Source organism: Paenibacillus sp. G2S3 (assembly GCF_030123105.1).
In the GTDB taxonomy this organism is placed as follows: Bacteria; Bacillota; Bacilli; order Paenibacillales; family Paenibacillaceae; genus Paenibacillus_AQ.
Window position 1 is genome coordinate 5,997,830 of record NZ_CP126095.1, and the last position, 55,566, is coordinate 6,053,395.

General features: G+C 45.3%; 65 protein-coding genes, 14 tRNA genes, 4 rRNA genes and 1 other annotated feature (2 of these 84 only partly in view). Of the genes, 4 read left to right on the forward strand and 79 right to left on the reverse strand.

The genetic code is table 11. From position 1 onward, the window contains the following. The 7 genes from QNH28_RS26465 to QNH28_RS26495 all read right to left on the reverse strand — a co-directional run. On the reverse strand, nt 1-438 hold the beginning of the coding sequence (locus QNH28_RS26465) for a hypothetical protein (RefSeq protein ID WP_283909202.1). 1,596 nt of this gene lie to the left of the window's left edge; the window shows 438 of its 2,034 coding nt (coding positions 1-438); it begins with the start codon at nt 436-438; its stop codon lies off the left edge, out of view. 190 nt (nt 439-628) lie between these two features. Next, on the reverse strand, nt 629-1,051 hold the full coding sequence (locus tag QNH28_RS26470) for a phage tail assembly chaperone (RefSeq protein WP_042131197.1): 423 nt from the start codon (nt 1,049-1,051) through the stop codon (nt 629-631). Nucleotides 1,052-1,164: 113 nt separating this feature from the next. Then, on the reverse strand, nt 1,165-1,635 hold the full coding sequence (locus tag QNH28_RS26475) for a phage tail tube protein (protein ID WP_283909203.1): 471 nt from the start codon (nt 1,633-1,635) through the stop codon (nt 1,165-1,167). 1 nt (nt 1,636) lies between these two features. Further along, entirely contained in the window at nt 1,637-2,959 is a 1,323-nt protein-coding gene (locus QNH28_RS26480; RefSeq protein ID WP_283909204.1) for a phage tail sheath family protein, read from the reverse strand. Beyond that, nucleotides 2,959-3,138 carry a hypothetical protein gene (locus QNH28_RS26485; RefSeq protein WP_283909205.1) on the reverse strand — a complete coding sequence of 60 codons (180 nt, stop codon included), beginning with the start codon at nt 3,136-3,138 and terminating at the stop codon, nt 2,959-2,961. Before QNH28_RS26485 ends, QNH28_RS26480 begins: the two co-directional genes overlap by 1 nt. Beyond that, nucleotides 3,135-3,548, reverse strand: coding sequence for a phage tail terminator family protein (locus QNH28_RS26490; RefSeq protein WP_283909206.1), 414 nt, complete (start codon nt 3,546-3,548; stop codon nt 3,135-3,137). The genes QNH28_RS26485 and QNH28_RS26490 overlap by 4 nt, the downstream gene beginning before the upstream one ends. A gap of 425 nt (nt 3,549-3,973) precedes the next feature. Next, nucleotides 3,974-4,468, reverse strand: coding sequence for an ArpU family phage packaging/lysis transcriptional regulator (locus QNH28_RS26495; RefSeq protein WP_481858414.1), 495 nt, complete (start codon nt 4,466-4,468; stop codon nt 3,974-3,976). A gap of 286 nt (nt 4,469-4,754) precedes the next feature. Between QNH28_RS26495 and QNH28_RS26500 the strand changes: the two genes are divergently transcribed. Together QNH28_RS26500 and QNH28_RS26505 are read left to right on the forward strand one after the other, a co-directional pair. Continuing rightward, the gene (locus QNH28_RS26500; protein ID WP_283909208.1) at nt 4,755-5,183 is read left to right on the forward strand and encodes a helix-turn-helix domain-containing protein; all 429 of its coding nucleotides are present in this window, start codon (nt 4,755-4,757) and stop codon (nt 5,181-5,183) included. Nucleotides 5,184-5,214: 31 nt separating this feature from the next. Next, nucleotides 5,215-5,628 carry an ImmA/IrrE family metallo-endopeptidase gene (locus QNH28_RS26505; protein WP_042132516.1) on the forward strand — a complete coding sequence of 138 codons (414 nt, stop codon included), beginning with the start codon at nt 5,215-5,217 and terminating at the stop codon, nt 5,626-5,628. Nucleotides 5,629-5,730: 102 nt separating this feature from the next. On the opposite strand, the gene QNH28_RS26510 is transcribed toward QNH28_RS26505, so the two are convergent. From QNH28_RS26510 to QNH28_RS26605, 20 genes are all read right to left on the reverse strand, one after another. Then, nucleotides 5,731-5,804 (reverse strand) — tRNA-Pro (locus QNH28_RS26510). Nucleotides 5,805-5,818: 14 nt separating this feature from the next. Next, a tRNA-Gly gene (locus QNH28_RS26515) sits at nt 5,819-5,892 on the reverse strand. Between the two features lie 12 nt (nt 5,893-5,904). Beyond that, nucleotides 5,905-5,978, reverse strand: a tRNA-Pro gene (locus QNH28_RS26520). Between the two features lie 29 nt (nt 5,979-6,007). Next, a tRNA-Arg gene (locus QNH28_RS26525) sits at nt 6,008-6,084 on the reverse strand. Between the two features lie 8 nt (nt 6,085-6,092). Then, nucleotides 6,093-6,167, reverse strand: a tRNA-Gly gene (locus QNH28_RS26530). A 6-nt stretch (nt 6,168-6,173) separates the two neighbouring features. Beyond that, nucleotides 6,174-6,257, reverse strand: a tRNA-Leu gene (locus QNH28_RS26535). A gap of 15 nt (nt 6,258-6,272) precedes the next feature. After that, nucleotides 6,273-6,345, reverse strand: a tRNA-Lys gene (locus QNH28_RS26540). A 5-nt stretch (nt 6,346-6,350) separates the two neighbouring features. Beyond that, a tRNA-Gln gene (locus tag QNH28_RS26545) sits at nt 6,351-6,425 on the reverse strand. Nucleotides 6,426-6,468: 43 nt separating this feature from the next. Next, nucleotides 6,469-6,544, reverse strand: a tRNA-Val gene (locus QNH28_RS26550). Between the two features lie 40 nt (nt 6,545-6,584). Continuing rightward, nucleotides 6,585-6,659 (reverse strand) — tRNA-Glu (locus QNH28_RS26555). Between the two features lie 11 nt (nt 6,660-6,670). After that, nucleotides 6,671-6,746, reverse strand: a tRNA-Thr gene (locus QNH28_RS26560). Between the two features lies 1 nt (nt 6,747). Continuing rightward, nucleotides 6,748-6,823: transfer RNA gene (locus QNH28_RS26565), tRNA-Asn, on the reverse strand. A gap of 6 nt (nt 6,824-6,829) precedes the next feature. Further along, a 5S ribosomal RNA gene (rrf, locus tag QNH28_RS26570) occupies nt 6,830-6,946 on the reverse strand. A gap of 73 nt (nt 6,947-7,019) precedes the next feature. Then, a 23S ribosomal RNA gene (locus QNH28_RS26575) occupies nt 7,020-9,948 on the reverse strand. 169 nt (nt 9,949-10,117) lie between these two features. Then, nucleotides 10,118-10,193: transfer RNA gene (locus QNH28_RS26580), tRNA-Ala, on the reverse strand. Nucleotides 10,194-10,278: 85 nt separating this feature from the next. Then, nucleotides 10,279-10,355 (reverse strand) — tRNA-Ile (locus QNH28_RS26585). Between the two features lie 45 nt (nt 10,356-10,400). After that, a 5S ribosomal RNA gene (rrf, locus tag QNH28_RS26590) occupies nt 10,401-10,517 on the reverse strand. Between the two features lie 124 nt (nt 10,518-10,641). Then, nucleotides 10,642-12,199: ribosomal RNA gene (locus QNH28_RS26595) — 16S ribosomal RNA — on the reverse strand. The 16S, 23S and 5S rRNA genes sit together here with 14 tRNA genes alongside, the layout of an rRNA operon. A gap of 356 nt (nt 12,200-12,555) precedes the next feature. Beyond that, nucleotides 12,556-12,786, reverse strand: coding sequence for a hypothetical protein (locus tag QNH28_RS26600; RefSeq protein ID WP_036680631.1), 231 nt, complete (start codon nt 12,784-12,786; stop codon nt 12,556-12,558). Nucleotides 12,787-13,038: 252 nt separating this feature from the next. Then, the gene (locus QNH28_RS26605; protein ID WP_481858415.1) at nt 13,039-13,647 is read right to left on the reverse strand and encodes a stage II sporulation protein M; all 609 of its coding nucleotides are present in this window, start codon (nt 13,645-13,647) and stop codon (nt 13,039-13,041) included. Between the two features lie 111 nt (nt 13,648-13,758). On the opposite strand from QNH28_RS26605, the gene pdaB reads away from it, so the two are divergent. After that, a complete protein-coding gene (pdaB, locus tag QNH28_RS26610; RefSeq protein ID WP_283909210.1) occupies nt 13,759-14,562 on the forward strand; it encodes a polysaccharide deacetylase family sporulation protein PdaB in 804 nt (267 codons plus the stop codon). Nucleotides 14,563-14,611: 49 nt separating this feature from the next. Here the strand turns inward: pdaB and QNH28_RS26615 are convergent, their stop codons facing one another. Both QNH28_RS26615 and QNH28_RS26620 read right to left on the reverse strand, forming a co-directional pair. After that, on the reverse strand, nt 14,612-15,433 hold the full coding sequence (locus tag QNH28_RS26615) for a PPK2 family polyphosphate kinase (RefSeq protein ID WP_283909211.1): 822 nt from the start codon (nt 15,431-15,433) through the stop codon (nt 14,612-14,614). 279 nt (nt 15,434-15,712) lie between these two features. Then, complete coding sequence (locus QNH28_RS26620; protein ID WP_283912274.1) at nt 15,713-16,303, reverse strand: KinB-signaling pathway activation protein; 591 nt, start codon at nt 16,301-16,303, stop codon at nt 15,713-15,715. 129 nt (nt 16,304-16,432) lie between these two features. Between QNH28_RS26620 and gerD the strand changes: the two genes are divergently transcribed. Then, nucleotides 16,433-17,104 carry a spore germination lipoprotein GerD gene (gene gerD, locus QNH28_RS26625; RefSeq protein WP_283909212.1) on the forward strand — a complete coding sequence of 224 codons (672 nt, stop codon included), beginning with the start codon at nt 16,433-16,435 and terminating at the stop codon, nt 17,102-17,104. A 57-nt stretch (nt 17,105-17,161) separates the two neighbouring features. On the opposite strand, the gene QNH28_RS26630 is transcribed toward gerD, so the two are convergent. The 50 genes from QNH28_RS26630 to rplA all read right to left on the reverse strand — a co-directional run. After that, nucleotides 17,162-18,262, reverse strand: coding sequence for an Mrp/NBP35 family ATP-binding protein (locus QNH28_RS26630; protein WP_283909213.1), 1,101 nt, complete (start codon nt 18,260-18,262; stop codon nt 17,162-17,164). A gap of 90 nt (nt 18,263-18,352) precedes the next feature. Further along, nucleotides 18,353-19,093 carry an N-acetylmuramoyl-L-alanine amidase CwlD gene (cwlD, locus tag QNH28_RS26635; RefSeq protein ID WP_283909214.1) on the reverse strand — a complete coding sequence of 247 codons (741 nt, stop codon included), beginning with the start codon at nt 19,091-19,093 and terminating at the stop codon, nt 18,353-18,355. A gap of 78 nt (nt 19,094-19,171) precedes the next feature. Continuing rightward, a complete protein-coding gene (sat, locus tag QNH28_RS26640; protein WP_283909215.1) occupies nt 19,172-20,341 on the reverse strand; it encodes a sulfate adenylyltransferase in 1,170 nt (389 codons plus the stop codon). A gap of 37 nt (nt 20,342-20,378) precedes the next feature. Then, nucleotides 20,379-21,071, reverse strand: a complete 693-nt coding sequence (locus QNH28_RS26645) for a phosphoadenylyl-sulfate reductase (RefSeq protein ID WP_283909216.1) — start codon at nt 21,069-21,071, stop codon at nt 20,379-20,381. 238 nt (nt 21,072-21,309) lie between these two features. Continuing rightward, entirely contained in the window at nt 21,310-21,702 is a 393-nt protein-coding gene (gene rpsI / locus QNH28_RS26650) for a 30S ribosomal protein S9 (protein ID WP_025706574.1), read from the reverse strand. A gap of 20 nt (nt 21,703-21,722) precedes the next feature. Next, the gene (rplM, locus tag QNH28_RS26655; RefSeq protein ID WP_036680589.1) at nt 21,723-22,160 is read right to left on the reverse strand and encodes a 50S ribosomal protein L13; all 438 of its coding nucleotides are present in this window, start codon (nt 22,158-22,160) and stop codon (nt 21,723-21,725) included. Nucleotides 22,161-22,377: 217 nt separating this feature from the next. Further along, nucleotides 22,378-23,172, reverse strand: coding sequence for a tRNA pseudouridine(38-40) synthase TruA (truA, locus tag QNH28_RS26660; protein WP_283909217.1), 795 nt, complete (start codon nt 23,170-23,172; stop codon nt 22,378-22,380). A gap of 300 nt (nt 23,173-23,472) precedes the next feature. Continuing rightward, nucleotides 23,473-23,838 (reverse strand): 50S ribosomal protein L17, encoded by a 366-nt coding sequence (gene rplQ, locus QNH28_RS26665; RefSeq protein WP_019908254.1) that lies wholly within the window; start codon nt 23,836-23,838, stop codon nt 23,473-23,475. A 33-nt stretch (nt 23,839-23,871) separates the two neighbouring features. After that, complete coding sequence (locus QNH28_RS26670) at nt 23,872-24,816, reverse strand: DNA-directed RNA polymerase subunit alpha (RefSeq protein ID WP_036680585.1); 945 nt, start codon at nt 24,814-24,816, stop codon at nt 23,872-23,874. 130 nt (nt 24,817-24,946) lie between these two features. Continuing rightward, entirely contained in the window at nt 24,947-25,342 is a 396-nt protein-coding gene (rpsK, locus tag QNH28_RS26675) for a 30S ribosomal protein S11 (RefSeq protein ID WP_019908251.1), read from the reverse strand. A gap of 19 nt (nt 25,343-25,361) precedes the next feature. Further along, a complete protein-coding gene (gene rpsM, locus QNH28_RS26680; protein WP_036680583.1) occupies nt 25,362-25,730 on the reverse strand; it encodes a 30S ribosomal protein S13 in 369 nt (122 codons plus the stop codon). Between the two features lie 19 nt (nt 25,731-25,749). Then, entirely contained in the window at nt 25,750-25,863 is a 114-nt protein-coding gene (gene rpmJ, locus QNH28_RS26685) for a 50S ribosomal protein L36 (RefSeq protein WP_003322638.1), read from the reverse strand. A gap of 53 nt (nt 25,864-25,916) precedes the next feature. After that, a complete protein-coding gene (gene infA, locus QNH28_RS26690; protein ID WP_036652996.1) occupies nt 25,917-26,132 on the reverse strand; it encodes a translation initiation factor IF-1 in 216 nt (71 codons plus the stop codon). Between the two features lie 2 nt (nt 26,133-26,134). Further along, a complete protein-coding gene (locus QNH28_RS26695; RefSeq protein ID WP_042131215.1) occupies nt 26,135-26,443 on the reverse strand; it encodes a KOW domain-containing RNA-binding protein in 309 nt (102 codons plus the stop codon). Between the two features lie 11 nt (nt 26,444-26,454). Beyond that, on the reverse strand, nt 26,455-27,207 hold the full coding sequence (gene map / locus QNH28_RS26700) for a type I methionyl aminopeptidase (protein ID WP_283909218.1): 753 nt from the start codon (nt 27,205-27,207) through the stop codon (nt 26,455-26,457). A 4-nt stretch (nt 27,208-27,211) separates the two neighbouring features. Further along, nucleotides 27,212-27,856 carry an adenylate kinase gene (locus QNH28_RS26705; RefSeq protein ID WP_283909219.1) on the reverse strand — a complete coding sequence of 215 codons (645 nt, stop codon included), beginning with the start codon at nt 27,854-27,856 and terminating at the stop codon, nt 27,212-27,214. 96 nt (nt 27,857-27,952) lie between these two features. Beyond that, on the reverse strand, nt 27,953-29,251 hold the full coding sequence (gene secY / locus QNH28_RS26710) for a preprotein translocase subunit SecY (protein WP_042131218.1): 1,299 nt from the start codon (nt 29,249-29,251) through the stop codon (nt 27,953-27,955). Continuing rightward, nucleotides 29,251-29,691, reverse strand: coding sequence for a 50S ribosomal protein L15 (rplO, locus tag QNH28_RS26715; protein WP_036680569.1), 441 nt, complete (start codon nt 29,689-29,691; stop codon nt 29,251-29,253). The genes secY and rplO overlap by 1 nt, the downstream gene beginning before the upstream one ends. A 40-nt stretch (nt 29,692-29,731) precedes the next feature. Next, entirely contained in the window at nt 29,732-29,917 is a 186-nt protein-coding gene (gene rpmD / locus QNH28_RS26720) for a 50S ribosomal protein L30 (protein ID WP_036680567.1), read from the reverse strand. Nucleotides 29,918-29,931: 14 nt separating this feature from the next. Next, on the reverse strand, nt 29,932-30,429 hold the full coding sequence (gene rpsE, locus QNH28_RS26725; protein ID WP_036652980.1) for a 30S ribosomal protein S5: 498 nt from the start codon (nt 30,427-30,429) through the stop codon (nt 29,932-29,934). A gap of 27 nt (nt 30,430-30,456) precedes the next feature. Next, nucleotides 30,457-30,825: a 50S ribosomal protein L18 gene (gene rplR, locus QNH28_RS26730; protein ID WP_042131220.1), complete on the reverse strand. Its 369-nt coding sequence runs from the start codon at nt 30,823-30,825 to the stop codon at nt 30,457-30,459. 84 nt (nt 30,826-30,909) lie between these two features. After that, on the reverse strand, nt 30,910-31,452 hold the full coding sequence (gene rplF, locus QNH28_RS26735; protein WP_283909220.1) for a 50S ribosomal protein L6: 543 nt from the start codon (nt 31,450-31,452) through the stop codon (nt 30,910-30,912). A 30-nt stretch (nt 31,453-31,482) separates the two neighbouring features. Then, nucleotides 31,483-31,881, reverse strand: a complete 399-nt coding sequence (gene rpsH, locus QNH28_RS26740; protein WP_036680560.1) for a 30S ribosomal protein S8 — start codon at nt 31,879-31,881, stop codon at nt 31,483-31,485. Between the two features lie 32 nt (nt 31,882-31,913). Then, complete coding sequence (locus tag QNH28_RS26745) at nt 31,914-32,099, reverse strand: type Z 30S ribosomal protein S14 (protein ID WP_013312154.1); 186 nt, start codon at nt 32,097-32,099, stop codon at nt 31,914-31,916. A 49-nt stretch (nt 32,100-32,148) separates the two neighbouring features. Next, nucleotides 32,149-32,691, reverse strand: a complete 543-nt coding sequence (gene rplE, locus QNH28_RS26750; RefSeq protein ID WP_042131222.1) for a 50S ribosomal protein L5 — start codon at nt 32,689-32,691, stop codon at nt 32,149-32,151. 31 nt (nt 32,692-32,722) lie between these two features. Next, complete coding sequence (gene rplX / locus QNH28_RS26755) at nt 32,723-33,076, reverse strand: 50S ribosomal protein L24 (protein WP_076286851.1); 354 nt, start codon at nt 33,074-33,076, stop codon at nt 32,723-32,725. Nucleotides 33,077-33,125: 49 nt separating this feature from the next. Continuing rightward, nucleotides 33,126-33,494 (reverse strand): 50S ribosomal protein L14, encoded by a 369-nt coding sequence (rplN, locus tag QNH28_RS26760; RefSeq protein WP_036680556.1) that lies wholly within the window; start codon nt 33,492-33,494, stop codon nt 33,126-33,128. Nucleotides 33,495-33,532: 38 nt separating this feature from the next. Beyond that, nucleotides 33,533-33,799, reverse strand: coding sequence for a 30S ribosomal protein S17 (rpsQ, locus tag QNH28_RS26765; protein ID WP_042131223.1), 267 nt, complete (start codon nt 33,797-33,799; stop codon nt 33,533-33,535). Between the two features lie 43 nt (nt 33,800-33,842). Continuing rightward, nucleotides 33,843-34,040 (reverse strand): 50S ribosomal protein L29, encoded by a 198-nt coding sequence (gene rpmC / locus QNH28_RS26770; RefSeq protein WP_019908232.1) that lies wholly within the window; start codon nt 34,038-34,040, stop codon nt 33,843-33,845. Further along, nucleotides 34,030-34,464, reverse strand: coding sequence for a 50S ribosomal protein L16 (gene rplP / locus QNH28_RS26775; RefSeq protein ID WP_036680552.1), 435 nt, complete (start codon nt 34,462-34,464; stop codon nt 34,030-34,032). The genes rpmC and rplP overlap by 11 nt, the downstream gene beginning before the upstream one ends. 2 nt (nt 34,465-34,466) lie before the next feature. Further along, on the reverse strand, nt 34,467-35,132 hold the full coding sequence (gene rpsC / locus QNH28_RS26780) for a 30S ribosomal protein S3 (protein WP_038573452.1): 666 nt from the start codon (nt 35,130-35,132) through the stop codon (nt 34,467-34,469). Between the two features lie 13 nt (nt 35,133-35,145). Then, nucleotides 35,146-35,478, reverse strand: coding sequence for a 50S ribosomal protein L22 (gene rplV, locus QNH28_RS26785; RefSeq protein ID WP_036680546.1), 333 nt, complete (start codon nt 35,476-35,478; stop codon nt 35,146-35,148). A 33-nt stretch (nt 35,479-35,511) separates the two neighbouring features. Continuing rightward, nucleotides 35,512-35,790, reverse strand: coding sequence for a 30S ribosomal protein S19 (rpsS, locus tag QNH28_RS26790; RefSeq protein ID WP_036652940.1), 279 nt, complete (start codon nt 35,788-35,790; stop codon nt 35,512-35,514). 76 nt (nt 35,791-35,866) lie between these two features. Further along, nucleotides 35,867-36,697 (reverse strand): 50S ribosomal protein L2, encoded by an 831-nt coding sequence (gene rplB / locus QNH28_RS26795; protein ID WP_283909221.1) that lies wholly within the window; start codon nt 36,695-36,697, stop codon nt 35,867-35,869. Between the two features lie 29 nt (nt 36,698-36,726). Then, a complete protein-coding gene (gene rplW, locus QNH28_RS26800) occupies nt 36,727-37,020 on the reverse strand; it encodes a 50S ribosomal protein L23 (protein ID WP_036680537.1) in 294 nt (97 codons plus the stop codon). After that, nucleotides 37,020-37,643, reverse strand: coding sequence for a 50S ribosomal protein L4 (gene rplD / locus QNH28_RS26805; protein WP_036680536.1), 624 nt, complete (start codon nt 37,641-37,643; stop codon nt 37,020-37,022). Before rplD ends, rplW begins: the two co-directional genes overlap by 1 nt. Before the next feature lie 25 nt (nt 37,644-37,668). Continuing rightward, nucleotides 37,669-38,292, reverse strand: a complete 624-nt coding sequence (gene rplC, locus QNH28_RS26810; protein ID WP_283909222.1) for a 50S ribosomal protein L3 — start codon at nt 38,290-38,292, stop codon at nt 37,669-37,671. 42 nt (nt 38,293-38,334) lie between these two features. Continuing rightward, nucleotides 38,335-38,643 (reverse strand): 30S ribosomal protein S10, encoded by a 309-nt coding sequence (gene rpsJ / locus QNH28_RS26815; protein WP_017692074.1) that lies wholly within the window; start codon nt 38,641-38,643, stop codon nt 38,335-38,337. 226 nt (nt 38,644-38,869) lie between these two features. Further along, complete coding sequence (locus tag QNH28_RS26820; protein ID WP_283909223.1) at nt 38,870-40,195, reverse strand: globin-coupled sensor protein; 1,326 nt, start codon at nt 40,193-40,195, stop codon at nt 38,870-38,872. 283 nt (nt 40,196-40,478) lie between these two features. Continuing rightward, nucleotides 40,479-41,669, reverse strand: coding sequence for an elongation factor Tu (tuf, locus tag QNH28_RS26825; protein ID WP_042192178.1), 1,191 nt, complete (start codon nt 41,667-41,669; stop codon nt 40,479-40,481). A gap of 110 nt (nt 41,670-41,779) precedes the next feature. Continuing rightward, nucleotides 41,780-43,858, reverse strand: a complete 2,079-nt coding sequence (gene fusA, locus QNH28_RS26830) for an elongation factor G (protein ID WP_283909224.1) — start codon at nt 43,856-43,858, stop codon at nt 41,780-41,782. Nucleotides 43,859-43,905: 47 nt separating this feature from the next. Next, complete coding sequence (rpsG, locus tag QNH28_RS26835) at nt 43,906-44,376, reverse strand: 30S ribosomal protein S7 (protein WP_036680520.1); 471 nt, start codon at nt 44,374-44,376, stop codon at nt 43,906-43,908. Between the two features lie 44 nt (nt 44,377-44,420). Continuing rightward, complete coding sequence (gene rpsL, locus QNH28_RS26840; protein ID WP_036680518.1) at nt 44,421-44,840, reverse strand: 30S ribosomal protein S12; 420 nt, start codon at nt 44,838-44,840, stop codon at nt 44,421-44,423. A gap of 133 nt (nt 44,841-44,973) precedes the next feature. Continuing rightward, nucleotides 44,974-45,225, reverse strand: a complete 252-nt coding sequence (locus tag QNH28_RS26845; protein WP_283909225.1) for a ribosomal L7Ae/L30e/S12e/Gadd45 family protein — start codon at nt 45,223-45,225, stop codon at nt 44,974-44,976. A 179-nt stretch (nt 45,226-45,404) separates the two neighbouring features. Beyond that, entirely contained in the window at nt 45,405-49,016 is a 3,612-nt protein-coding gene (gene rpoC, locus QNH28_RS26850) for a DNA-directed RNA polymerase subunit beta' (RefSeq protein ID WP_283909226.1), read from the reverse strand. A 115-nt stretch (nt 49,017-49,131) separates the two neighbouring features. Then, nucleotides 49,132-52,677 (reverse strand): DNA-directed RNA polymerase subunit beta, encoded by a 3,546-nt coding sequence (gene rpoB, locus QNH28_RS26855; protein ID WP_283909227.1) that lies wholly within the window; start codon nt 52,675-52,677, stop codon nt 49,132-49,134. A 423-nt stretch (nt 52,678-53,100) separates the two neighbouring features. Beyond that, nucleotides 53,101-53,700, reverse strand: coding sequence for a class I SAM-dependent methyltransferase (locus tag QNH28_RS26860; RefSeq protein WP_283909228.1), 600 nt, complete (start codon nt 53,698-53,700; stop codon nt 53,101-53,103). Nucleotides 53,701-53,810: 110 nt separating this feature from the next. Beyond that, nucleotides 53,811-54,170 carry a 50S ribosomal protein L7/L12 gene (rplL, locus tag QNH28_RS26865; protein ID WP_042131233.1) on the reverse strand — a complete coding sequence of 120 codons (360 nt, stop codon included), beginning with the start codon at nt 54,168-54,170 and terminating at the stop codon, nt 53,811-53,813. A gap of 66 nt (nt 54,171-54,236) precedes the next feature. Next, nucleotides 54,237-54,740 (reverse strand): 50S ribosomal protein L10, encoded by a 504-nt coding sequence (gene rplJ, locus QNH28_RS26870; protein ID WP_042192187.1) that lies wholly within the window; start codon nt 54,738-54,740, stop codon nt 54,237-54,239. 64 nt (nt 54,741-54,804) lie between these two features. Continuing rightward, nucleotides 54,805-54,957, reverse strand: a sequence feature (ribosomal protein L10 leader region). Nucleotides 54,958-55,024: 67 nt separating this feature from the next. Then, nucleotides 55,025-55,566, reverse strand: partial view of a 50S ribosomal protein L1 gene (gene rplA / locus QNH28_RS26875; RefSeq protein ID WP_283909229.1) — the 3' portion only. The gene runs 151 nt beyond the window's last position; 542 of the gene's 693 nt are visible here — the last part of the coding sequence; its start codon lies beyond the right edge, outside the window; it ends in the stop codon at nt 55,025-55,027.

Here is a 55,566-nt window from a genome sequence, read left to right on the forward strand (position 1 = left end):
ATCAGCATTTCCGGTTTTCGCTTTAAAAAGATCCTCCCATTTTTGCTGTTCAGCTGCAGGTGCAAGCACCTTTTCCATAACTCCTTTAACTTTTTCCAGCACACCTTTGGCTTTCCCAAAAGCACCGGTGATTTTTTCCCATGTACCCGCCTGCTGCTCAGCACCTGCTGCTCCTTGTTCTGCCGCATCGTTCAGTCTCTCCTGAGCCTGTACTGCGCCTCCAATAGAAGCTTGAATCCTGGTATAAGCTGCACTGTAATTGTTAGTGATGTTGTACACGGGCTTATTGACTATTTTCATACTGATTCGGTTTAAAGTTGCGGAAAAGGAATTTGAAATATTTGCAGAAACCTGAGTTGTAATTTGATTGGTTATATCATTAATCCATTGATTGGAGACTTGCTGGATTCCAGCTATATTGTTTTGCATACCTGCCATTCATTCACCCCCTATCTCTTCCTCGCCTTACTCCGTGCCTGATCCCGCTTCTCCTTCTCCACCCGAACAGAAATCATCGCATAGATTGCGGCTCTTTCACGTGAAGACAGCTTCATTAGCTCATGCGGTAAAATATGAAGCTCGTGGAGGGCGTAGTAAGCTAAGTTAGCTTCACTGTCGCCCTCGTTGATTAGTTTTTTACTTCATCCACCAGCTCGTTCATATCTGTGCCGAAGCCATTCAAGGCCTGTACCCGTTCACCCAGCGCAGCGAATTCACCTGGAAGCAGCATTTTACGCAGCAGCGTTTCGGCACCTAGCACACCATAAGAACGCTGTAGCTCAGCATTTTTCAGATCTGGATGCACTACACTTGAAGTCATCAACTTAGCCATATAATCATTCGGTTCAATCTCGGAGGTATACACTCCGTTCTTACCTTTGACCTTACGGGTAGCTGCTTTACGGCATTCCTGATTCTCATCCTCGTTCATACTGCGTAGCTTCCAGGCAACTGCGTTTCCTTCCTTATCCTTAAAACGCTGCGATACCACAAACTCCTCGGTCGTGTCACATGCTACATTTTGCGCAAAAAACAAACTTAATTCACTCATTGTCTTCCTCCTAAAATGATTTAGTTTCTTCTAGTACTACTGACTAGACAGAGAAGAGACCCGCCGCTCACCTGCACGCCCGGGCCTTACTTGCTCCTATCTAGTTGTCTTTATTAGTTTCCGGAGCCTGCCGGAGCGCCAAAAGCTTGTACAATCTGCACATCTTCAAACGTAAAGCTAACTTCTTCTTCCAGAGCATCAGATTCTGTATCCAGAGAGGCCATGATGACACTGTCAAGGTTTACGCCTTTTAAAATAATACGTTGTGCTCCCACGCTGGACGATGGATCTTCATTCGTAACTTCAATATCGAAGTATTGATCGACACCTGTATTCATATAATCGAGCATCATCTGGCGGAAACGGCTAGTCATATAAAAAATCGTCATCGAGCCGCTGCCCGACCATCCAGTCGCTTTATGCTGAACACCACGGCGGCCTAAGGTCTTCACCTCTGCCTTTGTTTTTTCTACCGTAGCTTCAAGTGTCTTCACATAGAACATCTCTTCAGTTTGCGTGCCAATCACGGCATACGCACGGCCCTCCTGGCCGGAAATCGTATCGCTAGCTTTTAAAAATGCCATCTTAAACCACCTTCACTTTCATATATACTTTTTCTACGGAATCTACCGGTTTCACAGCCACATCGAGCACAATGCTATCGCTATCGGTACCTGCCACAACGACAACATCGGTCTGCGCATTGAAGCTTTCAATCGCCCCGATATCCTGCAGATCATTCATATAAGTCGCACATTGTGACCAGAATAGGGCCCGTCCATCTTCATTATTAGCTACCTTACCAATGTAGTAGTTCTCAAAAATACGCTTTAGATCATTCGCAATTCCATCCAGCACACGCAAGACACGATTCTTAGAGAACGCTTTGCCTTTATCCGGAGAAAATGCCGTAAACGTGTTAATATCCTGCTCCACCACGGCCCGACCTCCACTGTAAGTAAAGAGCAGTTCACCTTGCAGCAAAGCTGCTGTCGTCTCAGAATGGCTAAGCCGCACATCAGCGTCAACGGAGTCGTCATATCCCTGATAAGTCAGCGATTGATTCACTGCAGCAGCAGCCGTCGCACCGGCTACCCAAGCCACGGCGTAGATGTTATCAATCGTAGTTCCGTCGCTTAGCACTACCCCATTCTTCACGCTGATCACACCTTCATGACCCGCAGTCGCATAGTCCGATAGTACAGCCTGTACTTTCTTCCCTTCAGTATCCCGCAGTCGTTTTACCCAAGAGCTATACAGCGCCTTAAGCGTACTATCCTGCGATACTAGTCCAACCGTTTGGAACTCAAGCACCTCAAGAGCAGATAAGAAATCGCTGTGCGCGCCGTTGGTCACTGTACCATTAGCTCCGCCAATAAGCGGCATACCTGCGGTTAGCTTCAAGCCTTCCGCTCCATTTTTCTGGAATTGAACGTAATCGTTGGCGACTAACTCTTCAGCCGTTCCAACCGTTTGCTTGTTCATTTCGGTTCCATTCAGCAACGTCTTCACATCAAAAAGAGCATTATTCTCAATATTCTTCTCAATAACAACAGAAAGATCATTCCCGCGTACACCTCCGTATTTAGCAGTTACCTGGAGGCCGCTATTTGTTACCGCCGCTTTAACTCCTTCATTCAATCGATAGAGCAGCAATGTTCCCGCACGTTTCAGCGCTTCGCGCACTGGTAGTAGTGTCGAATGTTCCAAATCATAACCTAGCAGCTTATTCACATCGTCCTGCGGGGTAATCTTCATAATCACTCCCGGTTCTCCCCAAGATAGGGCAAGTGCCAAAGCAGTAATCCCGCGTTCTCCCATTTTTCCGATGGCACCTTGATTCGATGCTACATTTACGTACACCCCGGGGCGTACCTTGTTTTGAGTTGTCCATGTTCCGCCTGCCATTAGTTCAAAACCTCCTTATTAATAAACAATCCCATAGATTGCTTCGCTTCTTCGATCGTATAACTTTTGTCAACCTGCAAAATAACGTTCAGCACATCCTTTTCCTTAGCCGTAAAAAGCGATGAATTCACAATCTGCTCTTTACCAAAACGATCTCCATTACTCACCTTTGTGCTCATTTCAGTCTTTCTCCTCCTATCATTTGTCCCATCTTAATGGGGTCAGGCTTCTCACTTTGCAAATACACCATATAGTCCGTCGTAAAAAGCGGCCCATGGCCCTCTACCCCAGCTTCCCAGGCTTGCCTAGCTACACGAAAAGAGCCACCCTCTTGCTCCATCCCTGCCATTGCCTCGCTTAGCTTATCAGCCATTCTCTCAGCTTCCAGCAGACTGCCTTGTTCATAACGGATACCGAAGCGATAGAGCGCCAAATACCTGCCTTCCCGCTGCCGATCCAGAGTCGCTGAGATCAGTCCAGGATAAAAATAAGCCGTCTGAGGTTTCTGCCCCTCCACATACACAGGCACATCTGGAAAATACCGCTCCAGCGCACTCGTAATGTGATCTCGTAATTGTTGTACCGACATCACTCCATTCCTTTCTGAGCTGCGGCGGTTCGCCGATCTTTGATGGTGTTAACCTTCAATTGCATTAACATTAAGAAGACACCCCCTCTACTAAATTTAAGAATAAAAAAGGATACTATCCGATGTTGGATAATACCCTTCTACAATAGGCTAATGCCAAAAGAATCTTTCACCGCTAGATTTGTTCTCTTCACCACTAGGGTTGAACTATTAGCAGAGCATTCATGCTCTTGCGGTGTTCTTTTTACTTCATTTGCCATGTTATAAATATACACCCCTATTTGCCTTGCAGAGACGGTATACCGACGAGGTTTAAGCTAGCTTTGGGATGGTATAGAGCGGTTTTTCGGAGTAACATAAAATCAATAAAAAAAGACCGCATCATCCACTCGGACGACACAGTCTTAAGTAACCATCTATATTTCTTAATTAATACTAATCTTCTCTTTCTTCACTCTAGGTGCTGTTATTAAGGTATTAAGGGACAGTAGACCAAGATCCGTTAAAGCCAAAGCCATCTTATAAAAAGCCTTCGAGCGTATCTTGACGTAAGTATCCTTACTCACCGGTGGATCAAACACATGATTGTAAATCGTATAGTCATACGTTTCATCTCTTTTCATATAACGCTCTCTTACTAATTGTTGTTCCCTCGTATCGAGTCTTTCTACCACAGAGTCTATCGCTGAACAAAAAGCCCTCCTAGCAGCCGGTATATCCACATTATAAGATGCTATCGTAGCAGTCTGATCAGTAACAGTATTCGTAGGACCATGAAATCTTTCTGTATACGAATACGTAGTACTGGCTTCCTTAGCCTCAAATGTAACGGTCTTAAAAATACGGTATTTCTCCAACATGCTCTCTATAGCGACCTGGGTTCGGCGACGGTCTAACTCTGGTAAAGCAGATAAGTTCATCATTTTATGCACTCCTTTAGGTTTTAACAGAATGAGATTAAATTGCAGAAGTTTCCTAAGCAATGTGCTAAAATAAAAAGTGTTCGTATTCTGTTCGTATTTTTCTATAATATACCACTTCTCTACCAATCTCGTAAAACCCCGTTTTAGCCTGTTTTGGGCGAAAAAGAATAGCTTTCCCTCCATTATCTTGCCTTTTGGCAATAATATAAGCTTTGTTGTTTACCAATTGGCAAAAATGGCTTATATTATTATCATAAGTTTCAGTCTATAAGGAGTGGTTAAGATGAAACAAGAATTTGGCGATTACATGAAGCAACTTCGCGAATCAAAGGGACTCACTATTAATCAATTGGCTGCAGAAGCAGGGATTAGCGGATCACAGATTTCACGGATTGAAAATGGTCTAAGAGGAGTGCCTAAGCCAACTACATTACGCAAAATAGCAGAGGCTACAGGAGTCCCGTACGAGGAGCTAATGGATCAAGCCGGGTATTTACAGGAACAGTCCCTTCCAAGCGAAGAGGTTGTACCAGAGTGGGCTACGAGCAAGGATAAGCGGGATTTCCGAAAGATGCTAGAGGATGATGGAGAGCTTATGTTTGATGGGATTCCACTAGACAAGGAAGACAAGCAGAGGATAAAAGATGTACTGACCGGCTTATTCTGGGAAGCCAAACAGATGAACAAAAGAAATAAATCCAACAACACTTAATAACTACACTAACATGCTGCAGGTGAAGAATATGGATGAACTGATCAATAATCTGATTAAAAAATATAAAACCAACTGTCCGTTCGAGCTGGCCTCAGCGCTAGGCATTCACATTCGTTTCATGAACCTTGGGACAGGCACAAAGGGATTATATTACCGAAAACTAAGAAGAAGATTTATCGTCATTCATAATGAGTTGCCAGTTGAGTGGCAGCGCTTCGTTTGTGCGCATGAATTAGGACATGATCGCCTTCATAAGGGGATTAACCGTTTCTTTCTGGAGGAAAGCTCCTACTTCTCTCCTGGGAAGCTTGAACGTCAAGCTAATGTTTTTGCTGTAAAGCTACTATCCACAGGCAGCAATCCTGAGCAAGAAGAGTCATGGAAAAGTTATTATCTACGGATTGGTATTCCACCAGAAGTTCAATTTCTTTTGGAAGAATGATAAAACATACGTTATGTGATTATATGCGTGTTATTAAATCAATACATAACAAAAAAAGCTCTTACCGAAGTAAGAGCTTTCTAAGAGCGTTTAAGCTGAGTATCGGGATGACACGATTTGAACATGCGACCCCCTGGTCCCAAACCAGGTGCTCTACCAAGCTGAGCTACATCCCGTTACTATAAAATTATGGAGCGGGTGATGGGAATCGAACCCACGCTATCAGCTTGGAAGGCTGAAGTTCTACCATTGAACTACACCCGCAAAGGTGAAAAATCGGGATGACACGATTTGAACATGCGACCCCCTGGTCCCAAACCAGGTGCTCTACCAAGCTGAGCTACATCCCGTTAAAATAATATAATTGCTTAATAAAAAATGGCGCGCCCTGAGAGATTCGAACTCCCGGCCTTTTGATTCGTAGTCAAACGCTCTATCCAGCTGAGCTAAGGGCGCAAAAATTATGGAGCGGACGACGGGAATCGAACCCGCGACCCTCGCCTTGGCAAGGCGATGCTCTACCGCTGAGCCACGTCCGCAATAAGTGGTGCGCGTGAAGGGACTTGAACCCCCACGTCGTGAAACGCCAGATCCTAAGTCTGGTGCGTCTGCCATTCCGCCACACGCGCATGTAATAATAAAAGTGAGCCATGAAGGACTCGAACCTTCGACACCCTGATTAAAAGTCAGGTGCTCTACCAACTGAGCTAATGGCTCGCACTTGGCTGGGGATATAGGATTCGAACCTATGAGTGACGGAGTCAAAGTCCGTTGCCTTACCGCTTGGCTAATCCCCATTGATGATACCTCTATGTTGCCCATAATCTCTCAGGAAGATTATGGTGGAGGCTGAGGGGATCGAACCCCCGACCCTCTGCTTGTAAGGCAGATGCTCTCCCAGCTGAGCTAAGCCTCCATATCTATGGGACCCTCTAAGGGTAAGTACAAGTAAAAGTTGGTGACCCGTATGGGATTCGAACCCATGTTACCTCCGTGAAAGGGAGGTGTCTTAACCCCTTGACCAACGGGCCGTGCAAATCTGTGGAGCTCTCAACCGGATTCGAACCGGTGACCTCTTCCTTACCATGGAAGCACTCTACCTGCTGAGCTATGAGAGCATGGCTCCCCGAACAGGGCTCGAACCTGTGACAACTCGATTAACAGTCGAGTGCTCTACCAACTGAGCTATCAGGGAATATCCGCTTGGCGGCGTCCTACTCTCCCAGGACCCTTCGGTCCAAGTACCATCGGCGCTGGAGGGCTTAACGGTCGTGTTCGGGATGGGTACGCGTGGAACCCCTCCGCTATCGCCACCAAACGGGCATTTACAGCGTAAATGCTCAGGCTTGATGCCTGAAAACTGAATCCGAATTGAATTTGCGTTTTAAGTATAGGATAAGCCCTCGACCGATTAGTATTGGTCAGCTCCATGCATTACTGCACTTCCACCTCCAACCTATCTACCTCGTCGTCTTCAAGGGGTCTTACTAATTGGGAAATCTCATCTTGAGGGGGGCTTCACGCTTAGATGCTTTCAGCGCTTATCCCGTCCGTACGTAGCTACCCAGCCATGCTTCTGGCGAAACAACTGGTGCACCAGCGGTACGTCCATCCCGGTCCTCTCGTACTAAGGACAGCTCCTCTCAAATTTCCTGCGCCCACGACAGATAGGGACCGAACTGTCTCACGACGTTCTGAACCCAGCTCGCGTACCGCTTTAATGGGCGAACAGCCCAACCCTTGGGACCTACTTCAGCCCCAGGATGCGATGAGCCGACATCGAGGTGCCAAACCTCCCCGTCGATGTGGACTCTTGGGGGAGATAAGCCTGTTATCCCCAGGGTAGCTTTTATCCGTTGAGCGATGGCCCTTCCATGCGGTACCACCGGATCACTAAGTCCGACTTTCGTCCCTGCTCGACTTGTAGGTCTCGCAGTCAAGCTCCCTTATGCCTTTGCACTCTTCGAATGATTTCCAACCATTCTGAGGGAACCTTGGAACGCCTCCGTTACTCTTTAGGAGGCGACCGCCCCAGTCAAACTGCCCGCCTGACACGGTCCCCGTACCCGATAAGGGTACTAGGTTAGAACCTAGATACGATCAGGGTGGTATCCCAACGGCGCCTCCACCGAAGCTTGCGCTCCGATTTCTACGGCTCCCACCTATCCTGTACAGATCGTACCCAAATTCAATATCAAGCTGCAGTAAAGCTCCATGGGGTCTTTCCGTCTTGTCGCGGGTAACCTGCATCTTCACAGGTATTAAAATTTCACCGGATCTCTCGTTGAGACAGCGCCCAAGTCGTTACGCCATTCGTGCGGGTCAGAATTTACCTGACAAGGAATTTCGCTACCTTAGGACCGTTATAGTTACGGCCGCCGTTTACTGGGGCTTCGGTTCATAGCTTCGGATTGCTCCTAACCACTCCCCTTAACCTTCCAGCACCGGGCAGGCGTCAGCCCGTATACTTCGCCTTGCGGCTTCGCACAGACCTGTGTTTTTGCTAAACAGTCGCTTGGGCCTTTTCACTGCGGCCCCCTCGTGCTATTCACACTACCGGGGCACCCCTTCTCCCGAAGTTACGGGGTCATTTTGCCGAGTTCCTTAACGAGAGTTCTTCCGCGCGCCTTAGAATTCTCTTCTCGCCTACCTGTGTCGGTTTGCGGTACGGGCACCTTCTCCTGGCTAGAGGCTTTTCTTGGCAGTGTGAGATCATGACCTTCGCTACTACAATTTTCGCTCCCCATCACAGCCCAGCCTTAATGATGTGCGGATTTGCCTACACATCAGCCTCACTGCTTAGACGGACATATCCATCAGTCCGCGTCACTACCCTCCTGCGTCACCCCATCGCTCATAGCGGATTACGGTGGTACAGTAATTTCAAACTGTTGTCCTTCGACTACGCCTTTCGGCCTCGCCTTAGGTCCCGACTTACCCTGAGCGGACGAGCCTTCCTCAGGAAACCTTGGGCTTTCGGCGGATCAGATTCTCACTGATCTTTTCGTTACTCATACCGGCATTCTCACTTGTATGCTGTCCAGCGCTCCTTACGGTACACCTTCAACCCACATACAACGCTCCCCTACCCCAGATACATACGTATCTAGCCATAGCTTCGGTGGTGTGTTTAGCCCCGTTACATTTTCGGCGCAGAGTCACTCGACCAGTGAGCTATTACGCACTCTTTCAATGGTGGCTGCTTCTAAGCCAACATCCTGGTTGTCTGTGCAACTCCACATCCTTTCCCACTTAACACACACTTGGGGACCTTAGCTGATGGTCTGGGCTGTTTCCCTTTTGACAATGGATCTTAGCACTCACTGTCTGACTCCCGGCAATAAGTATATGGCATTCGGAGTTTGACTGAGCTTGGTAATCCTTGCGGACCCCGCACCCAATCAGTGCTCTACCTCCACTACTCTTATACCGAGGCTAGCCCTAAAGCTATTTCGGGGAGAACCAGCTATCTCCGAGTTCGATTGGAATTTCTCCGCTACCCCCACCTCATCCCCGCACTTTTCAACGTACGTGGGTTCGGGCCTCCAGTGCGTGTTACCGCACCTTCACCCTGGACAGGGGTAGATCACACGGTTTCGGGTCTACGTCCACATACTAAATCGCCCTATTCAGACTCGCTTTCGCTGCGGCTCCACCTTCTCGGCTTAACCTTGCATGTTAAACGTAACTCGCCGGTTCATTCTACAAAAGGCACGCCATCACCCATAGATAGGGCTCTGACTTTTTGTAAGCACACGGTTTCAGGTTCTATTTCACTCCCCTTCCGGGGTGCTTTTCACCTTTCCCTCACGGTACTGTTTCACTATCGGTCGCCAGGTAGTATTTAGCCTTAGCAGATGGTCCTGCTGGATTCATACGGGGTTTCACGTGCCCCGCACTACTCGGGATCCGTCTCGGAGAGAACACAGTTTAGGCTACAGGGCTTTTACCTCTATCGCGGGCCTTTCCAGACCTCTTCGCCTACCATATTCCTTTGTAACTCCATGTGAGACGTCCCACAACCCCTAAGAGCAAGCTCTTAGGTTTAGGCTGTTCCGCGTTCGCTCGCCGCTACTGACGGAATCACTATTGTTTTCTCTTCCTCAGGGTACTTAGATGTTTCAGTTCCCCTGGTCTGCCTCTACATTTCCTATGTATTCAGAAATGAGTAACTGCGAATTACCACAGCTGGGTTTCCCCATTCGGACACCCCCGGATCAAAGCTTGCTTACAGCTCCCCGAGGCAGTTTCGTTGTTCGCCACGTCCTTCGTCGGCTCCTGGCGCCTAGGCATCCTCCGTGTGCTCTTATTAGCTTAACCTTGATTTTTCCGCAGGAAAATATCATACAATGACATTTCTCTTGGAATCATCTCACTAATAACATTTACTTGTTTACACAAGTTGCTAAAAGATGTTCTAAAACGCAAATTCGTTTCGGTATCCAGTTTTCAAGGATCAATGTTTAAAGAAGGTATTGAATTAAAATTATGGTGGAGCCAAGCGGGATCGAACCGCTGACCTCCTGCTTGCAAGGCAGGCGCTCTCCCAGCTGAGCTATGGCCCCATGAAATTCACTCCAAAAAGTGAAGTCTAGCTCCGAAGCTAATTCCGATTACTTTTCGGAGGCCTCGTTACTCTATAAAGTTATATGGTGGGCCTTGGTGGACTCGAACCACCGACCTCACCCTTATCAGAGGTGCGCTCTAACCAACTGAGCTAAAAGCCCATATAACATATATAACATTGTGAATCAACCAATGAATGGTTGTCCGCTTGGCGGCGTCCTACTCTCCCAGGACCCTTCGGTCCAAGTACCATCGGCGCTGGAGGGCTTAACGGTCGTGTTCGGGATGGGTACGTGTGGAACCCCTCCGCTATCGCCACCAAACGTATATGAAAGAGACTTACTCTTTCAAAACTGAACACGAGTGAGTGTTCGAACCCGAAGGTTCTATTGTGGAAGCTTAACTTCCGATTTGAATGTCTCCATTGCAGGAAACGATTCTCCATAGAAAGGAGGTGATCCAGCCGCACCTTCCGATACGGCTACCTTGTTACGACTTCACCCCAATCATCTACCCCACCTTCGGCGGCTGGCTCCCTTGCGGGTTACCCCACCGACTTCGGGTGTTGTAAACTCTCGTGGTGTGACGGGCGGTGTGTACAAGACCCGGGAACGTATTCACCGCGGCATGCTGATCCGCGATTACTAGCAATTCCGACTTCATGCAGGCGAGTTGCAGCCTGCAATCCGAACTGAGACCGGCTTTGATGGGATTGGCTTCACCTCGCGGCTTCGCTTCCCGTTGTACCGGCCATTGTAGTACGTGTGTAGCCCAGGTCATAAGGGGCATGATGATTTGACGTCATCCCCACCTTCCTCCGGTTTGTCACCGGCAGTCACTCTAGAGTGCCCAACATGACTTGCTGGCAACTAAAGTTAAGGGTTGCGCTCGTTGCGGGACTTAACCCAACATCTCACGACACGAGCTGACGACAACCATGCACCACCTGTCTCCTCTGTCCCGAAGGCCGCTGCTATCTCTAGCAGATTCAGAGGGATGTCAAGACCTGGTAAGGTTCTTCGCGTTGCTTCGAATTAAACCACATACTCCACTGCTTGTGCGGGTCCCCGTCAATTCCTTTGAGTTTCAGTCTTGCGACCGTACTCCCCAGGCGGAGTGCTTACTGTGTTAACTTCGGCACCAAGGGTATCGAAACCCCTAACACCTAGCACTCATCGTTTACGGCGTGGACTACCAGGGTATCTAATCCTGTTTGCTCCCCACGCTTTCGCGCCTCAGCGTCAGTTACAGCCCAGAAAGTCGCCTTCGCCACTGGTGTTCCTCCACATATCTACGCATTTCACCGCTACACGTGGAATTCCACTTTCCTCTTCTGTACTCAAGTCACCCAGTTTCCAGTGCGACCTTAGGTTGAGCCCAAGGTTTAAACACCAGACTTAAATGACCGCCTGCGCGCGCTTTACGCCCAATAATTCCGGACAACGCTTGCCCCCTACGTATTACCGCGGCTGCTGGCACGTAGTTAGCCGGGGCTTTCTTCTCAGGTACCGTCACTCCGATAGCAGTTACTCTACCGGACGTTCTTCCCTGGCAACAGAGCTTTACGATCCGAAAACCTTCATCACTCACGCGGCGTTGCTCCGTCAGACTTTCGTCCATTGCGGAAGATTCCCTACTGCTGCCTCCCGTAGGAGTCTGGGCCGTGTCTCAGTCCCAGTGTGGCCGTTCACCCTCTCAGGTCGGCTACGCATCGTCGCCTTGGTGGGCCGTTACCCCACCAACTAGCTAATGCGCCGCAGGCCCATCCCTCAGTGACAGATTGCTCCGTCTTTCATTCTTCCTTCAGGAGAAAAAAGAAATTATCCGGTATTAGCTACCGTTTCCGGTAGTTATCCCAGTCTAAGGGGCAGGTTGCCTACGTGTTACTCACCCGTCCGCCGCTAAGTTGTTTTGAAAGCAAGCTTTCAAAACAACTCCGCTCGACTTGCATGTATTAGGCACGCCGCCAGCGTTCGTCCTGAGCCAGGATCAAACTCTCCAATTAGTATTGAAAAGAGCGATATGCTCATTTTGAAACATCTGACGAGAAAATTAATTCTCTATTTTGGATTTCACTTTCGTGATTTCCTACTCACTCGTTGTTCAGTTTTCAAAGATCAATGTCTCTCATTTCGTCGTCGTTGTTTGTCAGCGGCGACCTTTATAATATATCACAGTGTTTCGTTGTTTGGCAAGTCTTTTTTTTAAAAAGTTTTTTTTAACTTTTCTTGCCTTCCGCTTCCCTTTTACACAAGCAAAAGGAGCGCGAGATATAATTTATCACGAGCACTCCTTTTTAGTCAAGCTATTTTATTAAAAAATCTTAAATCACTATAAGACTCTTGCATTTACCACCTATCCTCAGTGTTTATACTGAGAAGAACGTCCACCCCATGCATACTTAGAAAGCTCTTTCTGAGGAGCAAAACGAGCATACATACGAAATACAGTCTTATATCTATTGGCGATGGCATGCCTGATATTTTGGTCCAAGCGCTGATCGCTCAAATCTAACAGCATCTCATCGAGTTCTTTCCGCAAAACATAATCCAGTTCCTTGCATTCTTTTTCGTTAAACAACATTCCCAACATATGCTTGGCCTCCTTCATGAAGTTGCAAGTAACACATTCACTAAAACCAAAAACCCCTTGTACATAATTAGTTAGTCCATCTCATGGAGAAAGCTGCCTTAAGATCCTCTTACACTAGATTAACCGGAGTACTCTTTTTATAACCATAATTATTAAAAATTCCCTTTATGGTTTCGTCACGATTATATACTTCTGACCTTTAGGCAATCCTTGGATGAATAGCTTTAATGTTATGCTCCATTCTCGGAAGTTTTATGATAAAAGAGAAAAAGTTATTGTGCTTTCAATGATGGCTGCAACAAATAACAGGATTACTGTCCAAATAGATGCTGTAAGTGTTTGACGCATGAACGAAGACCAATCAACACCTCTGTTCACTTTTTTAGTGGATGAGCTAAATATACTTGCAAGAACTTTACCTCCGAACTGCAGTCCAAATGCACAAGCAATAATGATCGCTGGAATCTCTATAATCCCATGTGGCAGCAGTCCTTTTACTATTAGTTCGAACAAATCCTGTCCTTGCAATGCTGATAAATGAATCAGATAGCCGATAACCGCTCCATTAATAAATAAGAATATGGCTGGCAGTATACCGAACAACGCTCCTAAAAATATGATAAGAACACCTTTGATGCTGTTATTCAAAAATATAAATACAAAGAAGCTCCATTGCGGATTAGAAGAATCTCTAAGGTTGCCACTGATTTCACTGAGCCCCTCCAATTGCTGAACCAATAACTTTTCCAGACTGCTAGTAGCGACCCACCCTATAACCGCTCCTACTGCGAAGAGCAGACAGGATAGCAATAAAGCCTTCCGGATCGTTTTAAGATCTTTAACAAACGTGAAGAACGACAACATAAATACCCTCCTGAAATTGTGATCTCTGTTTCTTAGGTCATAACCGTGCGGTACGAGCATACATTTAGAACAAACAAGCATTTCGCATGGGAGAGGAGCGCTGTCATTATGAATTCTTTTTATGTATTCAGCGGCAAAAAGATTAAACGATTCATCTATATCTTCGCCGCTGTGCTTCTTGCTGCTGGAGTTGTCTATGTCGAGAGGGGAAACATAACCGTTTTTTCTGAATCCGGACCTTCTGCGATCTACAGTGTACCCACAGAGAAGAAGCTGATTGCCCTGACCTTCGATATTAGCTGGGGGGAGAAAAGACCCGAACCGATTTTGAAGGTACTTGAAGACAAGAAAGTGGACAAAGCCACCTTCTTCCTGTCGTCACCATGGAGTAAGACTCACCCGGACATTGTAACCAACATCAAGAATGCAGGTTTTGAAATCGGAAGTCATGGTCATAAACACGTCAATTACAGCACACTAAGCAACGAAGAAATTCGTACACAGATCTCAACAGCTCACACCGTACTTACCGAATTAACTGGCACTGAGCCCAATTTGATTCGTATGCCTAATGGAGATTTTGACAAAAGAGTCCTTCAGGTTGCCAATGATCTCGGTTACAAGGTCATTCAATGGGATACAGACTCCCTGGATTGGAAGAACATCGGCGTAGACAATATCGTGAAGCGTGTAACGACAAAAGCGCATCCAGGTGATATCGTCCTTCTACATGCCAGTGATTCCTGCAAACAAACACATGAAGCACTTCCACTCATTATCGACGAGCTCCGCAGACAAGGTTATGAATTCGTTACCGTCTCTGAGCTGATTAGTCAAAGCAACACCGAAGGTAAAGAAGTTCGCGACTCAGCTTCACTTAGTAATGCCGTTGAGGACGCAGCAGGACTGTAAGCACTTTTCAATCTCTGGTGCCGTAATGGATGTTGATCTGCCCAAAGGATTAATGACGTGGAGAAATGAGTTCCGATATATCGGGTGTGGGGGTATTCAGCTTCGGATAGCTCAGATCCAGACTCTCCAGTGTCTTTACAACGATGGATAAGGTCAAATAGTTGCGGTACCATTGATGATTGGCGGGTATCCAGTACCAGAGTGCTTTATCTATGCTAGTTTCCTTAAAAACATCTTCATATGCTTCTTGGTAATCATCCCAATACTCCCGCTCCTGGAGATCACTTGCATCGAATTTCCAGTGTTTTTTGGGATCTTCTAGCCGTTCCTTGATTTTCTTTAACTGCTTCTCTTTAGAAATATGCAGAAAAAGCTTGATAATTGTCGTCCCCTCTTCCACCAGCATTTCCTCGAACTGCCGTATGTAACGAAAGCGGCGCTTCAAGTCATCCTTTTTTAACCCTCCGTGTACCCGTGGTACCAATACATCTTCATAGTGTGAGCGGTTAAATGCAGAGATATAGCCCTTAGGGGGTGTCTTCTGATGTACCCTCCATAAAAAATCATGAGCCTCTTCCTCTAGAGATGGTTTCTTGAAGCTGGTGACTATAAATCCTTGTGGATTGATGCCTGAAAAAATATGCTTAACCGTGCCATCCTTACCGCTGGAATCCATTCCTTGCAGAATAACAAGCAGCGAATGCTTTTTCTGAGCAAACAGAATATCTTGTAGCTCTGCCAAACGTGCTTTAAGCTCTTCTGTTTTGGCTTCTGCTTCTTTTTTGGATTTAAAAATACCTGTGTCGTCCGGATCCAGCTTGTTAAGCCGGATTTCTTTTGTGTCTTTTATCATATAGCGCTTGATGTCCATATATTCCCCTCCTAAAAGTTTTGTGAGCGTTACTCCACTTGTGTTACATCGTACAAAACTCACTTCGGAAGCATCTACTTAGTTTTGTAAAGCATATGCACCATTGATGAGCCTCGAACAAAACTCGCATCGGAAGCATACACTTAGTTTTGTGGTCGTATCGTTCTTTAAGATTAACCTCCACAATCAGATTTTAATCGTTAAGATACAGTAAGAGCAAAAAACCCCGTCTTCTGAGATCAGAGCACGGGGTTCATTGTTTAGCGCCTTCCCCGTTCATTATCCGGCTGCCGGCTTCAGAATACGGTGAAGCATCAAAATTTGGAATGCATTACAAGCGATAAGTGGAACAACAATAAATACCGTCGCACTATCAACACCTATACGGAGCACACCAATAACTTCCACAATTGAAATAGCTGTCATAAAAAAGAGGGTTGGAATCAAAGCTGAGATGTTTGTACTTTTCACTTTGAAATAAGACACAATAATAGCTGCTAGCAAAATAGCGATTCCTAAAATTAGATCAGACGTAACATTTCTTTCTCCGCCAACGACGGTACGCAAAAAAATCAGTTCAAGCAATGCGAGCACAGAAAGCACTAGTTGTATGTATTTCCAAACCTTTTGTGGAAAAACGCCGTTGCCCATATAATTCAAAATCAAATAGGCAAAAAAACCAAGTTGCGAATAAACGCTTACAAGCATACCGTAGCCAAGCAGAATCAGCGGGTATAAAAAGAAATCCCCGACACTTTTGAAATCAATCTTACCATTTACGAATTGCAGTGCCAGACCAGCGATTACAGCCCCACCCGCTCCTATAAGAAGGGTAGTCCAAAATAAATGAAACCATTTTTTTATACTCAGCCAATTCACCTCCTCTTGTCAGATTTATTTTACCAAGGATACCGACAAAACACCATTACACCCACAACATAAATGTACTCTAATGCGGCATAATACATCTAGAGAATCCTATAAAGGAGGGCAGCGCCAATGAAATGGAGATTTATCGGATCTGTGGGTTTGGCATTGAGCTTTGTTATGGCCTTAACGGCTTGCGGAAGTGAGCAGAGCAGTTCTTCTTCCGGACAAGGCAGTTATAAAGAAACGAAGACCATGGTTTTAGATATATTGAAAAGCGATGAGGGTAAAAAAGCGGTTGAGGAATCATTATCAAGCTCCAGCTCTAGCGGTACCAGTGGAATGAGCATGAAGATGATGCCACTTCAAACAACAGAGGAAATTAAGCTCGCTGTTAAAAATACTCTTACTGCGCCGGAATATCAGAAGGAAATTGAGAAAATAATGACTGATCCCAAGTTTGCGGGCGATTTTGCTAAAGCCATTCAATCGCAAAGCAAGGAGCTACACCTTCAGCTAATTAAGGACCCAACTTATCAGAAATCAGTCGAAGAAATTATGAAATCTCCAGAAATGATGACAATGTTTCTAAATCTCACCAAAACACCTGATTACCGTAAACAATCCATGAAGACCATGCAGGAATCAATGCAAACCCCATTATTCCGTATGGAAGTATTAAATTTACTTAAAAAAGTCGTACAAGAAGAACTTGAACCCAAGGAGAAAAAGGAAAAAGGCAGTGAAGGCGGCGAAAAACAGGAAAGCGGTGGCGGCGGTAGCGGCGATGATTCAAGTTCTTAAAAAAGAGGCCTTATCCCACTAATAAGTGTGGGAAGGCCTCTTTTTCATGCACAGGAATTAGTGCTCATATTTAGCAATGAGTTTATCAGCGATGTCTGCAAACAACAGTCCGGTTGGTGTCTCTTCTTTGTATACAGAAGGCGAGAAATCCGGTTCAGAAATATGGTTGTCTGGTGCACCTAGTGGCACTTGTGCAAGCAGCTCCGTATGAAGCGTCTCAGCAAGCCTTGCGCCTCCGCCTCTGCCAAAGATATAATCTTTCTTACCACAGTCAGTACACTCATAATAAGCCATATTCTCAATGACTCCAATAATCTCATGATCTGTCTGTAGAGCCATAGAGCCCGCTCTAGCCGCCACAAACGCTGCGGTAGCATGAGGTGTTGTAACTATGATCTCTTTGCTGTGAGGCAGCATCTGATGCACGTCAAGCGCCACATCACCAGTACCTGGGGGAAGATCCAGTAGCATATAATCAAGCTCACCCCAGCCGACATCATTGAAGAACTGGCGAAGCATTTTACCCAGCATAGGTCCCCGCCAAATAACTGGACTATTCTCACGAATAAAGAAGCCCATAGACATGACCTTCACTCCAAAACGTTCCACAGGAATAATCGTTCCTTCTTCTACAACTGGTCCCTCTTCGATCCCCATCATATCGGGAATACTGAAACCATAAATATCAGCATCGATAAGACCAACTTTTTTCCCTTTTCTTGCAAGGGCTACGGCCAAATTCACCGTTACGGTTGACTTACCAACTCCACCTTTGCCGCTGGCCACGGCGATAAAGTTCACGCCAGAGCTCTCGCTAATTAATTCATGGTCATCAAGGCCTGCTGCATGTCCTTTAAGTTTCCCAGGTTCATCGAAATCCTCTACGCTCTCTCCGCGAAGTATAGCACGTTCATAATCGGTTGCATCACGAAGCCGGATATGTACATTAGAAACCCCACCCGCTTCAAGCAATTCACGAACCTGTTGTTCTAGATCCATGCGACTTTGCTCTTCAGGATTCAGACATATGATAGATAAAGAAATACGGTCTTCTTTAATCATAATGTCACGGATCAGCTGTAGTTCCACAAGGCTTTTTCCAGTTTCAGAGTCTGTTAATGGCTGCAGTATTTCCTGAATTTGTTCCTTAGTCAGCATGGGAAGCACCTCTGTTTCCTTTCCGGTTGAGAAATTCTCCGGAGTTTTTGTCTATTATAGCATTACCTGTCTCCCCATGAGTAGTCCTGACTACTCGGAGGCGTACCGAAGAATCCCCCGATAAATGCTAGTCGCAACCTTACGCTGATAGACATCATTTCCAAGTAGAGCAGATTCCTGAGGATGTGATAAGAAGCCAACTTCTACAAGCACCGCTGGTATTTTCAATGCTTTTAACAGATAAACAGTATTCACTGTCTTAGCCACACGATCCGTATTCTCCAGCGTAGTCTTCAGCTCACTCTGCACAAACTCCGCTATAGCTTTATTATCCTTGTGATTGGGGTAGTAAAAGGTCTGTGCTCCACTCCAACGATTGGAAGGGACACTGTTCATGTGAACGCTTATAAAAAGGTCTGCGCCTTTTTCTTCGATACTTCTGACTCTTTGTTTAAGATCTTCTGTCTTACGCTTAGAATAGCCCTTAGTGCCTTCCTGAGCCAAATCATAATCACCCTCACGAGTCATTACTACAATTGCTCCTGCCTGCTGCAGATAATCACGCAAATAAAGCGATACCGCGAGATTAATATCTTTCTCAATTAGCCCTTCCCGGCTAACCGCTCCTCCATCAGCTCCACCATGCCCCGCATCGAGAGCAATAACTTTTCCTGACAAGGGCAGACTCCAATAATTTAGTGTTTTAGCGGTAGGCATGTCAAACGCGATAATTCCGATCATTATAGCTAGTAGCATCACACCGAGCATACTTTTTTTGATGCTGCTCCATGAAATCCAGACCGAGACTTTACTCTGCTTTCGGCCAGACATAACAAAGACCCCCTCGTCCCGATAGATAATACTCATCTATATGGGACAAGAAGGTCAAATAGTACTAGCTGTTAATGTTTAAGCTGTAACTTCTTGAGTCATACCTTCAATCAGAATCTGCGCAACCTCAGGCCGAGTAAATTCTGGCGGAGGACATTGGCCATCACGGAGCAAAGCCCGTACCTTCGTACCCGACAATGTCATGTGATCGTCACTAGGATGTGGGCAAGTTTTACTGGATGCCATATTCCCGCATTTTTTACAGAAGAAGCTATGTTCAAAAAATAATGGAGTAATATCAAGTTCTTCAGCACTAAAATTCGAGAAAATCTCCTGTGCCTCATAAGTGCCGTAATAATCACCTACGCCAGCATGGTCACGACCAACGATGAAATGGGTGCAGCCGTAATTTTTGCGAACCATGGCATGGAAAATCGCTTCTCTAGGACCTGCATAACGCATTGCCGCCGGAAAAACACCAAGGAAAGTACGATCCTCAGGATAATAGTTCTCCAAAAGCGCTAGATAGCTCTTCATGCGCACATTTGCCGGCACATCATCCGACTTCGTCTCACCCACTAGCGGATTTAGGAATAGAGCGTCTACAACCTCCATAGCGCACTTTTGAATATACTCGTGAGCTCGATGGACCGGATTGCGTGTTTGGAAGCCTACAACCGTTCTCCAGCCCTTATCAGCAAATATCTTCCGCGTATCCGCAGGATCAAAATAAAATTCACCGAACTTCTCTGGCTGTGGGCGGTTCAAGACTGTAATGGGTCCTCCAACATAAGTTGCAGGGCGAGCCAACAGCTTGCTCACACCTGGATGTTCAGGGTCTGTTGTTTTGAAGACATTTTGTGCTTCAATCGTTTGATTAACAGTATATATACTCTCAATATCCAATAATCCGTAAATCTCTCCGTCCTCTTCACCGATTAGAGAAACTTTATCCCCAATTGATAAACCGGCAGCCACATCATCTTCTACAGCCAGTGTTATTGGAATGCTCCATACTGTGCCATCTGCTAAACGCATGTTTTTTACTACTGAATGATAGTCTTGCTCATTTAAAAAGCCAGTCAGTGGCGAAAATGCACCTACAGCTATAAGATCCAAATCGGATAAAGTCCAGGTATTCAAGGCAATTGCCTTGCTGTCACGTGCGAGATTGAGCAATTCTTCTCTTTCAGTACCCTCTACTACACGGTTAACCAAAGTTCCGCCATGCGGACGTATTGAAGTCATCTTAGTCTCTCCTTCTATGTTCCCACAGGGATATGTCTTACTTGTGCAATCCGCACTCTGTCTTCTCTGATCCAGACCAACGGCCAGCACGCGGATCTTCACCTGGCATAACCTGACGTGTACATTGCTCACAGCCAATACTTGGATAGTTACGGTCATGTAGAGGGTTATAGATTACGTCATTTTCACGAATATAGTTCCATACATCTTCTGACGTCCAATCCGCAATAGGATTAAACTTCACTAAACCAAATTTATAATCATACTCGACCTTTTTAGAATTTGCACGGGTAGGCGCTTGATCGCGACGAATTCCAGTAATCCATGCCTCATATTGAGATAATATACGAGTCAATGGTTCAACTTTACGAATACCACAGCATTGATTTGGGTCAACCGCCCATAGCGCATCACCGTATTGAAGTGCTTGCTCCTGCGTGGTGAGTTGCGGAGACACTCGTACAAACTCTAATCCGTATTTGTCTGCCATCAAATCTCTGGTTTCGTAGGTTTCCTTAAAATGATAATCTGTATCGAGATAAAAGACATCAGTAGATGGACTAACTTTGTGAAGCATATCAACAAGCACTACATCTTCGGCACCAAAGCTGCAGGCAAAAGTAATGTTAGGAAATGTCTCTACTGCCCAGCGGATAATATCCTCGGGTGAAGCACTCTCTAATTCTTCGGCCTTTATTCTGATCAAATCTTCTTTCTCGAGCAGGTTCATTAAGGTATTCCTCCATCCAAAATATTAATCGTATGAATAAATGAGGTAAAAGAAGTAATAAAACCAACTATTTCTATATGAAATAGTATATAACTTTTACTGAGGAAGTCAATGAGTTTCAACCCTCAGAATTAGTAAATGAATGCAAAAAAAGCCCATTTCTTGTTCGAAAGGGGCTGCTAAAAAAAAAAATAAAACCCTCGACCATAAAGGCCAAGGGTTGAATTCTTGATAAATATTAACGTTTCGAGAACTGAGGCGCACGACGTGCAGCCTTCAAGCCGTATTTCTTACGTTCCTTCATACGTGGGTCACGAGTCAGGAAGCCGGCTTTCTTAAGCGCACCGCGATATTCAGGGTCAACTTTAAGCAATGCACGGGAGATACCGTGACGAATTGCTCCAGCTTGACCGGAAATGCCGCCACCATGTGCAAGAACGATTACATCGTAGTTGCCCAGTGTTTCAGTCAGGTTCAAAGGTTGTTTTACGATCATTTTCAGTGTTTCCACACCGAAATATTCGTCCATCTCACGTTTGTTAATGACAATGCGTCCTTCACCCGGTACAAGGCGAACACGTGCTACCGAATGTTTACGACGACCTGTCCCATAGTATTGTACTTGTGCCATGAAACTGTCCTCCTCTATTCTTATCCGCGAAGTTCGTAAACTTCAGGTTTTTGTGCTGCATGTGGATGCTCGGCGCCTGCATATACTTTCAATCTAAGCTTCATGTGGTCCCCTTGACGAGTCTTAGGAATCATACCATGAACAGCGAATTCAATTACGCGTTCTGGTTTAGTATTCAGCAAAGTTTCAGCATTAGTAACTTTCAAGCCACCTGGGTGCATCGAGTGACGGTAGTATTTCTTGTTTTGCAATTTCTTACCGGTCAAGTGAATCTTCTCAGCGTTGATTACGATAACGAAATCTCCTGTATCAACGTGTGGAGTGAATTGCGGTTTGTGTTTGCCACGGATCAAAGCAGCGGCTTCGCTGGCCAAACGACCGAGTGTTTTGCCTTCGGCATCAATAATGTGCCAATTGCGTTCAACTTCGTTCGGCTTCGCCATATAGGTGGTACGCATGAATGTTTCCTCCTTGTTCTCGTACGAAAATCTTCTGTTTCGTATATCTTGTTTCTCATTGAATTACAATTATGTGAGTTAAGCAAAGCATTTTTTTGGCATTTCCTTGATCGGGGCTGTGGGATAGCCATCAAGAAAACACAACTTTTATATTACAGTATAAACATAACAAGTGCAAGTGATTTTTAAACATTCAGCCTATTATTTAGGAAGAAATTTATAGAAAAAAAGATTCACTTTCAGACTCGTCATATTCTACACTCCACAAAGCCAACCCCTTGGCCATAGCTGTCGGACCAGCAGCAGAACGATCACATGCTGCCAATATCTCAGCAACATGATCAGCATCTATTTTACCTTCCCCCACATGGATCAAAGTCCCCATAATAATGCGAACCATATGCTGAAGAAATCCACTACCCGTTATATAAGTTTGGATCACTCCCTGATCTAAAGTAGAGGGTCGGCACATGCTGCGGTCTACTTCCATATGAGCTTCAAAGATCGTTCGTACATGAGAAGTCTTAGTAGACCTCCGAGAAGCAAACGAAGTGAAGTCATGTGTCCCTAAAATATGCGTTAAGCCTTGCTGCATCGCAGGAATATCCAACCTCACCGGATGGTGAAGCTGCCAGCGCCGCTGAAACGGATCTGGAAACCTGTTGCCGTTAATCGTGTATCGGTAAGTTTTACGCTTAGCTCCTCTACGAGAGTGAAACGTCAGCGGTACTTCCCTAGCCTCAGTAACCACGATATCTTGTGGCAGCCGGGCATTAAGCGCGAGACACCAACGTTCAAGTGGGATTCGAGAGGAGGTCGTAAAGTTAAAAGGCTGACCATAGGCGTGTACTCCGGCATCTGTGCGACCAGAAGCAGTAATCTTAAGCTCCTCACCTGTCAGATGGAGTATCGCTTGCTCCAGCCGATCCTGAATCGTATTGCCCTGAGGCTGGGTCTGAAAGCCATCATAATTTGTTCCGTCATAATTGACCTTCATCAATAGATTACGCATTCCGTTCTCCTTTTTAAACCGTTCAGCAGAAACGTCGATCGAAGCACTGTCTGATCTTATTCACGAGGAAGAAATGGCTTTGCCGTCCCTAGAAGGACGGCATCCATTAACACTTCACTCCATTACTTCAAAAAAAAGAGCCCCTGCGGGAGCTCCTTCAATTGAACCAAGGTGATTCCCACGGTTATTAGTACAGCAGAGTCTTGCGCCTCTGCAGCACAATAACGCTGATATTTCCCCCATCTTTACTCCAAAGAGGGCCGGATGAAAGGGAAGCATCGGAAATCAATACTTGTGATACTACGCGCGGTCTACCAATTCAAGATAAACCATAGGCGCAGCGTCCCCACGACGAGGTCCGAGTTTCAGGATACGAGTGTATCCACCTGGACGCTCTGTGTAACGAGGAGCAATGTCAGAGAACAATTTTTGAATTGCATCTTGTTCACCATCAACAGTCTCGCGGCGAACAAATGCAGCTACTTGACGACGAGCATGAAGATCGCCTTTTTTAGCTTTAGTGATCAACTTTTCAGCGATAGAACGAACTTCTTTCGCTTTAGCTTCCGTTGTTTGGATGCGCTCGTATAAAAATAGATCCGTTACCATGTCGCGAAATAACGCTTTACGCGCACTGGAATCACGGCCCAATTTTTGGTATGCCATGTGTTTTCCCTCCTTTACTGTAGCAATCTGTAGCTATTCTTCTGTACGGAGTCCCAAACCAAGTTCCTCAAGCTTCTCCTGAACTTCTTCCAAAGATTTACGACCAAGGTTACGCACCTTCATCATATCTTCTTCAGTCTTCGTGGTAAGCTCTTGTACGGTATTAATACCAGCACGTTTAAGGCAGTTGTAGGAGCGGACAGAAAGATCAAGCTCTTCGATTGTCATCTCTAGCACTTTTTCTTTTTTGTCTTCTTCTTTTTCAACCATAATTTCGGCGTCTTTCGCTTCGTCCGTAAGACCTACGAACAGAACGAGGTGCTCGTTCAAAATTTTGGCTCCGAGGCTTACAGCCTCTTCCGGTCTAATACTGCCATCTGTCCAAATTTCAAGCGTCAATTTGTCGTAGTTAGTCACTTGACCAACACGTGTATTGTCTATGCCGTAGTTAACGCGTGAAATAGGAGTGTAGATGGAGTCAACCGGGATAACGCCAATTGGCTGATCGTCGCGTTTGTTCCGGTCCGCTTGGACGTAGCCGCGACCACGGCCTGCAAAAATACGCATGTGAAGTCTCGCACCAGGTCCCAGCGTTGCAATGTGAAGATCCGGGTTGAGGATCTCAACATCGCTGTCCGCACGGATATCACCTGCGGTAACGATGCCTTCCCCTTCGGCATCAATCTCAAACACTTTTTCCTCGTCTGAATGAATCTTCAGGGACAAGGCTTTAAGGTTCAGAATGATCTCCGTCACATCTTCCATTACGCCTGGAACGGTCGAGAACTCATGCAGAACGCCGTCAATTTGGACCGAAGTCACTGCGGCTCCTGGAAGCGAAGAAAGCAATATCCGGCGAAGTGAATTCCCCAGAGTCGTGCCATACCCACGTTCCAACGGTTCAACTACGAATTTCCCATAGGTACCTTCATCATTAGCTTCTACGGTCTCAATCTTCGGCTTTTCGATTTCTATCACGAGTTTACCCCTCCTTCAACGTCGCTCCTATATGAAACTGTCACCCCATCAGGTGCATCATGTAGTATGCCTAAACACCTATTATTAGCAGATGCGTCAGAATTATACCACATTTACAATACTGATTTCACTATACGCGACGACGTTTCGGCGGACGGCATCCATTGTGAGGAACCGGAGTTACGTCTTTAATAAGGTTAACTTCAAGCCCTGCAGCTTGAAGGGAACGGATGGCTGCTTCGCGGCCCGCGCCCGGTCCTTTAACCATAACCTCAACCGACTTCATGCCGTGCTCCATAGCTGCTTTAGCTGCTGATTCAGCTGCCATTTGCGCTGCGAATGGAGTCGACTTACGGGAACCTTTAAATCCTTGGCCGCCGGAGCTTGCCCAGGAAATTGCATTTCCGTGAGGATCTGTGATGGTAACGATGGTGTTATTGAACGTGGAACGAATATGTGCCACGCCGGATTCGATATTTTTACGGTCGCGACGTTTAGTACGTACGACTTTTTTCGGTTTAGCCATTGTCTCTTATCCCCCCTTATTATTTCTTCTTGTTTGCTACCGTACGACGCGGGCCTTTCCGGGTACGGGCATTGGTTTTAGTACGTTGACCGCGAACAGGCAATCCACGACGGTGACGAACACCGCGGTAACAGCCGATCTCAGTAAGACGTTTAATATTCAAGGAAATTTCACGACGCAGGTCACCTTCAACCTTAACCGTTTTGTCGATCGTTTCACGCAGTTTGCTGACTTCATCTTCCGTCAAATCACGGACACGTGTATTAGCGCTAATGCCTGTTTCATTAAGAATTTTCTGAGAAGTCGTTTTACCGATTCCGAAAATATAAGTCAAGGCGATCTCAACGCGTTTGTCACGTGGCAAATCCACTCCAGCTATACGAGCCATTTTACGCTACACCCCCTTCTTAACCTTGTTTTTGTTTGTGTTTCGGATTTTCGCAAATCACCATAACAGTCCCTTTGCGGCGGATTACTTTACATTTCTCGCAAATGGGCTTTACAGAAGGTCTTACCTTCATGTTAATTACCTCCTCAAAGTTTTGCGAAGCAAAACTTTTTTCGTAGTTCCCATCTATTTACGGTAAGTTATACGACCTTTTGATAAATCATAAGGCGATAACTGCACGACCACTTTGTCTCCGGTCAAAATACGGATAAAGTGCATCCGCAATTTACCGGATACATGGGCAAGTATTTGATGACCGTTCTCAAGCTCAACCTTAAACGTTGCATTTGGCAACGGTTCAAGGACAGTACCTTCTACTTCAATGACATCTTCCTTAGCCACAGTTAGTCTCCTTTCTCATCAGCACTTATTCCGGTGGGTCCAGCATACTTCATGACTGCGTAACGCAGCTTTCCGTTTGTTACCCGTCCAGTTTCTTCCAAACTGTTCACAACCTCACTGCTGATGAAGGGTATGAGCTCCAGATGAAGAATATTCTTCTTCTTTGGCCCATCAAACTTACGTTTGTCTCCATCTGCAATGTATACAAATCTGCTATCAACAACTGCGATAACAACGGCTGCCTCTCCGGCATCTTTGCCTTTGAGAATTCTCACTAATTGACCAACCTGCGGGCTGCTCACAGTATTCAAGTGGAGATCACCTACGCATTCAGTTTTGTGAAAATTTCCATGCCGTCCGGAGTAACTGCTACTGTATGCTCAAAGTGAGCACATAGTGAGCCATCCACCGTAACGACAGTCCAGTTATCTTCCAGTGTTCTGACATGTCTCTTTCCTACGTTTACCATCGGCTCAATCGCGAGTACCATACCCGGTTTCAGACGTGGTCCGCGGTCCGCTATGCCATAATTCGGAATTTGCGGTTCTTCATGCAGTTTTGCCCCAATACCATGACCAACATACTCACGTACGACTGAGAAACCAGCCTCTTCGATGTATTGCTGGATAGCATGGGAGATTGTAAACAAGCGCACATCCGGCTTAACTAACGCCAGTCCCGCGTACAAGGAGCCTTCCGTAACGTCCAGCAAACGCTGAGCCTCTTCGGAAATGCTGCCCACACCGTAGGTCCAGGCGGAATCACCGTGATAACCGCGGTACTCTGCACCGATATCCAGCGTTACAATATCGCCTTCGATCAGTTTGCGTTTACCTGGAAATCCATGCACCAATTGTTCGTTGACTGAAGCGCAAATGCTGGCAGGAAAACCGTTGTAGTCTTTGAAAGACGGCACAGCACCTTGACTGCGAATGTATTGATCGGCGATTCTGTCGAGCTCCCCCGTTGTAATACCAGGCTCAATGGCCTCAGCAATAAGACGGTGACTTTCGGCAACAATTCGACCAGCTTCCCTCATAAAGGCAAGTTCCTGTTCGGATTTACAAATGATCATTACATTAACCCCGCAATAAAGATACGATTTCAGAAGAAACGACATTGATTTCGTTTTCCCCATTTACCTGACGCAAAAGACCTTTATTATCATAAAACGCAAGCAGCGGCGCTGTCTTATTATCATACTCATCCAGACGCTTGCCTACACTTTCTTCGTTGTCATCCGGACGTTGATACAATTCACCGCCATCAATGTCGCAAATGCCATCTTGCTTCGGCGGGTTGAAGATTAAATGGTAGGATGCTCCGCAAACTGTGCAGATACGACGTCCAGTAAGACGCGCCATCAACAGTCCACGGTCAACATTCAAGTTGATGACATGATCCAAAGAAGTATTCAAACGGCTTAGAATTTCATCCAGCGCTTCCGCTTGCGAAAGAGTTCTTGGAAAACCATCCAATAGAAATCCTTTTTCGCAATCGGACTGCTGCAGCCGTTCTTCAACTATACCAATGGTCACATCATCTGGTACAAGCAAACCTTGATCCATAAATGATTTGGCCTTCAATCCTACTGGAGTCTCCTGTTTGATTGCCAAACGAAAAGCATCTCCTGTCGAAATATGCGGAATGCCAAATTCTTTAATGATCTCAGCAGCTTGTGTTCCCTTGCCTGCCCCAGGAGGGCCCATGAATAAAATGTTCACGATTTCTCTCTCCCCCCAAAAGTTCGCCACCAAGCAAGAAACAGCACAATAGGTGCCGGGAAGAATAAAATCTTATGCTTCACCGGAACCTATCGCCTATTTATTGATGAAGCCTTTGTAATGGCGTTTGATCAATTGGCTCTCGATCTGCTTCATAGTATCCAATGCCACACCGATTACGATTAGCAGTGAAGTACCGCCAATTCGAACTTCTTTAGGCAATCCAGATAAAGCACCGAAGAACATCGGCAATACAGAGATCAAAGCCAAGAACAATGCGCCGGACATAGTCAGACGAGACATTACTCTAGTCAAATACTTCTCAGTAGCTTTACCAGGACGGATACCTGGAATGTAACCACCATTCTTCTTCATGTTATCAGCCATCTGCTGAGGATTCATCTGCACGAACGTATAGAAGAACGTGAACCCGATGATCATCACTACATACAGAAGCATACCAAGTGGAGCATCAGTTGCCAAATACTTAGCAATCCATTGAGCCCAGGCATGTGTTGACCAGAAACTGGAGAGAACAACTGGGAACTGAAGCAGTGATACGGCGAAGATAACCGGAATTACACCAGCCGCATTAATTTTCAGCGGAATGTGCGTATTCTGTCCACCGTACATTTTGTTGCCGACTACGCGTTTAGCGTATTGAACAGGAATCTTCCGAATACCTTGCTGTACGAAGATAACTGCTGTAATAATCGCTACAATCACAATCAGCACAATAACGACTTTAAGAATATTCAGGAACACTTGATCCGGCTGAATAAAGCTTGAGTTAGCCGTACTCGTGATATATCCCGGGATGGCGGCGACGATTCCCGCAAAAATCAGGATCGAAATCCCGTTCCCGATTCCCTTTTCGGTAATCTGTTCACCAAGCCACATCAGGAAAGAAGTACCAGCCGTCAAGATAATGGCAACCAGTAAGTAGTCAGCAAATGTCGCATTCGGCATCATTTGAGTTCCATAAATCCGGTTAAACCCTATCGACGTAGCAAAACCTTGGATCAGGGCCAAAATCACAGTACCATAACGAGTGATTTGCGCTAGTTGTTTTTTACCGTGCTCCCCTTGTTTAGCCCATTCAGCAAACTTAGGAACAACATCCATCGACAGCAATTGCACGATGATGGATGCTGTAATATACGGATAAATACTAATCGCAAATATCGAGAAGTTTTTGAGCGCTCCGCCCGAGAAGGTGTTCAAAAGTCCCATCAAAGCGTCACCGCTTTGATTTGCTGTTTCCAGTACATCTTTGTTCACACCAGGAACCGGTACAAACGAACCGATACGGTAGATAATCAGAATGAACAAGGTAAACAGGATCTTTTTGCGCAAATCTTCCACATGCCAGATATTCTTAAGCGTCTTGAACATTAGATCACCTCGGTTTTACCGCCGGCAGCCTCGATTTTCTCTACCGCAGATTGAGAGAACTTATTTGCTTGTACAGTCAATTTAACGGTTAACTCACCATTGCCGAGAATCTTAATGCCGCTTTTGGAATTCTTGACAACACCAGTTTCAAGCAACAACTGCGGAGTCACTTCTGTTCCTTCTGCAAAGCTATTCAGATCTTCAAGGTTCACAATCGCATACTCTTTACGGGTAGGATTGACGAAACCACGTTTAGGCAGACGACGATAGAGCGGATTTTGTCCACCCTCGAAGCCCGGACGAACACCACCGCCAGAACGTGAGTTTTGACCTTTGTGACCGCGACCGGAAGTTTTACCATTTCCGCTACTTGGTCCACGACCAACGCGATTGCGTTCTTTTCGGGAACCAGGAGCTGGAGCAAGTTCATGTAACTTCATCGTTTGCACCTCCTTATGTTTGTTAATTTATGCGAGGCGATTAGCCTTCAATTTCAGTTACAGACAACAAGTGACTCACTTTATTGATCATTCCGCGAATTGCAGGACTGTCATTGTGAACCACAGTCGTGTTGAGTTTACGTAGGCCGAGCGTCTTAACAGTAACACGTTGTGTTTCTGGACGTCCGATTACACTGCGTACGAGGGTAATTTGCAATTTTGCCATTGACGTTCCCCTCCTTAACCGCGCAATTCTTCGACAGATTTGCCGCGAAGTTTCGCGACCTCTTCAATGCGTTTCAGACGGGAAAGTCCCTCCAAAGTTGCATTGACCATATTCATGGAATTCGAAGAACCCAGTGATTTTGTCAAAATGTCGCCAACGCCTGCCAATTCCAATACCGCACGAACTGGACCGCCAGCGATAACGCCAGTACCCTCTGATGCTGGTTTCAGCAACACGCGTCCTGCGCCGAAGTGGCCAGTAACGAGGTGGGGAATCGAAGTTCCTACGATTGGAATGTGAATCAGGTTTTTCTTGGCGTCTTCAATGCCTTTACGGATGGCATCCGGAACTTCGCCGGCTTTACCGATACCAGCACCGACGTAGCCATTGCCATCGCCCACAACAACGAGTGCACTAAAGCTGAAACGGCGTCCGCCTTTTACAACTTTTGCTACACGGTTAATGTGTACAACTCTTTCTGTCAGTTCTAAACTGTTCGGATCTACACGCAAGTCGTTAACCTCCTTTTAAGAATTATTCTAGAATTCAAGACCAGCTTCACGAGCTGCATCAGCCAAAGCTTGAATTCGTCCATGGTACAAGTAACCTCCGCGGTCGAATACGACCACTGCATAACCTTTTTCTTTAGCGCGCTCAGCGACCAATTGGCCAACTTTCGCTGCAGCTTCAACGCTGCCGCCATTACCGATATTAGCACTCAGTTCTTTATCAAGTGTAGAAGCGGATACGATAGTAACCCCTTTAACATCATCGATCAATTGAGCGTAGATGTGTTTCGAAGAACGGAACACGTTCAAACGTGGACGCTCAGTAGTTCCCTGAATTTTCTTACGAACACGCAGGTGTCTTTTGAGACGAGCCTTGTTTTTATCTTCTTTTGTAATCATGACTTCCCTTTCACTCCCTTCAGTTTGCCGTAAACAGCTTCACTTTAAGATGCACGGGGTATCTTACAATTAAGTTCAAACCGGTTATTTCTTCTTACCAGCTTTACCTTCTTTGCGGATGATACGCTCGCCTTCATATTTGATACCTTTACCTTTATACGGTTCTGGCTCACGAACGGAACGAATTTTAGCAGCGTATGCGCCAACGCGTTCTTTATCGATACCTCTAACGATGATCTTCGTGTTCGCAGGAACTTCGAACTCGATACCTGCTTCCGGTGTAATTTCAACCGGGTGGGAGTAACCAACGTTCAGAACGATTTTATCTCCGGATTTGCTTGCACGATATCCGACCCCAACCAATTCCAGAGATTTCGAGAAACCTTCAGTCACGCCTGCTACCATGTTGTTGACAACGGAGCGGGTTGTGCCGTGAAGTGAACGATGCAATTTGTTATCCGACGGACGAACAACGGTAATTTCGTTATTTTCAACTGTAACCTTCATGTCTTTATGAAGCTCACGAGTCAAAGAACCTTTTGGACCTTTTACTGTAATAACGGCGTTGTCCAAAGTGACATCTACACCGCTAGGTACTGCGATTGGTTTACGACCAATACGAGACATGTGTTGCACCTCCTTATCTTGTGACGTTTATTACCAAATGTAGCAGACAACTTCTCCGCCAGATTTTGATTGACGAGCTTCTTTGTCGGTCATAACTCCCTTAGATGTGGAGATAATCGCGATTCCTAAACCACCGAGTACACGAGGCACTTCATTGCTCTTCGTGTATACGCGAAGGCCTGGTTTACTGATTCTTTTCAAACCAGAAATAACACGCTCTTGGTTAGGGCCGTATTTCAAGAAGATACGGATAATCCCTTGTTTGCTATCTTCAACGAATTCCGCATCGCGGATGAAACCTTCACGCTTCAAAATGTCAGCGATTTGTTTCTTCATAGTAGAAGCAGGCATTTCTACCGTTTCGTGACGCACAATGTTAGCGTTACGAATACGAGTAAGCATATCTGCAATAGGATCAGACATAGTCATGTGTGTAAACCTCCTTCCCGTTTATAAACTTCTTACCAACTTGCTTTTTTCACGCCAGGGATCTGGCCTTTATAAGCTAATTCACGGAAACAAATTCTGCAAATTTTGAACTTTTGCAGTACCGAATGTGGACGACCACAACGTTCGCAACGTGTATATGCACGTACTTTAAACTTAGGCGTACGTTGTTGTTTAACTTTCATCGAAGTTTTTGCCACTTAGCCTGACACCTCCTAAACATTTTCGGAGAAAATGGATTAACCGACTTTATTTTGCGAAAGGCATTCCCAGCTGACCCAGCAGCTCACGGGATTCCTCATCCGTCTTAGCAGTCGTTACAATAACGATGTCCATACCGCGGACTTTATCCACTTTGTCATATTCGATCTCGGGGAAGATCAATTGTTCTTTAAGACCAAGTGTGTAGTTACCACGGCCGTCAAAGGCTTTAGTGGAAACACCACGGAAGTCACGTACGCGTGGAAGCGTTACGTTGAACAATTTGTCCAAGAAGTAATACATACGCTCGCCGCGCAGTGTTACTTTAACCCCAATCGGCATATTTTCGCGTAGTTTGAAACCAGCGATGGATTTTTTAGCTTTAGTGATGACTGGTTTTTGACCAGCGATCAACTGCATGTCATTAACTGCAGCATCAAGTACTTTGGAGTTTTGAACAGCGTCACCCACACCCATGTTGATGACAACCTTCTCGATCTTAGGCACTTGCATAACAGTTGTATAGTTAAACTTCTGCATCAAAGCAGGTGTAATTTCGTTGAGATAACGTTCTTTCATTCTTGCTGCCATGAAGATTTAACCTCCTTTCTTAAGGGCTATATTAGTCGATAATCTCTCCGGATCTTTTTGCAATCCGAACTTTTTTACCGTTGTCCAATACTTTGTAACCGATACGTGTTACTTTGCCGGACTTCGGATCGATGTGCATTACGTTGGACACATGAATCGAAGCTTCCTGCTCAATAATTCCACCCTGTGGATTCAGCTGGTTCGGCTTTTGGTGTTTTTTCACCATATTGACGCCTTCTACCAGAACGCGGTTTTCACGAGGATAAGCAGCGATGACACGGCCTTTTTTGCCTTTGTCTTTACCACTAATCACAAGCACCACATCATCTTTCTTCACGTGCAGTTTATTGTTATGGGATTCCAGAACTTTTTTCACTCTAGGCATTTATTACACCTCCTATAACTAACCTTCAACTTATTGGTGCTCGTGTTTATTAGATTACTTCCGGTGCCAAGGAAACGATCTTCATGTAGTCCTTATCGCGAAGTTCGCGAGCAACTGGTCCAAAGATACGTGTTCCACGAGGGCTTCTGTCGTCTTTAACAACAACAGCTGCATTTTCGTCGAATGCGATGTAAGATCCATCTTTACGACGAACGGAACGTTTCGTACGAACAACTACCGCTCTAACAACATCACCTTTTTTGACAACGCCGCCAGGTGTTGCTTGTTTTACGGAACAAACGATCAAATCACCGATTGCTGCTGTACGGCGTCCAGTACCACCCAGTACGCGGATACACATCAGTTCCTTCGCACCAGAGTTGTCAGCCACATGCAAACGTGTAAATGGTTGAATCATTATAATTTCCTCCTTCCGGAAAAACTCTTTTGATTATCTTAGATGATAACCGCTTTTTCAACCACTTCAACTAGTCTCCAACGTTTGTCCTTGGACAACGGACGAGTTTCCATGACTTTTACGGTATCGCCAATTTTTGCAACGTTTTCCTCATCATGTGCTTTGAATTTCTTCGTAGACTTGATGCGTTTGTGGTACAAGTTGTGTTTCTTATAGGTTTCAACAGCGACTACGATGGTTTTATCCATTTTATCACTGACCACTTTACCGATTAGCACTTTACGTGCATTACGTTCTTCGCTCATTAGTTAGCCTCCTTCCTGAATACGGATCTGAGATCCGTCTCACTTAACTAATCCCAAGCACTCTTTGATGGATTACGGTTTTAGCACGAGCTATTTCCTTGCGCACGTCACGAATCCGAGTCGGGTTGTCCAGTTGGCCAGTTGCCAATTGAAAACGGAGATTAAAAAGTTCCTCTTTGAATCCAGCGATCTTTTGTTCAATCTCAGCAGTGGTTAAGTTGCGAAGTTCATTAGCTTTCATTTGCTTCACCACCCAATTCTTCACGTTTCACAAACTTAGTCTTAACAGGCAGCTTGTGAGCGGCAAGACGCATCGCTTCACGAGCGATCTCTTCCGACACGCCTCCGAGTTCGAACATAATCTTGCCCGGTTTAACTACCGCTACCCATTTCTCAACGTTACCTTTACCACTACCCATACGAACCTCGAGAGGCTTTTGAGTAATAGGCTTATCTGGGAAAATCTTGATCCAAACTTGACCGCCACGTTTGATATAACGTGTCATTGCGATACGAGCAGCTTCGATCTGACGGTTAGTGATCCAAGACGGTTCTAATGCAACCAGGCCGAATTCGCCGAAGTTCAATTCAGTACCGCCTTTTGCCATACCCTTCATGTGTCCGCGTTGTTGCTTGCGGTGTTTTACGCGTTTTGGTACCAACATGATTAGTTGCCTCCTTCCTGAGCAGCTTGTTTCTTAGCTGGGGGAAGAACTTCTCCACGGTAAATCCATACTTTTACGCCGATAAGACCGTAAGTTGTATGTGCTTCAGCCGTTCCGTAATCGATATCGGCACGAAGCGTATGAAGTGGAACTGTTCCTTCGCTATAACCTTCTGAACGAGCAATCTCAGCTCCGCCAAGACGACCGCCTACTTGAGTTTTAATCCCTTTTGCGCCAGAACGCATAGTTCTTTGAATCGCTTGTTTGAGTGCACGACGGAACGATACACGACGTTCCAATTGTTGAGCAATGCTCTCAGCTACAAGAATTGCATCCAATTCAGGGTGCTTGATTTCATTGATGTTGATGTGTACTTTTTTGCCACCAGCGATTGCTGTAACTGCGCTGCGAAGTACTTCTACTTCTGCTCCGCCTTTACCAATAACCATACCTGGTTTAGCTGTATGAATTGTAACGTTCACGCGGCTAGCCGCTCTTTCGATCTCGATATGGGAAACAGCGGAATCCTTCAATTTGCCTTTAAGGTATTCCCGGATTTTGACGTCTTCCATCAGAAGCGTACCGAAATCTTTTCCTGCATACCATTTAGATTCCCAATCGCGAATAATACCGATTCGGAGTCCGATTGGATTTACCTTTTGACCCACGTGTTATCCCTCCTTATTTCTCAGATACCACCAGTGTAATGTGGCTCGTGCGTTTATTGATCCGACTTGCGCGGCCCATGGCGCGCGGACGGAAACGTTTCATAGTAGGTCCTTGGTTAACGAAAACCTCGCTAACGAACAAACTGTTCACGTCCAAAGAATAGTTATGCTCAGCATTCGCAATTGCCGAATTAAGCAACTTCTCAACGACCGGAGAAGCGGACTTCGGAGTGTGGCGAAGAATTGCAATTGCTTCCCCCACTTGCTTACCGCGAATCAAGTCAACAACCAGTTTCGCTTTACGAGCGGAAATCCGCACCGATCTTGCATGTGCTTTTGCTTCCATTGTTTAACCTCCTTTCAAACAGAGACCTTATTATTATCTTCTTGTTTTCTTATCGTCACCCGCGTGGCCTTTGTAAGTACGTGTTGGCGCGAACTCGCCCAACTTGTGACCTACCATATCTTCTGTTACGTATACAGGCACGTGTTTACGGCCGTCATATACACCAAACGTATGTCCGATAAACTGAGGGAAAATGGTTGAGCGACGGGACCAAGTTTTAACTACAACCTTTTTCTCAGCCTCGTTCAGTTCCTCAACTTTTTTAAGCAGGTAGCCATCGATAAACGGCCCCTTCTTTAAACTGCGACCCATGTGTGAATCCTCCCTTCATCCGGTTCTTCAAACCGCGAATCGACGCTTCGCGCTTTATTAACTTGCCAGAAGCGTCTTATTTTGTGCGGCGGCGAACGATATATTTATCAGATGCCTTGTTTTTCTTACGCGTTTTGTAACCAAGGGTTGGTTTACCCCATGGAGACATAGGCGATTTACGTCCGATTGGAGCGCGGCCTTCACCACCACCGTGTGGGTGATCGTTCGGGTTCATTACTACACCGCGTACTTCAGGGCGACGGCCCAGCCAGCGACTACGTCCAGCTTTACCGATTTTGATCAATTCATGATCTTCGTTACCTACGGAACCGATAGTTGCACGGCATACGCTAAGGATCTTACGAACCTCACCGGATGACAAACGAACGGAACAGTATTTTTCTTCTTTACCAAGCAATTGAGCTTCTGTACCAGCAGCACGAACCAATTGTCCGCCTTTACCTGGTTTCAACTCAATGTTGTGGATAACTGTACCCACTGGGATGTTTTCCAGTGCAAGACTGTTACCAATTTTGATGTCGGCTGTTGGGCCAGACTCTACTTTATCCCCAACTTTAAGGCCTTTAGGAGCGATGATATAACGTTTCTCTCCATCAGCATAGTGGATCAAAGCAATATTGGATGTACGGTTCGGGTCATACTCGATTGTAGCAACGCTACCTGGTATGCCGTCTTTAGTCCGCTTGAAATCGATAATACGGTATTTACGTTTGTGTCCGCCGCCATGGTGACGAACCGTAATTTTACCTTGGTTGTTGCGTCCCGCATGTTTGAACAGCGGAGAAAGCAACGATTTCTCTGGCTGGTTTGTTGTAATTTCTTCAAACGTAGACACGGACATAGCGCGTCTTGCCGGAGAGGTCGGTTTGTACTTTTTGATTGGCACTGTAGTTCCCTCCTTACTTCAACAGAGTATTATTCTACCGCTTCAAAAAATTCAAGCGGCTTGCTGTCCGGGCTAAGCTTAACGATGGCTTTTTTCCACTCTGGAGTGTAACCAGAATATTTACCATAACGTTTCAGTTTACCAGGTACGCGCATTGTGTTCACATTAGTTACTTTTACTTTGAAAATAGCCTCGACAGCTTTTTTGATTTCGGTTTTGTTAGCACGGATATCCACTTCAAAAGCGTATTTCATTTCGCTCATGTAGTCGGAAGTACGTTCCGTAATCACCGGACGTTTGATAATATCACGAGGATCTTTCATTACGCGAACACCTCCTCTACCTTCAGAACTGCTTCTTTAGTGATGATCAGTTTGTCGTACGTTAGTACGTCAAGAACATTAATGCCGTCAGCCGCTACGAATTTCACCCCAGGGATGTTACGAGCGGAAAGTGCTACGTTATCATCATAGCTAGTAGCTACGATCAACGCTTTACGATCTACTTTCAGGTTGTTCAAGATTGCTGCGAATTCTTTCGTCTTCGGAGCATTCATTGTCAAGCTATCCAATACGATAATGTCATTCTCGAGTACTTTCGAGGACAAAGCGGATTTGATCGCCAAACGACGAACCTTCTTAGGCAGTTTCCAGGAATAGCTACGTGGTGTTGGTCCGAAGACAACGCCGCCGCCTTTCCATTGTGGCGAACGAATGGAGCCTTGACGAGCGCGACCTGTACCTTTTTGTTTCCAAGGTTTACGTCCACCGCCACGAACTTCAGAACGTCCTTTTACTTTGTGTGTACCACGACGTAGGGAAGCTCTTTGCATAAGCGCAGCTTCATGTAGAACGTGCTCATTCGGTTCAATACCGAATACTGTATCGCTCAGCTCCACTTCACCAACTTCGTTGCCACTAATATTAAAAAGTGTTACTTTTGGCATTTCATGTTCCTCCTTTCTTCAGCAATTATTTCTTAACGGTTTGTTTAACTTTCACGAAGCTGTTTTTAGGACCTGGAATAGCGCCTTTAATCAGCAATACGTTACGCTCAACATCAACCTTGATGATTTCAAGCCGTTGAACCGTGATAGTCGTGTGACCCATATGTCCTGGAAGGCGTTTGCCCTTAGGAACACGGTTAGCTTGGATAGAACCCATGGAACCTGGTCTTCTGTGGTAACGCGATCCGTGTGCCATTGGTCCGCGGCTTTGTCCCCAACGTTTGATGTTACCTTGGAAACCTTTACCTTTAGATGTGCCAGTTACGTCAACAAATTCGCCCTCAGCAAAAATATCAGCCTTCAGTTCTTGTCCAACCTCGAGAGACCCGAGGTCAACACCGCGAATTTCACGAACGTAGCGCTTAGGTGTTGCATTTGCCTTTTTGGCGTGACCTTGTTCAGGCTTATTGGAGCGACTTTCTTTTTTATCAGAAAAGCCCAATTGCACTGCTTCATATCCGTCGATATTCAGGTCTTTCTTTTGCAGTACTACACAAGGGCCTGCTTCGATAACAGTAACAGGAATTACGTTACCTTCTGGAGTAAACACTTGAGTCATACCGAGTTTTTTTCCTAAGATACCTTTCAATGTTGACACCTCTTTTCTTTTCCTAAGTTGCTAAAAATAGAATTACAATTTGATTTCGATATCTACACCGGACGGTAGATCCAAGCGCATCAAGGCATCCACAGTTTGTGGTGTTGGGTTCACAATATCGATCAAACGTTTGTGAGTCCGTTGTTCAAACTGTTCACGGGAATCCTTGTACTTGTGTACCGCACGGAGAATAGTAATGATTTGCTTCTCAGTTGGTAACGGAATCGGCCCGGATACACCTGCACCCGAACGTTTTGCTGTTTCAACAATCTTCTCAGCGGATTGATCAAGAATTCTGTGGTCGTATGCTTTCAAGCGAATACGAATTTTTTGCTTTGCCATTTTAGTCCCTCCTTCTATCGCCCAATTTGGTATCGGACATACTCCGTGAAAATTTTCTGACCTCGTCCCCATGGCAAAGGGGCCGGGTGTGTCAGTAACCTCTCACATCATCGCAACGTCTCAGAACAACATTTATTATTATATATAATAGGCGGCAGTATTGCAAGCTTAATTAACAAAACAACGCATATTTTTTTCAAGCGCTGTTTTATTACTATTATATAGGCTAAAGATTCTCAGTAGCAGACTTGAAAAACTCAGCTGACTCTGCAGTCTGTTCTGTTGCTGACCCAATTCCCTCTATCGTCTGAATCAATGTTCTTATTTCTTCTTCTACTATAACAATCTCCTGTGTGCTACTCTTCATCGCCTCAACAATATCGGAAAACAAAAGACTAGTCTCAACGGATTGATGCTTTCCACTTTTGGTTAACTCTTGTACCTTACGTATCTCTTCAACAACCTGTTGTGTGAGATATCCTGATTTATTAGTTAGCTCTACGATCTGAATTACAGTATTCTTCGTATCCTCTGCCAATCGACTAACTTCTTGGGCAACTACACTAAACCCTCTACCATGCTCTCCAGCTCTGGCAGCTTCTATTGTTGCATTAAGTGAAAGGATTTTGGTTTGATCAGCGATATCTTTCACTGAGTTTACGATTTTTTGAATTTGTTTAGAGGAATTACTTAATTCCTGAACTGAGTGTTCCATCTCACTTGTACTTTGATAAATAAGGTTAATCTGTCCTGTTAAGCTATCCAAATGCTCATGTCCATCTGTAGCCAACCCCTGTGACTCTACAGCGGATGTAGCAGTACGTTGGAATGTTCTACTCACTTCATTGCTACTGGCCACTAGCTGCTTCACAGCAGCATTTGTGTCGATACTAAAATCTATTAATTCGCTGCTGAATTCAGCGATTTTCTGCTTTAATTCATTTTTAACTAATAAGTATTGCTGTTCCTTCTCTTTAACGTTCTCCTTCTCGTACTCCTCCAGAACGAGTTGTTGCTCAAGGTTAAGCAACTTAGTAACGGTTTGAACTACTTGTAGGCGTGCATTGTCATCATGTGTTTCTTTATAGATAACTTTTATAAATACATTCTGGAGATTTTGAAAAGCGGATAAATACCATTTAGGCTCAAGTCCTACTCTTTTATGAATATTAGCAATCTTCATTCGCTTTGCTATGTACTCATCATCAACTTTGCCATCAAAAATCTCAATAATATGTTCTCGGAGTGTCGTCTTCAACCTTTCTATACTACTATGCTCCAATATTATTGCTTCAAGTTTATTTACGCCTAATACCGAATTGTAAAACTGATCAGTAATATAGTCTATATTCTGTTCAACGATAGGTTTCACCCTACGTAATAAGTTCAAATCTGATTCAGTTAGATCAATCATTCTCATTTGTTCATTGAGTTCATCATGACCCTCAAGAGTATGAAAAAGATTTTGAGTAGTCTTATTCTGATGTTTAAGTTCTTTGAAATTAGGGGTGTGAGAATCCTCATTATTATTACGTGATGTTATAGCATGCATGAATGAAAAAGGACATTTTCCCATGTTATCACTCTCCCCTTAATTACTATTTTTTTACAATATTACCTTCCTTTCATTTTACTCTATGATTATTAAAATTGTAAACAATTTATCGTAGATTTTTGGCGAATTATGTAGAAAATACACATATTATCTGTTTTATTTATCATTAAATGTCGAAGCATAAACAATTGCTTCTAAAAAAATACAAAAAGCCCCGGATTCTCCGCAAGAAGAATCCGGGGCACTATGATTCAGAGTCTACCCGCAGATAGAAACGAATTTATTTTTGGATGGAAGCTACGCTACCTGCTCCAACTGTACGTCCACCTTCGCGAATGGAGAATTTAGTACCTTCTTCAATAGCGATAGGGGAGATCAGGGCAACAGTTACAGTGATGTTGTCACCAGGCATAACCATTTCAGTACCTTCTGGCAAGTTGATGATACCAGTTACGTCAGTTGTACGGAAGTAGAACTGTGGACGGTAACCAGTGAAGAATGGTTTGTGACGTCCGCCTTCTTCTTTAGTCAAAACGTAGATTTGAGCAGTGAACTCAGTGTGTGGTTTAACAGAGTTCGGTTTAGCCAATACTTGGCCACGCTCGATCATCGTACGGTCTACACCACGAAGCAAAGCTCCGATGTTGTCGCCCGCTTGAGCGGAATCCAGCAATTTACGGAACATTTCTACGCCCGTAACTACGGATTTCTTAGTTTCTTCGTGAATACCAACGATTTCGATTTCTTCTCCGACTTTAACTGTTCCGCGTTCTACGCGACCAGTTGCCACAGTACCGCGGCCAGTGATGGAGAATACATCTTCGACAGGCATCAAGAATGGTTTGTCAGTTTGACGCTCTGGAAGTGGAATGTACTCGTCGATTGTTTCGAACATTTCAACAATCTTCTTAGCATATTCGCCTTCTGGGTTTTGAAGAGCTTCACGAGCAGAACCACGAATGATTGGAGTGTCGTCGCCTGGGAAGTCATACTCGCTCAGCAAGTCACGAACTTCCATTTCAACCAATTCCAACAACTCTTCGTCTTCAACCATGTCGCATTTGTTCAAGAATACAACGATGTATGGAACACCTACTTGACGGGACAACAGGATGTGCTCGCGAGTTTGTGGCATAGGGCCATCAGCTGCGGATACAACCAGGATAGCTCCGTCCATTTGCGCTGCGCCTGTGATCATGTTTTTAACATAGTCGGCGTGACCAGGGCAGTCTACGTGAGCGTAGTGACGGTTAGGAGTTTCATATTCAACGTGGGAAGTGGAGATTGTGATACCACGTTCGCGCTCTTCAGGAGCTTTGTCGATTTGATCGAATGCGATAGCTGCGCCACCGTAAGTTTTGGACAATACAGTAGTGATTGCAGCTGTCAGAGTCGTTTTACCATGGTCGACGTGACCAATAGTACCGATGTTAACGTGCGGTTTGTTACGTTCAAACTTTGCCTTTGCCATTTGAACAGTTCCTCCTTAATGTGGGGTTCCTTATATTTTGAGCCGCCCGCATGTATGTTTATCTTAGATGACTGAGTAGTTATACTCGGACGGCAAGTTAAAACTAGTAATTATTCTCCGCCTTTGTTCTTAGCAGCGATCTCTTCCGCAATGGATTTAGGAACTTCTTCATAGTGAGAAAGCTCCATTGAGAATACGCCACGTCCTTGAGTACCAGAACGAAGAGTTGTAGAGTATCCGAACATTTCGGAAAGAGGCACCTTAGCACGGATAATTTGCGCTCCACCACGGGAATCCATACCTTCGATACGGCCACGGCGGGAGTTCAGCATACCCATAACATCACCCATATATTCCTCAGGAACAGTTACTTCTACTTTCATGATTGGCTCAAGCAGGACAGGTTTACACTTGTCTTTAGCTGCTTTAAGTGCCATCGAGCCGGCAATTTTAAATGCCATTTCGTTGGAATCGACATCATGGTAAGAACCATCAACGATGGTAGCTTTAACGTCTACAAGCGGGAAGCCTGCAAGTACGCCGTTTTTCATTTGTTCTTCGATACCCGCAAGTGCAGGAGCGATGTACTCTCTAGGAACCGAGCCACCGACAACTTTACTTTCGAATTTGCTACCAGTACCTGGCTCGAGGGGTTCAAATTCAACCCATACGTGACCGTATTGACCACGACCACCAGATTGGCGTACAAATTTACCTTCGACGCGAGCAGGTGCCTTGAACGTTTCGCGGTAAGCAACCTGTGGTTTACCCACATTGGTTTCTACTTTGAACTCACGACGCATACGGTCGATGATGATGTCCAAGTGAAGTTCACCCATACCAGCCAGGATAGTTTGGCCTGTTTCTTCATCAGTATGAGCACGAAGAGTTGGATCCTCTTCAGTCAACTTACCGAGAGCAACGCCCAATTTATCTTGGTCAGCTTTTGTTTTTGGTTCAACAGCGATTTCGATAACTGGATCAGGGAAGTTCATTGATTCCAGAATTACTGGATGCTTCTCATCACACAGTGTATCACCTGTACTGGTGTCTTTCAAACCAACTGCTGCAGCGATGTCGCCAGAATACACGATGGAAATCTCTTGACGGCTGTTAGCATGCATTTGAAGGATACGACCAATACGTTCACGCTTGTTCTTAGTAGCATTAACTACATAAGATCCGGACTCTAGAACACCAGAGTAAACACGGAAGAACGTAAGTTTACCTACATAAGGGTCAGTCATGATTTTAAATGCCAAAGCTGCAAACGGTTCTTCATCCGAAGAATGACGAACTGCTTCAGTTCCATCATCAAGATGTCCAGTGATAGCTGGAACGTCAAGAGGAGATGGCAAGTAATCAACAACAGCATCCAGCATAAGCTGAATCCCTTTGTTACGGTAGGAGGATCCAACAATTACAGGGAACAATTTAACTTCAACTACGCCTTTGCGCAGTGCAGCTTTAATTTCCGGAACTGTAATTTCTTCGCCTTCCAGGTACTTCATAGTCAGATCTTCATCAAGTTCAGCAACTTTCTCGATCAACTCGAGACGCAGCTCCTCAACTTTGGCCAAATATTCTTCCGGAATATCCGTTACTTCGATGTTTTGGCCTAGATCATCTCTGAACATGTGTGCTTTTTGCTCAACAAGGTCGATAATACCAGTGAAATCACTTTCTGCACCAATTGGCAATTGAATAGCAACTGCATTGGCTTGAAGGCGATCACGCATAGTTTCGATTACGTTAAGGAAGTCCGCACCGATAATGTCCATTTTGTTCACATATGCAATACGTGGAACGTTATAACGGTCAGCCTGTCTCCATACGGTTTCAGACTGAGGCTCAACGCCCTCTTTTGCACTAAATACACCTACTGCCCCATCCAATACACGCAGGGAACGTTCAACTTCAACAGTGAAGTCAACGTGTCCTGGGGTATCAATGATATTGATGCGGTGACCTTTCCACGCAGCAGTCGTAGCAGCGGACGTAATCGTGATTCCGCGCTCTTGTTCTTGCTCCATCCAGTCCATTGTAGCAGCACCCTCGTGAACTTCACCGATTTTGTGCGTACGGCCTGTATAGAAAAGAATCCGCTCTGTGGTAGTTGTTTTACCAGCATCAATATGCGCCATGATCCCGATATTACGTGTATTTTTTAAGGAGAACTCTCTAGCCATGAAATGGATCTCCCTTCAAAATATAAGTTATTTGAATGACCTTAATCCTACCAACGGTAGTGAGCGAACGCTTTGTTTGCTTCAGCCATTTTGTGTGTATCTTCGCGTTTCTTAACAGAAGCGCCTGTGTTGTTGGAAGCGTCGATGATCTCAGCCGCCAAACGCTCTTCCATCGTCTTCTCACCGCGGTTGCGAGAGTAGTTTACGAGCCAACGTAATCCCAGAGCAGTACGTCTCTCTGGTTTAACCTCGATAGGTACTTGATAGTTAGCACCACCGACACGACGAGCTTTGACTTCCAAAACCGGCATGATATTCTTGATGGCAGCTTCGAAAACTTCCATCGGATCTTTACCCGTACGTTCTTCAATCAATTTGAATGAATTGTACAGAATGCTTTGAGCGACACCTCTTTTACCACCCAGCATAATGCGGTTAATCAAACGAGTAACCAACTTGCTATTATACAACGGATCTGGCAATACGTCTCTCTTAGTAACTGGACCTTTGCGTGGCATGGATATCCCCCTTTCTTAAATGTTTATTATTCTAGTACTTTTTCTTATTTCTTAGCTTTAGGACGTTTAGCACCGTATTTAGAACGAGCTTGCATCCGGTTAGCTACACCTGCTGTATCCAATGCACCACGAACGATATGGTAACGAACCCCTGCAAGGTCCTTTACTTTACCTCCGCGAAGTAATACAACACTGTGCTCTTGTAAGTTATGTCCGATACCCGGGATATAAGCTGTTACCTCGAGACGGTTCGTCAAACGAACACGGGCATATTTACGAAGCGCTGAGTTTGGTTTACGTGGAGTCATAGTACCAACACGAGTGCACACACCGCGTTTTTGCGGAGCGCTCAAATTTGTAGCCTCACGCTTGAGGGCGTTATACCCTTTTTGAAGAGCGGGAGATTTAGATTTTTCGATTTTGGCTTGACGGCCCTTACGAACCAATTGGTTAATTGTTGGCATGTTGTTGCCACCCCCTTCCTGAAATGATAGCCGATTTAAGAACTCTAAGCCCACAGACCCAGGCGGTTCATAAAAAGACAAATGAAAAGTTCTTGCCTCTGGAGTTCATCCCAGTACAAAAACATTTCCGTAGCTATTGTTTTAAGACGGCTGCCATCGCAGCGCCAACTTCTATTCCGCAGGCCTTGCCCAAATTTAGCATCGTATCCACATATGTGATCTTAACACCTTGTTTGTTACAAAGCATAACTATCCTGGAAGTAAGCCTTTGATCTCCGTCCTCTGCCACATAGACTTCTGCAGCTTGGCCCAACTCTACCGCCTTGACGGTTTGTTTGGTACCGATCTTGACCTGAGCATCCAGTAGTCCTCTATCATCAGTCATAATCATTACCTCCAATGAACAAGGATAACATGGCTACTCACGCACCTTAGACATTTTAGCATTATCAATAGATGGTGTCAAGAAATTCAGCAATAATTCTTATGATTATTATACACAGCAGATATTCGTGTCACACCTATGAATAGGTATGACACGAGTACACTACCGTGATTGCTAATTTATTCAGCAGGAACCGGCTCTAAAGAGTCAAGCGCGCTTTCTGCATTTGGATCACTTAGTTTAACATTACGGTAACGATTCATACCAGTACCTGCAGGAATCAACTTACCGATAATAACATTTTCTTTAAGTCCAAGCAACTTATCTACTTTGCCTTTGATAGCAGCATCTGTTAAGACACGAGTAGTTTCTTGGAAAGATGCAGCTGACAAGAAGGAATCTGTCTCAAGAGATGCCTTGGTAATACCGAGTAGGACCGGTTTAGCAACTGCAGGCTCTTTACCTGACAAGATGGCTTCCTTGTTAGCAGCTTCGTATTCATGAATATCCGCAAATGCGCCCGGTAACAGACTTGTGTCACCCGCGTCAATGATACGGATCTTACGAAGCATTTGCTTGATCATAACTTCAATGTGCTTATCATTGATCTCAACGCCCTGGTTACGATATACACGCTGAACTTCTTGCAGAATGTAGTTTTGTACCCCACGGATCCCTTTGATTCGCAGCATTTCTTTAGGGTCAATCGAACCGTCTGTCAACTCATCGCCGGCTTCAATCTCTTGGCCTTCGCTGACACGTAGACGTGAACCATAAGTAATGGAATAAGTCTTAGATTCTGCTTCACCTTGAACCTCGATTTCGCGACGATCCTTAGTTTCACGGATTTCCTTGATTACACCATCGATCTCACTGATTGTAGCTTGACCTTTAGGGTTACGAGCTTCAAACAACTCCTGAATACGTGGCAAACCTTGCGTGATGTCATCACCGGCAACACCGCCGGTATGGAACGTACGCATTGTAAGCTGGGTTCCTGGTTCACCGATAGATTGTGCAGCGATAATACCAACCGCTTCACCGATCTCAACGTGTTTACCAGTTGCCAAGTTACGACCGTAACATTTCTTACAAACACCATGACGAGCACGGCAGCTTAGTACAGAGCGGATTTGCAGCTTAGTTACACCAGCTTCTACGATTGCTTCCGCTTTATCGGAGTCAATCAAATCGTTGCGGTGAACAATGATTTCGCCTGTTTCTGGATGACGAACAGTCTCGAAGCAGTAACGACCTTCAATACGGTCATACAGATCCTCAATAACCTCTTTACCATCCTGAATACGACTAACTGTAAATCCTTTATCTGTTCCACAATCTTCTTCACGAACGATAACGTCCTGAGCTACGTCAACGAGACGACGAGTCAAGTAACCGGAGTCAGCAGTACGAAGTGCGGTATCGGCAAGACCTTTACGCGCTCCGTGAGTGGAGATAAAGTACTCCAAGACCGTAAGACCTTCACGGAAGTTCGCTTTAATTGGCAATTCGAAAATCCGACCCGAAGGTGTTGCCATCAGACCACGCATACCACCCAGCTGAGTGATCTGCGATTTGTTACCCCGCGCTTTGGAGTCAACCATGAGCATGATAGAGTTGAAACGGTCCATCGATTTAAGCAGGATGTTTGTAAGATCATCCTTCGTCTTCGACCAGATCTCAATAACACGGTCGTACCGTTCGTCATTAGTGATCAGACCACGGCGATATTGGTTAGCAACCACATCTACCTTAGCTTCGGACTCTTTCAAGATCGTAACTTTCTCCTCAGGCACGATAACATCCGACACAGCAACGGTAACACCGGAACGTGTGGAGTAAGTAAAGCCGAGTTGTTTAATTTTATCCAAAATCATAGAGGTTTTGGTTGTATGATAAGTTTCAAAACAACGTGCGATAATCAGACCCAGATATTCTTTACCTACAGCGCTGGCTTCAGGAGCGGATTCAATCAGCTCGCGAATATCTGCGCCTTTTTCATAGATAAAGTATTTCTCTGGCGTGCCATGCAGCAAGTTAGTCTTAGTCGCTTCATTGATATAAGGGAAACTACTTGGGTAAATTTCATTAAAGATAATCTTACCGATCGTAGTGATCAACATTGCGCCTTGTTGTTTTTCCGTAAAGCAAGTTTTACCAAGTGCTTTAACTGGAATAGCCACACGAGCATGAAGACCTGCAGTTCCGCGTTGGTAAGCTGATACAGCTTCGTTTACGGTACGCAGAATCATACCTGATCCTTTTTCTTCCTTGTTGTCCATGGTCAGGTAGAAAGTACCAAGGACCATATCCTGGGAAGGTGTTACAACCGGTTTTCCGTCTTTAGGGTTCAAGATATTACCGGATGCAAGCATGAGAATACGTGCTTCCGCTTGAGCTTCTGCTGACAGAGGAACGTGCACCGCCATTTGGTCACCGTCAAAGTCGGCGTTATAAGCCGTACATACGAGTGGGTGAAGACGAATAGCATGACCTTCCACCAAAATCGGTTCAAAAGCTTGGATACCGAGACGGTGAAGTGTTGGTGCGCGGTTTAGAAGTACTGGGTGCTCTCTGATTACTTCTTCAAGTACATCCCATACTTCAGGACTTACACGCTCAACTTTACGTTTTGCGCTCTTTATGTTGTGGGCTAGGCCCTTGTTAACCAATTCTTTCATGACAAAAGGCTTGAACAATTCTAGCGCCATTTTCTTAGGAAGTCCGCACTGATACATCTTGAGGTACGGTCCTACAACGATAACGGAACGTCCAGAGTAGTCAACCCGTTTACCGAGCAAGTTCTGGCGGAAACGTCCTTGTTTACCTTTCAGCATATGGCTGAGCGATTTCAATGGACGGTTACCAGGACCCGTTACCGGACGTCCTCTACGGCCGTTATCGATGAGAGCATCGACAGCTTCCTGTAGCATCCGTTTCTCGTTCTGCACGATAATGTCAGGTGCACCGAGATCAAGCAGTCTTTTCAGACGGTTGTTCCGGTTAATAACACGACGATAAAGATCGTTCAAATCAGACGTAGCAAAACGGCCACCATCCAATTGAACCATAGGACGAAGTTCCGGAGGAATAACCGGTAGAACATCCATGATCATCCAATCAGGTTTGTTGCCTGAGTTACGGAATGCTTCAATGACTTCCAGACGTTTGATCGCCCGGTTACGACGTTGGCCTTGGGCCGTACGCAGTTCTTCTTTGAGGAATTCCAGCTCTTTTTCGATGTCGATATCTTGAAGAAGCTTCTTAACAGCTTCAGCACCCATGCCGGCTTGGAATCCGTAACCGTATTTTTCACGGTAGCTACGATATTCTTTCTCGGACAAAAGTTGTTTCTTTTCCAGAGGTGTTTCACCTGGGTCAGTTACAACATACGATGCGAAGTAAATAATCTCTTCAAGTGATCTTGGAGACATATCTAGTGCCAAACCCATACGGCTTGGGATACCTTTGAAGTACCAGATATGAGATACCGGAGCAGCCAATTCAATGTGACCCATACGTTCACGACGAACTTTAGCACGAGTAACTTCAACGCCACAACGGTCGCAGACTACGCCCTTATAACGGACACGTTTGTATTTACCACAATGACATTCCCAGTCTTTTTGCGGTCCAAAGATACGCTCGCAGAAAAGACCCTCTTTTTCCGGTTTCAATGTACGATAGTTAATGGTTTCCGGTTTCTTAACTTCTCCGCGGGACCATGAACGAATCTTCTCCGGAGAAGCGAGTCCGATTTTCATAAATTCAAAATTGTTAACGTCCAACAAGGAGCAACCCTCCTTAACCTAATCCTGATTTAGTACCGCTTTGCCCTCCCCTGACTGTTACATCAAAAGAGGGCGCGGTCCTTTATAAAATGGAACTCTAAAGCTCCAAGCGTGATTATTCTGCTCCGACTTCTGCGCCTTCTAAATTGAGGCTTAGCTTGTCGCCTGACGTCTCGTCCTCATCGTCCAATTCTCTCATTTCAATTTCCTGCTCGTCTCCGCTAAGGATCTTAACATCCATACCCAGGGACTGCAGTTCCTTGATCAATACCTTGAACGACTCAGGAACGCCTGGTTCCGGTACATTTTCACCTTTGACGATGGATTCGTACGTCTTCACGCGACCAACCACGTCATCGGATTTTACGGTCAAAATTTCTTGTAATGTATATGCAGCACCGTAAGCTTCAAGCGCCCACACTTCCATCTCCCCGAAACGCTGTCCACCAAACTGAGCTTTACCACCCAGCGGCTGTTGCGTAACTAGTGAGTAAGGACCTGTTGAACGGGCATGAATCTTATCATCAACCATGTGTGCCAGTTTGATCATATGCATGACGCCGACAGTAACTTCACGTTCGAAGCGTTCACCTGTCCGGCCATCGTACAATATAGTTTTACCATTACGTTGCATGCCAGCTTCTTCCATCGTATCAAACACGTCATACTCACGCGCTCCGTCAAATACCGGCGTTGCAATGTGAATACCCAGACGCAATGCGGCCATACCAATATGGACCTCAAGCACCTGTCCGATGTTCATACGAGAAGGAACGCCTAGTGGGTTAAGAACAACCTGTACTGGCGTACCGTCCGGAAGGAACGGCATATCTTCTTCTGGCAGGATACGAGCAACGACACCCTTGTTACCGTGACGTCCGGCCATTTTGTCACCTTCAGAGATCTTACGTTTCTGAGCGATGTAGACACGAACCAATTGATTTACGCCAGGAGGCAGTTCATCACCGTTCTCACGTGTAAATACTTTAACGTCCACGATAATACCATCACTACCATGAGGAACGCGTAAAGAGGTATCCCGTACTTCACGAGCCTTCTCACCAAAGATAGCGTGTAGGAGACGTTCTTCTGCAGTCAATTCAGTTACACCCTTCGGAGTAACTTTACCAACCAGAATGTCACCAGCACTGATTTCCGCACCGATACGGATAATTCCACGCTCATCAAGATTGCGCAGAGCTTCTTCACCCACGTTCGGAATATCACGTGTGATTTCTTCAGGTCCCAGTTTAGTGTCACGAGCTTCGGATTCGTATTCCTCGATATGAATCGAAGTGTATACATCTTCCTTAACTAGTTTTTCACTTAACAGGATCGCATCCTCGTAGTTGTAACCTTCCCAAGTCATGAACGCAACGACTACGTTGCGACCAAGAGCAAGTTCGCCCATTTCTGTGGAAGGACCATCCGCCAGGATGTCACCCTTCTTAACAATGTCCCCTCTTTTAGCTAGAGGACGTTGGTTAATACAGGTACCTTGGTTAGAACGCATAAATTTGTGTAATTTATATTTAACGATATCGCCTTTAACTTCTTTGCCTTCGACAGTCTCAACCCGGCGCAGCCAAATTTCATTAGCTGAAGAACGTTCGATAATACCGTCATACTTAGAAACAACACATACGCCAGAATCCTTAGCGGATTTATGCTCCATCCCTGTTCCGACCAGCGGAGCTTTAGGAATCAGAAGTGGAACGGCTTGACGCTGCATGTTAGATCCCATCAGAGCGCGGTTGGAGTCATCGTTCTCAAGGAACGGAATGAGCGCCGTAGCGACAGATACGACCTGTTTAGGCGAAACATCCATGTAATCGACACGATTACTTGGCATTGTTGTAATGTTATCTGAATCTTTGTTGTAACGAACGATTACCATGTCTTCTTTAAAGGAGCCATCTTCATCGATCAATACGTTAGCCTGAGCAACTACATAATTATCTTCCTCATCAGCAGTCAGATAATCGATTTGTTCAGTTACCTTACCTGTCTTTGGATCTACCCAACGATACGGAGCTTCAATAAAGCCATATTCGTTGATGCGAGCAAAGGTGGACAAGGAGTTGATCAATCCAATGTTCGGTCCTTCCGGTGTTTCAATTGGACACATCCGGCCGTAGTGACTGTGATGGACGTCACGAACTTCAAAGCCCGCGCGCTCACGTGTCAAACCACCGGGTCCGAGTGCAGACAGACGACGTTTATGCGTAAGTTCCGCAAGCGGGTTCGTCTGATCCATAAACTGAGACAACTGGGAGCTACCGAAGAACTCTTTAATGGACGCGATAACTGGACGAATGTTGATCAGAGCTTGAGGCGTAATTGCATTAGCATCCTGAATCGACATTCTTTCACGTACAACGCGTTCCATACGGGACAAACCGATACGGAACTGATTCTGCAGAAGTTCACCTACAGAACGCAGGCGACGGTTACCCAAATGGTCTATATCATCGGTATTACCAATTCCGTGAAGCAAATTAATAAAGTAGCTGATCGAGGATATAATATCAGCTTGAGTAATGTGCTTAACAGACTTGTCGATGTTACCGTTAGCGATCAGCTTAATAACCCGACCTTCTTCAATTGGCGAGAATACGTCAATCGTTTGAAGAGGAATATCTTCACTGTCCATAACTCCGCCAGTAACACGGTAGTTTTTAAAGGCAACATTCTTTTCGAAATATGGAATCAATTCATCAAGCAGTCTACGATCGACCATTTGACCGGACTCTGCCAGGATTTCCCCTGTAGCTTCGTCAACCAAAGGCTGAGCAAGACGTTGATTGAAAAGACGGTTCTTAATGTGTAGCTTTTTATTGATTTTGTAACGGCCTACATTAGCTAGGTCGTAGCGTTTTGGATCAAAGAAACGCGCGACCAGCAAACTTTTGGCATTGTCCAGTGTCGGCGGTTCGCCCGGACGCAAACGCTCATAAATTTCAATAAGCGCCTTCTCCGTGGAGTCCGTGTTGTCTTTATCCAGCGTATTGCGAATATATTCATCATTGCCAAGCAATTCCAGAATTTCGGCATCACTACCGAAACCGAGAGCACGCAAAAGTACGGTAACAGGGATTTTACGAGTCCGATCGATACGAACATACATAATATCCTTAGCGTCGGTCTCAAGTTCCAACCAGGCTCCGCGGTTCGGGATTACTGTGGCGGTGTAGGTTTTTTTGCCGTTCTTATCCACTTTTGTGCTGAAATAGACGCTTGGAGAGCGAACCAACTGGCTGACAATAACCCGTTCCGCACCGTTAATAATAAAAGTGCCGGTCTCCGTCATCAGCGGGAAATCTCCCATGAACACTTCCTGCTCTTTGACCTCACCGGTCTCCTTATTAATGAGCCGCACCTTTACACGCAGAGGAGCCGCATACGTCACGTCCCGCTCTTTAGCGTCGTCAACCGTATATTTTGGTTCACCCAGGCTGTAATCAATGAACTCTAGTACCAAATTACCTGTGAAATCCTGGATCGGCGAGATGTCCTGAAACATTTCCCGCAATCCTTCCTCCAAAAACCAATCATAAGATTTTTGTTGGATCTCGATCAGGTTCGGGACCTCGAGTACCTCGTTAATTCTCGCATAGCTCCGCCGAGTGCGTCGACCATACTGAACAAGATGTCCTGCCAACTTTACTCACCCCTCATGTCTACTCACTTAAAAATTGATTGCGAACCCTTGTTTGGAACCGTATAATGGAACCATACCACAAGGATTCAGTCATAAATAAAAGAAAAGCCCTTATCGAAATCTTCGAAAAAAGAGCGCACTTATCCATGACCAAAATACTCCTTATCCAGTAGATTTGCCCAAAACGTACATATTATACGTCACCAAGCAACAGTTTATGCGCTATTATCTATTACCGCGTAACACTCGCTACGCCAGAGCATAGAGAACCAATTCGCAAAAAACTTGCCGTACGGCTTGCGCTAGCCGGCGACAATATATCGCTTGACATTTTCAGCAAACTAAAGACATGGAGCCTATCTTAATACTGACATTTTATAATAATACCATTATCACTATCACATGTCAATAACCTATTGAATTTTATTTTTGAGCTTTAATAATGCGATAACCTTTATCTTTGCCCACTTCTTCCACTACCCGGAACAAGCTTTCAAGTTTAGCTACCGCTGATGGAGCACCCTGCTTCTTCTGAATTACAATCCACAGAAAGCCACCCTCATTCAAATGTTCATAAGCTTCTTCAAAAATCTGATGCACTACAGCTTTTCCCGCACGTATCGGAGGATTGGTAAGAATCACATCGAACTTTTGCTGTTCATTCAATGCGCCGAGCACATCGCTTTCCATTACCGTAACATTCCGGATTCCATTGTGCTGAGCATTCTCACGCGCAAGTTCTACCGCACGACTGTTAATATCAATCATCGTCACTTGCCCTTTGGGGGCTAGGTATGCTGCACTTATGCCTATCGGGCCATATCCACAACCCACATCAAGCACTGCCGAACCGTCCGGAATAATCATAGCTTCAATGAGAACTCGGCTACCGTAATCAATGTCTCCTTTAGAGAACACACCCGCATCGCTCGTAAAACGAAAGCTTTTGCCTCTTAGAACGGTGTCGATGGTACGTCTGTCATGACGCACTTCCGGTTGCTGCGAATAATAATGTTGCGACATCTCTATCCTCCCTTTCCTTTATGTTAATAGTTTGTATTCACAACCCTACTAACTCTATTTATAAAATAAACCCCTTGAACAAGTTCAAGGGGTTTTCAGTATAGAAGGAATTACTTCACTTCTACAGCTGCGCCTGCTTCTTCCAATTTTGCTTTAGTAGCTTCGGCTTCTTCTTTGCTTACTTTTTCTTTGATTGCTTTTGGTGCGTTGTCTACAAGGTCTTTAGCTTCTTTCAAGCCAAGGCCTGTGATTTCGCGAACGATTTTGATAACGTTGATTTTGGAAGCGCCAGCGCCTGTCAAAATTACGTCAAATTCGGATTGCTCTTCAGCTACTGCTGCTACCGCACCGCCAGCTGCTACTGGAGCTGCTGCTGTTACGCCGAATTCTTCTTCAATTGCTTTAACCAGGTCGTTCAGTTCCAATACGCTCATGCCTTTAATTGCTTCCAAGATTGCTTCTTTACTCATGATTGAACCTCCATTTATAATTTAAATTTGTTTGTGATATTGATTTATGCTGCAAGAGTCAAAGGCTTACGCGCTTTGTTCTTCTTTTTCAGCAACAGCTTTAACTGCAAGCGCGAAGTTGCGCATTGGAGCTTGAAGTACGCTAAGCAGCATGGACAGCAAACCATCGCGGGATGGAAGCTCAGCCAGTGCTTTCAATTGGTCCGCGTCGATGACACGTCCTTCAACTACGCCGCCTTTCAATTTCAAAGCGTCGTTTTTCTTGGCGAAATCGTTCAAAATTTTAGCTGGAGCCACTGCATCAGTTGTGCTGAATGCGATAGCTGTTGGACCAGTCAAAACTTCATCCAACTCAGTCAACTCAGCCGCAGCAGTTGCGCGACGTAGCAATGTGTTCTTCAGGACTTGAAACTCAACGCCAGCTTCACGAAGTTGCTTACGCAGTTCAGTCACTTGGGAAACGTTCAATCCACGGTAGTCCGCTACAACAGTCGAAAGACTGTTTTGCAGTTTCGCAGTAACGACGTCAACCGCATCCTGTTTTGCTTGAATTACTTTTGCATTTGCCAATGTATACACCTCCTGAAAATTTATGTGTTGGCGTTCTTTCCAAGGAAAGCATCACCGCTCCTACGCAGGCATTAGAAAAGCCTCCGCAGAATCACGAAGGCTTGATAAAACGAAAGTTATACGAGCGAGCTCGTTACTTCTTGTTTCTATCACAACACCTCGGTAGGAAATTAAGCACTAAGGCACCTACTGTCTACGGTAAGCATATTCAAGGTTAAGATTGATACCTTAAGTTTCACAACTGTTATAGATTATCAAAATCGACTCAAAGAGTCAACCTTTATTTATCTGAAGACGGTTGTGTTCACACGAGCGCTAGGTCCCATTGTGGAAGAAATCGAGATGCCTTTAAGGTATACACCTTTAGCAGCAGCTGGTTTCGCACGGTTCAAAGCGTCGATAAGAGCTTTAAGGTTATCGTTCAATTGTGCAGCATCAAAGGACACTTTGCCGATTGGCGCGTGAATTTGACCTGCTTTGTCAAGACGATATTCAATTTTACCGGCTTTGATTTCTTGCACAGCCTTAGTAACATCGAATGTAACTGTGCCAGCTTTAGGGTTAGGCATAAGACCTTTACCACCAAGCAAACGACCCAGTTTACCGACTTCACTCATCATATCAGGTGTAGCTACGCAGACATCAAATTCAAACCAGCCTTGTTGAATTTTGTTGATCATGTCTTGATCACCAACAAAATCCGCGCCAGCAGCTTCTGCCTCTTTCGCTTTTTCACCTTTTGCAAATACAAGCACGCGTTGTGTTTTACCAGTGCCGTGAGGCAGGACAACAACACCACGAACTGCTTGGTCTTGTTTACGCGGGT

Bases quoted from the DNA above. Each gene is read 5' to 3' on its own strand.
- QNH28_RS26600 (WP_036680631.1), bottom strand. From the start codon at position 12,786: ATGTTGGGAATGTTGTTTAACGAAAAAGAATGCAAGGAACTGGATTAT.
- rplW (WP_036680537.1), bottom strand. From the start codon at position 37,020: ATGAAAGATCCTCGTGATATTATCAAACGTCCGGTGATTACGGAACGT.
- QNH28_RS26615 (WP_283909211.1), bottom strand. From the start codon at position 15,433: ATGGACATCAAGCGCTATATGATAAAAGACACAAAAGAAATCCGGCTT.
- rplN (WP_036680556.1), bottom strand. From the start codon at position 33,494: ATGATTCAACCATTTACACGTTTGCATGTGGCTGACAACTCTGGTGCG.
- rplQ (WP_019908254.1), bottom strand. From the start codon at position 23,838: ATGGCATACCAAAAATTGGGCCGTGATTCCAGTGCGCGTAAAGCGTTA.
- rpsJ (WP_017692074.1), bottom strand. From the start codon at position 38,643: ATGGCAAAGCAAAAAATTCGTATTCGCTTGAAAGCATACGACCACAGA.
- fusA (WP_283909224.1), bottom strand. From the start codon at position 43,858: ATGGCTAGAGAGTTCTCCTTAAAAAATACACGTAATATCGGGATCATG.
- rpmJ (WP_003322638.1), bottom strand. From the start codon at position 25,863: ATGAAGGTAAGACCTTCTGTAAAGCCCATTTGCGAGAAATGTAAAGTA.
- rpsM (WP_036680583.1), bottom strand. From the start codon at position 25,730: ATGGCTCGTATAGCTGGAGTGGATTTGCCACGTGACAAACGCGTTGAG.
- QNH28_RS26860 (WP_283909228.1), bottom strand. From the start codon at position 53,700: ATGTCGCAACATTATTATTCGCAGCAACCGGAAGTGCGTCATGACAGA.
- sat (WP_283909215.1), bottom strand. From the start codon at position 20,341: ATGACTTCAATACGTCCGCATGGCGGAACTTTGGTTAACCGTGTAGTA.
- QNH28_RS26485 (WP_283909205.1), bottom strand. From the start codon at position 3,138: ATGAGCACAAAGGTGAGTAATGGAGATCGTTTTGGTAAAGAGCAGATT.
- QNH28_RS26505 (WP_042132516.1), top strand. From the start codon at position 5,215: ATGGATGAACTGATCAATAATCTGATTAAAAAATATAAAACCAACTGT.
- QNH28_RS26645 (WP_283909216.1), bottom strand. From the start codon at position 21,071: ATGAACCTGCTCGAGAAAGAAGATTTGATCAGAATAAAGGCCGAAGAA.
- tuf (WP_042192178.1), bottom strand. From the start codon at position 41,669: ATGGCAAAGGCAAAGTTTGAACGTAACAAACCGCACGTTAACATCGGT.
- rpmD (WP_036680567.1), bottom strand. From the start codon at position 29,917: ATGGCAAAATTGCAAATTACCCTCGTACGCAGTGTAATCGGACGTCCA.
- rplP (WP_036680552.1), bottom strand. From the start codon at position 34,464: ATGTTGGTACCAAAACGCGTAAAACACCGCAAGCAACAACGCGGACAC.
- rpsI (WP_025706574.1), bottom strand. From the start codon at position 21,702: ATGGCACAAGTACAATACTATGGGACAGGTCGTCGTAAACATTCGGTA.
- QNH28_RS26480 (WP_283909204.1), bottom strand. From the start codon at position 2,959: ATGGCAGGCGGAACATGGACAACTCAAAACAAGGTACGCCCCGGGGTG.
- pdaB (WP_283909210.1), top strand. From the start codon at position 13,759: ATGAATTCTTTTTATGTATTCAGCGGCAAAAAGATTAAACGATTCATC.
- rpsL (WP_036680518.1), bottom strand. From the start codon at position 44,840: ATGCCAACAATTAACCAATTGGTTCGTAAGGGCCGTCAAGCCAAAATC.
- rplR (WP_042131220.1), bottom strand. From the start codon at position 30,825: ATGATTACAAAAGAAGATAAAAACAAGGCTCGTCTCAAAAGACACCTG.
- QNH28_RS26500 (WP_283909208.1), top strand. From the start codon at position 4,755: ATGAAACAAGAATTTGGCGATTACATGAAGCAACTTCGCGAATCAAAG.
- rplD (WP_036680536.1), bottom strand. From the start codon at position 37,643: ATGCCAAAAGTAACACTTTTTAATATTAGTGGCAACGAAGTTGGTGAA.
- QNH28_RS26495 (WP_481858414.1), bottom strand. From the start codon at position 4,468: ATGAACTTATCTGCTTTACCAGAGTTAGACCGTCGCCGAACCCAGGTC.
- rplL (WP_042131233.1), bottom strand. From the start codon at position 54,170: ATGAGTAAAGAAGCAATCTTGGAAGCAATTAAAGGCATGAGCGTATTG.
- rpsK (WP_019908251.1), bottom strand. From the start codon at position 25,342: ATGGCTAAACCGAAAAAAGTCGTACGTACTAAACGTCGCGACCGTAAA.
- rpsG (WP_036680520.1), bottom strand. From the start codon at position 44,376: ATGCCACGCAAAGGTCCAGTTACTAAGAGAGACGTATTGCCAGATCCG.
- cwlD (WP_283909214.1), bottom strand. From the start codon at position 19,093: ATGTCTGGCCGAAAGCAGAGTAAAGTCTCGGTCTGGATTTCATGGAGC.
- rpmC (WP_019908232.1), bottom strand. From the start codon at position 34,040: ATGAAAGCTAATGAACTTCGCAACTTAACCACTGCTGAGATTGAACAA.
- rpsS (WP_036652940.1), bottom strand. From the start codon at position 35,790: ATGGGTCGCAGTTTAAAGAAGGGGCCGTTTATCGATGGCTACCTGCTT.
- QNH28_RS26475 (WP_283909203.1), bottom strand. From the start codon at position 1,635: ATGGCATTTTTAAAAGCTAGCGATACGATTTCCGGCCAGGAGGGCCGT.
- gerD (WP_283909212.1), top strand. From the start codon at position 16,433: ATGAAATGGAGATTTATCGGATCTGTGGGTTTGGCATTGAGCTTTGTT.
- rplF (WP_283909220.1), bottom strand. From the start codon at position 31,452: ATGTCTCGTATTGGTCGTAAACCAATCGCAGTACCTAGCGGTGTAGAT.
- rplV (WP_036680546.1), bottom strand. From the start codon at position 35,478: ATGGAAGCAAAAGCACATGCAAGATCGGTGCGGATTTCCGCTCGTAAA.
- truA (WP_283909217.1), bottom strand. From the start codon at position 23,172: ATGCGTAATCTATTGATGAAGGTCAATTATGACGGAACAAATTATGAT.
- QNH28_RS26820 (WP_283909223.1), bottom strand. From the start codon at position 40,195: ATGCATGCTATAACATCACGTAATAATAATGAGGATTCTCACACCCCT.
- QNH28_RS26490 (WP_283909206.1), bottom strand. From the start codon at position 3,548: ATGTCGGTACAACAATTACGAGATCACATTACGAGTGCGCTGGAGCGG.
- rpsH (WP_036680560.1), bottom strand. From the start codon at position 31,881: ATGACTATGTCTGATCCTATTGCAGATATGCTTACTCGTATTCGTAAC.
- secY (WP_042131218.1), bottom strand. From the start codon at position 29,251: ATGTTCAAGACGCTTAAGAATATCTGGCATGTGGAAGATTTGCGCAAA.
- rplE (WP_042131222.1), bottom strand. From the start codon at position 32,691: ATGGCAGCAAGAATGAAAGAACGTTATCTCAACGAAATTACACCTGCT.
- rplX (WP_076286851.1), bottom strand. From the start codon at position 33,076: ATGCCTAGAGTGAAAAAAGTTCTGGAATCCCATAACAATAAACTGCAC.
- rplO (WP_036680569.1), bottom strand. From the start codon at position 29,691: ATGAAGTTACATGAACTTGCTCCAGCTCCTGGTTCCCGAAAAGAACGC.
- rplM (WP_036680589.1), bottom strand. From the start codon at position 22,160: ATGCGTACCACCTATATGGCGAAGCCGAACGAAGTTGAACGCAATTGG.
- QNH28_RS26630 (WP_283909213.1), bottom strand. From the start codon at position 18,262: ATGCTGACTAAGGAACAAATTCAGGAAATACTGCAGCCATTAACAGAC.
- QNH28_RS26845 (WP_283909225.1), bottom strand. From the start codon at position 45,225: ATGACTGATGATAGAGGACTACTGGATGCTCAGGTCAAGATCGGTACC.
- QNH28_RS26470 (WP_042131197.1), bottom strand. From the start codon at position 1,051: ATGAGTGAATTAAGTTTGTTTTTTGCGCAAAATGTAGCATGTGACACG.
- rpsQ (WP_042131223.1), bottom strand. From the start codon at position 33,799: ATGAGCGAAGAACGTAATGCACGTAAAGTGCTAATCGGTAAAGTGGTC.
- map (WP_283909218.1), bottom strand. From the start codon at position 27,207: ATGATCATTTGTAAATCCGAACAGGAACTTGCCTTTATGAGGGAAGCT.